Consider the following 57,671-nt stretch of genomic DNA (forward strand, 5'->3'; position numbering starts at 1 on the left):
CCATCGAGGGGCTAGGCGCTTAAGCTAGACAATTCTCAAAGTTATAAACTTTTATACTTTCTTATCTAATTAAAAGGGGCACCTTTCCTAATCCGATGATGCCCCTTACTTATATTCCATTGTGATAGCAATCAAATCTTAGCAGGGATTTTTTTATATCCATATAACCAGTCAATCATTTCAAATTCCTTAGCTTCCTTATTCTCTAAAAGAGTATTACGGAGCAAAATGAAAACTGGATTTTCAGCGTGGATTATCTCTCCCCAAGTACGTGCCGATTTTTGCACCTTTGCTGAACGCGGAATTCTTTCTTCTTGATAGGCTGTGAATGCTTTTTCAAAGTTATCCCCATAAACCTTAAGCATATCAGCTAAATATGAAGCATCTTCTAACGCTTGGCACCCACCCTGTGCCAAGTATTGAAGCATTGGATGTGCAGCATCACCAAGCAGAGTGAAATTCCCTTTTGTCCAATTCTCAATTGGCTCACGGTCATACATTGGCCAGCGGATTTGACGTTGTATGAACGATAAAGCATTTTCAACAAGAGGGTGACACCCTTCAAATACTCGATCCATTTCTTCAGGAGTTCCCCAGTCATTAGATCCTTCCTTATAATTAGAGCTTTTAAAAACAACAACTTGGTTATATAATTCTCCCCTGCGTACAGGATACTGAACGACATGTAGGTTCGGACCGATCCACATAATGACATCATCCATATTGGCATCAGAACTAATTTCAGAAATAGGAATCGTGCCCCGATATGCTACATATTGGGAACAAATTGGCTGATCATCGGAAAAATACTTACGTGTTTTTGACCAGAGACCATCAGCTCCAATAACCGCTTTTCCTGTAAATTGTTCTCCCCTTTGATTTGTAACCGTTACACCGGCTGGGGTTTCTTCAACTGTTTCAATAACCTGGTCATTAATAAGGCTGATAAGCGGATTCTTTTCACACGCTTCGAATAAAACTCGATGTAAATCTGAACGATGCAATACCATATAAGGAAAACCATATTTCGCTTTAAATTCTTCCCCTAGATCTAAGAACGATAATTCCCTTGCTGTATAAACATCTTTTAATACAAGTCGTTTTGGGAAAACAGCATACTTTGCGATTTCATCAGCAAGCCCAAACCGGTCAAGGACTGCCATAGCATTAGGTCCCATCTGAATCCCTGCCCCAATCTCTCCAAACTGAGGTGCTTGTTCAAATACCACCGTTTTCTGACCTGCTTCTGCGGTTGCAAGAGCAGCCCCTAACCCACCAATTCCTCCGCCAATTACAAGTACTGCTTTTTCTAAATTAGTCATTATTCCATCCCCCATTTTTAAATTTAAATTCCATTCTTTTAAAAAATACCGTTAAACCGCATTCCATTCTTTCACTTTGTAAACGGATTCATTTTCATGATTCATTGGGTCATTTTTTACAACCATTCTTGCTTCCTCTAAAGAATTCGCTTGCAACACATATGCTCCTCCGGTTTGGTCTTCAAATCCACCCGCAGAAATTAGTGTTTGAACTTCCCTCAAATTCTGTAAAAATTCACGATGGCCTTGAATGAAATTGCCTGTGAAAGAAGGTTTTCTTTCAATCAATACCAAATATTTCTTCATTCCATCACCTCAGATAAACATTTTCTTGTGAATTATCGAAATAGATAACTATTTTCTCTATTTATATAATAAATTAGATTTTATAATGTTGTCAATATTATCAAAAAAAAATGTATTCAGAAATCTCATTTTAACTTTGATAGTGGGATATGGGTAAACCGCTATGCTAAGATAAGAATAAGAGAGGGTTTCTATAGGAGGGTCACGATGGAAGGCTTAAAAAAAGGAACAACCATTCAATCATTGCAAGTAGGAATGGGGATTGTAGATTTAATTGCCAAACAAGGAAAGCCGTTAAAATTTACAGATATTCACGATTTAACAAAGGTTACAAAAAGTAATTTGTATAAATATTTAAATACCTTTACTCAATTAGGGATCCTTTATCGTTACAAAGATTCCGGAGAATATGTTTTAGGAAGCAGGTTGATTGAATACGGAATGTCTGCAGTAGATCAAGAAAATGTTATTGACCGAATCACACCATATCTGCAAGAAATTAACGTGAAATGTTCGAGTACCGTTCTTTTTTCCAGCTGGACTCATAATGGTCCTATGGTCGTTAAAGAAATTAACACAAACCGAGGGTTTAATATTGGAGCTCAGAAAGGAACACTTCTTCCCATTCATTCTTCAACAGGGAAATTGTTTAGGGCCTTTATGGATGAGCAGTTGATTCGTGAATGGAAGGAGAAAGAATTCATGCAGCTCCCTCCAGAAAGGGTTAGTGAGCTTGAAGAAGAACGCAGATTCATTCAGGAGAGAAAAATTGCCTTTGCAAGGGAACCCCTAGTTTCATCTGTATCCTCCGTTTCTTTCCCTGTATTTAACTTCAAAGAGAAACTCCTTGGAGCAGTCACGATTGTAGGCTTTTCCGAGTTAATACCTCAAAATGAAGAAGATGAACTAAGTCATTATTTGATCCAAATTAGTAAAGAAATATCCATAGGGTTTGGATATCGAGCTATTACAGATTAGAACGATTCTGAATAGACAATAAACAAAAAAGCGGGGAAATCCTCGCTTTTTTAATTTAATAATTAAATTGATAGAACCAATACTCATCCACTCCACTTGCACTAGTTTACAGAAAACTATTAATATTTAATTTTTTTATATTGAAATTTAATGATTCTCTGTTTATAATCTCTAAATAGATAACAGTATTCACTATTTTTATAGTCGGGGTGGTGTTTAATAAGAAAAGTGACAAAAGCAAATACGTTTTAGTAAGCGTTATCATTGATTTTTAGGTAAAATGAGGGGGAGATTATTTGGCAGCCATTAATACAGCAGAGGTTATTGCTAAAAGTAAATTTAGCCGTTTTCATCTAGGCTTACTTTTATGGAGTTTCTTTATTATTTCATTTGATGGATATGATTTGGTGGTATACGGGACCGTAGTACCAACCCTAATTGAAAAATGGCACCTCTCTCCTGTCGAAGCAGGTGCTATTGGAACATATGGATTATTTGGGATGATGTTCGGTGCTATACTCTTCGGAACACTAGCAGATCGTATTGGAAGGAAAAGCGTTATTAGTATTACGTTGATTCTGTTTAGTTTATTTACATTCTTATGCGGCTTTGCAAATACACCTACTGTTTTCTCAACCTTACGCTTCTTTGCAGGATTAGGACTGGGGGGAATCATGCCGAATGTCATCGCATTGTTGACCGATTATGCGCCAAAAACAATGAGAAGTATGGTCGTCTCCATTGTACTGTGCGGATATTCGGTCGGAGGAATCCTTGCTCCTTTATTAGGAATTCTCTTAATGCCTAATTTCGGCTGGCAATCCATCTTTTGGTTTGCTGGTCTGCCTCTATTACTATTGCCGTTTATCCATAAGCAATTACCGGAAACGGCTAGTTACTTGATCCGAAAAGGGAAAAAGGAAAAATTACTTTCCACTCTCGTAAGGCTAAATCCAGAATTGAGTATTAATCAAAATGACGAATTTGTAGAAATCAAATCAAAAGAGTCTGACTTTCCAGTTATTGGTCTATTTAAAAATAAGAGGGTATTAAGTACCCTTATGTTTTGGGCTGCCTTTTTCAGCTGCTTGTTGATGGTCTACGGTTTAAATACTTGGCTTCCAAAGTTGATGATTGAAGCAGGATATGGACTAAATTCAAGTTTAGCTTTCTTAATTGCCCTTCAAGGCGGTGCCATTATAGGAACGCTGATAATCGGACGACTTTGTGATAAATACGGTTCCAAAAGGATGCTTGTCCCAATGTATGCTTCAGGTGCAGTTGCGTTGACCATCCTGGGATTTGGAGGAAATTCCTTTTTGATTTACCTCTTAGTAGCAATCGCAGGTGCTGCGACAATTGGTGCACAAAATATTGTACAGGCCTATGTATCCCAGTACTATCCCCCATACGTCAGATCCACTGCCTTAGGGATGGCATCTGGCATCGGCAGAATTGGCGGTATGCTTGGACCACTATTAGGAGGATTCCTCTTATCGATTTCTTTACCCATACACATGAATTTCATTGCATTTGCCATTCCAGGATTAATAGCGGCATTAGCCCTTGCATTAGTGCCAGCAAAGAATGCCTACATCCATGAAAGCGATACCACCTCGGAATCTGTTATGAAAGTCACCAATCTATAATGAATAAAGCACAGGGACGGTTCTAATGCTTCATTGAGCAGGAGAACCGTCCCTGTGCTTCTTTTATTTCGAGTGATTAGATAATACGTGCTGTAACGATTCCTTCGATTTGGTTGATTTTCTCTACCAATCCAGGAATGATATCGCCGTTTACTTCATCTTCAATGTCAATCATCGTATAGGCATATCCGTTGCGGCTTCTGTTCACCATGTCTGCAATGTTCAAATTATAGCTAGAAAGGCCTGATGTGATCTGCCCAACCATATTTGGAATGTTTTTGTGGAAAGCTGCGACACGACGTTTTCCTGTGTAAGGAAGCTCAGCATTTGGAAAATTGACTGAGTTTTTAATGTTTCCTGTTTCTAAAAATTCCTTCACCTGACGAGCTGCCATAATTGCACAGTTTTCCTCTGATTCCGCCGTTGAAGCGCCAAGATGAGGAATGGAAATCGTATTTTTCATTTTTAATACAGTTTCATTCGGGAAGTCTGTAATATACCTGCCAACGGTCCCTTCTTCAAGTGCTACCGCCATATCCACTTCATTTACTAACTCACCACGGGAGAAGTTCAAAATATGAACACCAGGCTTCATAATGCTAAAAGTATTTTGGTTAAACATCCCTTTTGTATCATTGGTTAAAGGCACGTGAACAGTAATATAATCTGACTCAGCGAACAACTGTTCAATTGTCATAGCCCGCTGTACATTACGAGACAAGTTCCATGCTGTATCAACAGAAATGAACGGGTCAAACCCAATTACATCCATATCTAAATCAAGGGCATCATTTGCTACAAGCGCACCGATTGCACCTAAACCAATAATCCCGAGCGTCTTTCCTTTAATTTCTTTCCCTACGAATTGTTTTTTACCTGCTTCGACAAGCTTTGGTACCTGATCTCCTTCGCCTTCTAAGGTCTTTGTCCAAGCCACACCTGCAAAAAGGTTTCGAGAGGAAGAAATCAATGAGGTTAATACCATCTCTTTTACCGCATTCGCATTCGCACCAGGTGTATTAAAAACAACAATTCCTTGGTCCGTACATTTGTCGACGGGAATATTATTGACACCAGCTCCAGCACGTGCAATTGCTTTTAAGTTATCGCTAAAATCAAGTGAATGCATATTAAAACTACGAACAACAATAGCATCGGGATTCTCACTGTCATTATCAATTGAAAAATTCCCCTTATTGAATACCTTTAACCCGCTTTCAGCGATATTATTTAATGTTTTAATTGTTTTCACGTTGTCTATAACTAGTGTGCTCATCTTGTATACCTCGCTTTAGATATGATAGTTTTTAATTTCCTCAATAATCCTACATCAAGCAAAACTACTAAAGTTACTTTCTACAAAATTATGGAAGATCGCCTCCTAATATATAGAAAGAGGTAAGGGATCCTTCTTCTTCCCTTACCTCTGCCCAGGCGAACGGCTTCGACACTATGTGCTCCCTCACGGTTATCCGTGTTTCGCCAGTTACACATAGCCTTTTAAATTTATTTGTATTTTAACAAATATTCGAATACTTTTCAATTGAAAAATAATGTCTATTTAGTTACCAATATGCACCATTTAATATATTGGGCTTGAGTTATTCTATTTATTTTTTAACATATCAAAAACTTGCTCACATCTTTATCTCCAGGGTCCTGATAAATTTACAATCAGCACATCATCTGCTGTTGAAGTTTCCGCTGGTTCTTCTCCGATAAGTCGGACTTCTTTCACTTTACAGTTATTTTTAATTATGCGTCGTTTCTTGGTATAATAAATCAGTTAATAATTTTGATGATTATTATTACTGTTTTTCAGATAACTCTTGAGGTGAAGATGAAATAGATATATTACTAAATAAACAAAAATTGGATGTTAACCAAGGATTAACGACCTATATATATACGTACGCCTTTTCTGATGATGAGCGCTCATTGTGTGCACTAGAAATGCGATCTTTTTTCGGTGACGTATCTCAATCAAACGTTTTGGAAACCTTCGTAAAAATTGATCCGACGCGAAGTCCGTTTATGAAAGAACGAATTAGTGTGATATATGAAGCGCAAAGCCTTGAGGATCTGTACAAGCAGGTAGAAACTTTACAAATGAACGGGGTAACTTTTAAAGTTATATATGTAAAAAATAGGGATCTGCCAAAAAATAAACAAGACGGATTCGAGAAACGACGTGAAATTGAACGAAAAATCGGCTTACACATTAAGGGTAAAGCAGATCTTCGTCAACCAGATCGATTGTTTGGCGTCATGCATGTAAACGAAAAATGGGTATTTGGTGAGTATGTAAAAAGTGAGTCGGTTTGGTTTAGACACCAACAGAAGCCAAATGGTTATTCCACCGCACTCAACACACGTGTTGCTAGAGCGGTAGTCAATATCGCCATCCCAAATCCAAACGGAATTAAGGCAATCGATCCATGCTGTGGAATTGGCACCGTCCTCGTCGAAGCCCGATCAATGGGAATTGATATGGTCGGAAGCGACCGAAATCAGCTGATTATCCCAGGAGCACGAGAAAATATGATACACTTTGGTCTTACTGGAGAAATAAACCTAGCAGATATGCGTGATATCACCAACCATTATGATGTAGCCATTATTGATTTGCCTTATAATTTGTGTTCGGTGATAACCCCTGAAGAGCAGCTGGAAATGCTTCAGAGTGCACGAAGGTTTGCAAATAAAGTAGTCGTGGTCACCGTTGAACCCGTCGATGGACTCCTAATAAAAGCAGGTTTTTCAATTATTGACCGAGCTGTTGCTAAAAAAGGGGTATTTATTCGAGAAGTGGTTATTTGTAATTGATTGAGCTCCATTTAAAGCTATTCAATTACATTATAAAGTAATTTATATGTTAAAAGGATGTTTAATGAAAAGAGGGGAACGTAATGAATAAAGAATCCATATATGGATTAACTATAGACCAATTGACAGCATGGCTGATCGAGAACGGTCATAAAAAGTCGAGGGCACAACAAATTTGGGAATATCTTTATCAAAGGCGCGTTACATCTTTCTCTGAAATGACGGATGTTAATCAGGCGTGTGTTCAACTCCTGTCAGACAACTTCGTGATCCAAACCTTACAGGAGCATATTAAGCAAGAATCAGCCGATGGAACGATTAAGTTCTTGTTCAAATTGCAGGATGGCAACTTAATTGAAACGGTTTTAATGCGCCAAAAATATGGCCTTTCGGTTTGTGTAACCACGCAAGTAGGATGTAATATAGGATGTAGTTTTTGCGCGAGCGGTTTATTAGCGAAAAGCCGGGATTTATCCAGCGGAGAAATTGTCGAGCAGATTATGAACGTCCAACTGCATCTGGACAAAAAAGGCCAAGGAGAAAAGGTAAGTCATGTGGTCGTGATGGGAATCGGTGAACCATTTGATAATTTTGAAAATCTATTAGACTTTATCAAGGTAATCAAGGATGATAGAGGGCTTGCAATTGCTTCTAGACGTATCACCGTATCAACCAGTGGTCTGGCGGACAAGATTGTTGAATTCACCGACAAACAATTGCAGGTAAATTTAGCCGTCTCCTTACATGCGCCAAATAATGAGCTTCGTACTCGTATTATGAAAATAAACCGTGCCATTCCCATTGAAAAACTCATGAAGGCGATGGAGTATTATATAGAAAAAACAAATCGTCGAATTACGATTGAATATATTCTATTGAGGGATGTAAATGATCATAAGCAAGAAGCAGAACAGCTTGCCTCACTCCTTCGTCCTCTAGGACAACAGGTCTATGTGAACTTAATTCCCTATAATCCAGTGGATGAACATAGTCAATATCAAAGAAGTGAACAGGAGTTGGTTCTCTCGTTTTATGATACGTTGAAAAAAGGCGGGGTTAATTGCAAAATCCGCCAAGAACATGGAACAGACATTGATGCCGCGTGCGGACAGTTACGAAGCAAACAAATTAGAAAAGTATAAGCTCAGTAATCTTAAAAGAAGGTATCTAAAAGATTTTTAGATACCTTCTTTTTTTACCTTTTCCTTCAGAGGACCCAACTATTGTTATTCAGTAAATTTTTTAAAAATCAATGTGGCATTATGTCCGCCAAAACCTAATGAATTTGATAGGACCACTTGTACATCCATCTTCTTCGCAGTATTTGGTACATAATCTAAGTCAAGTCCCTCATCTGGTGTTTCATAATTAATGGTTGGAGGAATGATGCCTTCCTTGATGGCAAAGAGAGATAAAATAGCCTCAATTGCTCCGGTCGCGCCCAATAGGTGGCCTGTCATTGATTTGGTCGAACTTACCGAAAGCTTATAAGCATGTTCTTTAAACACTTCTTTAATCGCTAGGGTTTCGTATAAATCATTATAATAAGTGGATGTCCCGTGTGCATTGATGTAATCCACTTGCTCCGGTGAAATCCCGGCATCTGCTAATGCGAATTTCATTGCACGCTGGGCGCCCTCTCCATTTGGCGCAGGGGTTGTAATATGATGAGCATCACCTGTAGCCCCATAGCCAATCAGTTCTCCATATATGTGGGCACCACGGGCCAAAGCATGCTCTAATTCTTCTAATACGATAATTCCAGCGCCTTCGCCAATCACAAATCCATCACGGTTCTTATCAAAAGGCCGGCTTGCTGTATTTGGATCTGGATTCTTTGAAAGAGCGGTCATATTAGAGAAACCAGCAACAGTCATCTCCGTAATCGTTGCTTCTGTACCGCCTGCTACCATCATATCCACATCACCCTTTTGAATCACACGGAATGCATCACCGATGGAATTGGCCCCAGACGCACATGCGGTCACCGAACAATTGTTCATTCCTTTTGCTCCAAGTTCTATGGAAACTTGACCTGCCGCCATGTCCGGAATAAACATGGGAATGGTAAACGGATTTACCCTTCTTTGGCCTTTTTCAATAAATTTCCGATGCTGTTCCTCGAATTCCCCTAAGCCGCCAATTCCAGACCCAATCCAAACACCGATGCGTTCAGGATGAATGTCCACACCGATCTCAATGCCTGCATCCTGAACAGCCATTTTACTAGCAGCAACAGCGAACTGACTATAACGTCCCATTCTTCTTGCTTCTTTTTTATCAATAAATGCTTCTGGTTTAAAGTCTTTTACCTCAGCAGCAATTTTGACATCTACTTTATCTACATCAAATATAGTTGCAGGACCAATTCCTGAAACCCCTTTTTTAATGTTATCCCATGTTGTAAGAGCATCATTCCCTACAGGAGTAACGGCTCCAATACCTGTAATCACTACTCTATTCATTTTAATGCTCTCCCCCGCCAATTTAATTAAATCGCAAACGAATCATCTGCATTTCCTTATATTTTAACTAATTCAGGGGGTTTAGGGAAGCACGGGGACGTTTCTCATNNATGAGAAACGTCCCCGTGCTCCTAAATCTTCCCAAAAGAAAAGCCGTTCCTTCTATATAAATGAAGGAACGGTTTTTCAAATTAGGCCAATTTTGGTTTAAATTCACCTGTGATGGTTTGATGGCCTTTATTTTGTTCGTATGCTTGTGTTTGTTCGAGGTCAAATTGTTCCATAATTGGCAGGTCACTGACTGAAAACAGGTACGAATCTTCATCGGCAACATGCTCATGCCATGCCCAGTTTGGAACTACAAAATAGTCTCCTGCTGACCAATCAAAACGAACACCATTAATGACACTGTAACCAGAACCCTTAAATACATTATAAATCGTCGCATGGGTGTGGCGATGTGCTTTGGAATGATATCCTTTCGGAAGCTTCTGCATCCATGATGCAATATTTTTATTAGCCGTTTCACCTGTTGATGGGTTAATGTACTCTACAGCATAACCATCATATTGGTCAGGCTCATATCTGCTTAAGCCTTTAATGGCATCCTCCGTTTTGTTCCATTTATACGCACCAAGTGGAGCAGACCTTGGATAGCGGTCAGCAATTGGGCGAACCATTCCTCCCTCATAGCGATGAGAAGAGAAGTTATCTGGAACTTTCGGTTCTTCAAGTTTCTCTGGATAAGGCTCAAAGAAGGTACCACCCATGGAATAAATCACTGGAATATCAAGAACATCCATCCAAATCATTGGTTTATCACCGATATGACCATGACCGTGCCAAAGATTCTTTGGTGTAATTAGGAAATCTCCTTCTTCCATAAAAATCCGCTCACCTTGCACAATTGTATAAGCGCCTTCACCATGCGTAATAAAACGAAGTGCCGCTTGTGAATGACGATGGGATGGGGCTTTCTCTCCTGGCAAGATCAATTGTGCTGCTGCATAAAGAGTTTGTGTAGTCGAAGCCCAGCCCCACGGCTGCCGATACGTTAATCCTGGGTTTTGGAAATAAATCGCTCTTCTTTCTCCACCGCGATCAGGAGTAAAGATGGTGGAAGCTTCCATTAATTTTTTATAAATCACTTCGCCTTTCCACAGATAAGCCTTTGCCTGAGGTTCTGGCTGTTTATGCATTAATGCCGGGATCGCCTCCCAAAGCGGCCCAAGATTATATTGTTCAAGATCTTTATTAAAGTCCAACACCAATTTACTACCCATAAATTCTGTTTTTTCTGCCATTAAAAACCCTCCCTTAATTAACCTAGTTTCGATAGATTTCGTTGGATTTGTCCAAAATGCTTACTCGCATGGTCTACAATTAAATGATTCACAATAAACGAGATTGGTTTTGTTCCAAAATTAGGATTACGACTCGGTGCTTCCGCTGCAAGAGTCTCGCTATCTAAGCTCCCGAGTTCTGCTTCAATATGATCTTTTAAACTAGTAAGTTCTTTAACGATCTCCTCCACAGTCCGCTGATCCGCAGCTGCAACTGCATCAAGGCGTGCTTGCTGAAGGTGATTCCTTCCCCATTCAGTTCCGGGATCCGCTTTTAATTGATTGATTTCACCAATCCAATAGGGGATAGCCTCTAATACATGACATAAGATTTCCATGATGGACCATTCTTCCTCGCTTGGTTTCCAGCGAATGGTTTCCTCAGAAAGGGCGTTGGTTGTTTTAATCATTTGATCTAACGATTGTTGAACCGATTCGATAGCTGGCTGAATCGTGATCATTGTCATTATAATTTCACCTCAACAGCCACTTTTTTGACCGTATTTTCTAGTGAACCAATTTGATCAATTTCGATTTTGACGACATCGCCATCTTTAAGGAAGGTCTGCGGGTTCATCGCAAACCCTACTCCACCTGGGGTACCTGTTAAAATGACATCTCCTGGTTCAAGAGTCATCAAGTTAGATAAAAATTCAACTAAGTATTGAACAGAGAATACAAGATTAGCAGTATTCGTATGTTGTCTTTCTTCACCGTTCACTGTTAAAACAACTTCTAAACCAGATGGGTTTTCTAGTTCATCGGTTGTAATAAGCCATGGACCCATTGGGGCGCTTCCCTCAACTGTTTTTCCTTGAAGCCATTGAAGAGTCCGGCGCTGGATGTCACGGTAAGTAACATCATTTACAATCGTGTAACCGGCCACATAGTCTAAGGCATCTTCTTGTGATACATTTCTTGCTCTTTTGCCAATGACAAAGGCAAATTCTGCTTCATAATCAAGCTGCTCTGAAATTGGGAAGAACGGGATATCATCTTCGGGACCAATAACAGTGTTAGCAAACTTTGCAAATACAACCGGATGTTGTGGAATTTCACGTTTCATTTCCAAAATATGTTCCCGATAATTATGACCTACGCAGATCATTTTCCCTGGATTGGGAACAGGCGCTTCTACTTTTACCTCATCTGTGGACAAGACAAGTTTGCGGCCTTTGTCTTCTTTATTCTTTAGGGCAAATTGAATCGCTTCCTCAGCTTTTGCTAAACTTTCCTTGCCTCCTTGTAGAAGACCATTCATGTCTGAAGGAACATATGCTTCAGCAATTTGGCGGTAGCGAAGTTGTCCCTCAGATTCTAGCAATGACTGGTAAGCTAAATTTAAATCAATTACATTATTTCCTTCTACTGCTCCTACACGTGAAACTCCTTCTCTTGAAAACGTTATCAATTTCATCTGTCGATTCTCCCCTTTTGTTTTTATGTGTCATTTCATGTTCTTTCATTGCGTAAGTAATTTTATATTCATTGTATCCACTAATAAGATACAATGGTCACTATTATGATAAAACAGTATTCTGACTATTGTCAATATTAACATTTAAAAAATAAATTTTGGAGTTAATCTTAAGTCTCTCTCTTTAAAAGTAAGATGGAGTTTGTTATTTTAAAACATATAAACTATCGGTAGATGTATTGGAGGGCAATATGGAAAATGTTAAAAAAGGGGCTACCATTCAATCCTTAGAAATTGGCATGGGGATTATTGATTTAATTGCTAAACATGGAAAGCCAATAAAATTTTCTGAAATTCAAGAGCTTTCACAGACAACAAAGAGTAATCTCTATAAATATCTTAATACCTTTACTCAACTGGGAATTCTCTATCGGGATAAGGGGTCTGGTGCTTACTTACTTGGCAGCAAATTAGTGGAATACGGCATGGCGGCGGTTGACCAGGAAAATGTCCTTGATCGGATTACGCCTTACTTAGAACTGCTTAATAGCAAAACTTCCAGTACGGTGTTATTTTCTATTTGGACCAATAATGGTCCGATGGTTATTAAGATGTTTAATGTAAGCCAAGGCTTTAATATTGGGGCAACCATTGGAACGCTGCTGCCGCTGTTTTCTGCTGCCGGTAAAATTTTTACAGCATTCTCGAATGAGGATATTATTCAGAGCTGGAAAGAAAGTGAAAGTAAAAGGATCCCCCAAGAACAACTGCAGCAACTGGAAAAAGAGATATTGAACATTAAGGAAAAGGAAATTGCATTTGCAAGAGAACCGCTTGTACCTTCAGTCTCCTCTGTTTCTTTTCCCGTTTTAAATTACAAAAGGGATCTTTTAGGTGCGGTGGCGATTGTTGGTTTCTCCGAGCAAATACCGAAAAGCGAAAGCGATCCTCACAGTGAATTTATTTTGGAAATTAGCCGGCAGGTATCAGAGAGCTTCGGCTACAAATCGGTATATTAAAAATCACGGGGACGGTTCTCTTGCTTACGAAGCAAGAGAACCGTCCCTTTACTTCCCTCTCAAAAAAATAAATAAACTTCATTAAACCTACTTGATTAATCGGAATAATTAGATTAAACTTACAAGTAATAAAAGATTTCTAATACTGTAATAGAAATATCCGATTGGTCGACCAAAGGATACGGAAATGATTTTTTTCATTCATTTCTGTATCCTTTTTTATTTCTAAAAAACAGGAGGAGTCTTGTAAAAAATTAACTAGTTAAATAGCAAACTTATCCGATTGGTCAACCAAAGGATATAGAAATGATCGTTTCCTATTCATTTCTATATCCTTTTTATTTATTAAACTAAAAAACAAGGAGTGTTTAATATGGGTCATCCATCTATTTATCCAACAGGAGCAACCGTTTATAATCCTCAAAAAGCCTGGAGCGGCTACACCATTTTTCAAGCAGCTGATCATGGTGCCTTACTAATTGATATGAATGGAAAGGAAGTTCACTTGTGGAAAGGTCTGCGGGGATTTCCGAATAAGATGCTGCCAGGCGGTTATGTTTTGGGGCATACGAAACAAAGAGATCCTAAATATAGTTTCCAAGATGAAGCAGATTTGGTTCAAGTCGATTGGGACGGAAACATTGTCTGGAAATTTGACCGGCTCGAATACATAGAAGACCCAGGTCATGAACCACAATGGATGGCGAGAGCTCATCATGATTACCAGCGTGAAGGCAATCCGGTTGGCTACTATGTTCCAGGATTGGAATCGAAAGTAGACAGTGGAAAGACGCTTATCTTGGCTCATAGAAACGTCCATAAACCTGAAATCTCTGACAAACCACTACTAGATGACATTATTGTCGAGGTCGATTGGGAAGGAAATATCCTTTGGGAATGGGCTGTTAGTGATCATTTCGATGAGCTTGGATTTGATGAAAGTGCCAAGAATGTACTCTTCCGTGATCCGAATTTAAGAGGCTTTGGAAATGATACAGACGGAGATTGGATGCATATTAACTCCATGTCTACGATAGGGCCTAATAAATTTTACGATCAAGGAGATAAGCGCTTCCATCCAGATAATATTATTTGGGATGCTAGAGAATCAAATATTATTGCGATTATTGATAAGAAGACGGGAAAAATCGTTTGGAAACTTGGTCCGGATTATTCAACTCCAGATGTGAAACATATAGGATGGATTATCGGGCAGCACCATGCCCATATTATTCCGCAAGGCTTGCCTGGTGAGGGTAATCTCCTTGTATTTGATAATGGCGGCTGGGGTGGTTATGGTCTTCCGAACCCTGCATCTCCTTATGGTATAAAAAATGCAGTTCGTGATCACTCAAGAATCTTAGAAATCAATCCTGTCACGCTTGAAATTGAATGGCAATTTACACCTACGGAAGCTGGATTCCAAGCTCCATTAGATTCATACCGGTTTTACAGCCCGTATATCAGTTCCGCCCAAAGGCTGCCAAACGGAAACACGCTGATAACCGAAGGAGCAGACGGCAGAATATTTGAAGTCACACGTGATCATGAACTTGTATGGGAATATATCTCCCCTTATAAAAACGGTCGAAACTCGAATATGGTCTATCGTGCTTACCGCCTCCCATACGAATGGGTGCCACAGCTTGAAAGACCAGAAGAAAAAGAGATTGTGCCTCTCGATGTGGCATTATTTAGAGTACCTAATGCGGCAGGTATCGGCACCGATTCAATCGTTGCGGTTGCAGGTACTGAAGAATCCTACGAAGAAGGAGCACTTTGCGTCGCAAGAATAGATGAAACCATTAAACTCCAATCAGATAAGAGCTAAAGGGGATGATTATAATGAAAATGAAAAAGTTAAAATCTTCTATTATCCTATTTTCGCTATTTAGTAGTTTACTAATAGCTGGATGCTCTAACTCCTCGAAAGAAACTTCGGGGAGTACAAAAGCAACCGGAAGTGAAAAAAATGCCATTCGAATGGCCATTGATACAGCTGCAGGCGGATCGCTTCAATTTAGGCAGGCAGAAAAACAAGGATTTTTTAAAGAACAAAACGTAGATGCTAAGCTCTCTAATTTTGCAATGGGTGTAGATACGATCAATGCCGTTTTAACTGAACAAGCAGATACGGGGATTGCGGCTGATTATGTTGCCATTAATTCATTGGCAAAAGGAGATTTGGTCATAGTAGCTACCCTTACGAGAGGAAATGATAAGACTTCAAAGGCCAATCAACTGCTTGCGAATGGCAATATTAAAAGCGCAGCTGATTTAAAGGGGAAGAAAATAGGAGTCAATAAAGGGACCGTTAATGAATACGTCTGGGCACAGTATCTGAAAGCCCATGATTTAAGTGAAAAAGATATCACCTATGTGCCTTACAGCACACCTGATGAAGCCATTGTAGGGGTGAAAAAAGGAGATATTGACGCGGTATGGGTGAGCGGTGCCCTTTTAGAAAAATTTAAAAGTATTGAAGGCGTCCATCAAATTGATGACTTAACTGGGGCAGGCATAACGATTGATAGTTACCTTCTTGCAAAAAAATCATTGGTTGAAGAAAACCCTAAAGCGGTTGAAAATGCATTAAAAGCTCTAAATGAAGGAGTCCAATATGTCCAAAATCATAAAGAGGAAACAGCAAAGCTGGCCTTTGAACAATTGAAACTGCCAGAGGATGGTGTATTAAAGGATCTTGATAGAAATAATTATGTACTTGGCTTTACCAAGGAAGATGCTAACCATCTTGAAGAAATGAAAAAATGGATGGAAGAAAAAGGGATATTCAGAAAGTCTTTTAGTTTAGAAGATAAGCTAAGTTTAGATCCGCTTAAAAAGGCATTACCTGAGTCTGTTAACTATTAAGAAAAGCGCAAGCGNNGGGCTAGGCGCTGGAGCTAGACAAAGAAAAGGAGGAGGACCTTATGACCACGGCACTTAAAGAAATTGAAGAAACCCCAGTGATCTCCATTTCTGGGTTATCTCAATCGTTTAATGGCAATTCTTCCTATATTTTAGAGAATGTTCATTTAACTATTCAACAAGGTGAATTTTATATCCTGCTAGGTCCCAGCGGCTGCGGGAAATCAACACTACTTAGCATTATTGCCGGATTTATCAAAAATACTGCAGGAGAGGTTTTAGTTGATCAAGAAAAAGTCCATAAACCCGGAAGAAATCGAGGCGTTGTCTTCCAGCAAGCTGATTCTGCCCTATTCCCTTGGTTAACCGTTAAAGAAAATGTGGAGTTTGGACTAAAGATGGAGAAGGTTCCAAAAACAATTCGTGAGCAAACGTCCTCTTCCTTCATCGAACTTGTTGGCTTAAAGGGGCATGAAGGGAAATTTCCAAAGGAACTCTCAGGAGGAATGAAACAGCGGGTCCAATTAGCACGGGTCTTAGCCAATGACCCGGATATATTACTAATGGATGAACCTTTTGGCGCCCTGGATGCAATGACCCGTCGAACGATGCAGCAAGAATTGGTGAGAATTTGGAAAGAGACGAATAAAACGATTATCTTTGTCACCCATGACATTCAAGAAGCCCTTTTACTTGGCCAAAGAGTTGGCGTCATGTCTGTTGGTCCATCATCTAATATTTCTACTATTTATGAAATCCCTTTAGCTTATCCAAGAGATTTTACAGACAAAGAATTTCATCATCTTTATCAACAGATCCAATCACACTTTGATTAAAAGGAGGGAAAAGAAGTGTACGCACAAAGAAATGAAATAAAAGGAAATCAAGCTTCCCTGCCGAAAATTCGATTACAGTTTTCCCTTATGAGAATGGTCTTAAAGAGCGGCGTGCTGGGGTGGTTATTGGTTATTTTAATATGGAGCATTGCCGCGGCGCTTTCCGATCCTCAGTTTTTGCCCAGCCCATTAGTTGTTTGGCAAGGAGCGGTGGATCTTAGTAAGGATGGCTCATTATTCACTTTCATGGGGGCCAGCTTTTTGAGAGTAATTATTGGCTGGACTCTTGGGAATTTGATTGCCATCCCAATTGGTTTATTAATTGGCCGCTTCTCGGCACTTAGAGTGCTGCTGGATCCAATTATTAATTTTGTCCGCTTTATTCCTCCCCTTGCCTTTATTACCTTATTCATGCTTTGGTTCGGAATTGGCGAGCAATCCAAAATCTTTCTAATCATGTATGCCACCTTTTTTATCGTCATCATCAATACGATTACGGGTGTACTTTTTGTGGAAGAAGATAAAATTCGTTCCGCTAGAAGCATGGGGGCGTCCGAAGTACAAATCATGTTCCATGTCATCATTCCAGCTTCCCTTCCATATATCTTCACTGGAGCTAAGCTCGCAATGGGCTCCTCTTTCATGGCCATCGTCGGAGCTGAAATGGTTGCGGCGAATGAAGGAATTGGCTACATGATTTGGAATGCCAGGTTGTACTTTAAAACTGATTGGATTTTCGTTGGTCTCGTAATACTGGGATTAATGGGGTTTGTTATGGATAGGGTCCTTACTCTATTTGGAAAATTTGCTTTAAAACGATATAACGTGGTCAAAAAATAAATGAGCACGAGTTTGCACGGGGACGGTTCTCATGCTTTCGGAAGCATGAGAACCGTCCCCGTGCCTTTCATTTTACATCACTCTTTATATTTAGATTTAAGAATTCACTTACTCTTTTAACATAGTCATCATTTGGATATGTCCTGTACAAATTACTAGATAATCGTATAGGGTCACCAAAAAAGTATCTTTCATAATGGGTTTGCCTTGTACCAAATGAGCTCATGGTAAGGTCCCATGCCAAGCGGAATAATTTGACTCGGTTCTCTGCATTCATGCATTGTGCTTGTAGATATTGGTCTAGATCTGCCCTAATTTCAGAATCAAAGGATTTCTCAGTTGGGATTGAAACCATTCCACTGGCCCCCACTAATTGGATGATTTCGCAAAAACGGGGATAAATTTTAGGAAAAGTGTTACAGGCGATTTGTAACGGAACCATACTAGGACGCATAAACCCCCACTCATCTATTTCTGCATCGTTTTCTGCCTTCTCTACTAATGCTTTCATTGTTTCAAGACCAATTATGATTTCAGAAAGTTTTTCTTGTATATGTTGATATTCACTAACATTTATAGCCTTAACAAGAAGTTGAGCCACACCGAGAATAAATTCTGTTTTTATTATCTGTCTTGTCACTACTTGATGGTAAGCAAAGGTGTGAAAGGAGGTTCGACTCATGAAATCAGTGGCTGCTTCCACATTATCGTAATAAAATACTCGATCCCAAGGAACTAAAACATTATCAAAAACAACGATTGAATCCATTTCCTCATACCTTGAGCTAAGCGGATAATCAAAAGAGGATTCTCCACCCACAAAGGATTCTCTGCAAATGAATTTTAATCCCTTCGTATTAGATGGGATAGAAAAAGCGAAGGCTTCATCAGGGTCAAGAAATAGTCTTGGCGCAGTAATAACCAAAACTTCATCCGTTAAACCGCCTTGAGTAGCGAGTAGACGGGCACCTTTTATCACAATCCCTTTTTCATTTCTATCAATAACCTTAGCAGAGATTGGCTGCTCGGAAAGTTCTAAATAGCCCTGGGATCGATTTACCTGAGGTGTAATAAGTGTATGGGTAAACGAGAGGTCTTGTTCCATCGCCCTTTCATAGAGGGATTGAATATTTTCCGGAAAGCAATTTTTTATACCTTTTAATAGGGAGGCTGAGGAGGCAAAGCTCATAACTGCTGTGTTCATATAGTCAGGACTTCTTCCCATCATGCCATGAGTGATTCGCGCCCAGTGTTCGATCATCTTTCTTCTTTTCTTTAAATCCTCTTTTGTTTTTGGCTGCAAATAGGAGAGTCCAATTGGTTCTTCTTTATCTGGTAAAAAGAATATCATCTCCTCTTTTAACTCGGGTTCATTTTGCAAATCATACAAAGAAGCCTTTGTCTTAAGAATCCCTTTAAAGGCAGGGTGCTCAGATATTTTCCCCTTAATTTTTTCACCATCAAACCAAATTTCATTTTCCAACTTATTTAATCGTTCAATAAAATCCTTTCCCTTAATAGTGCCCATTTTCTCCCTACTCCTTCTGCTTGAATACTTCGAACAAATTGTACTAGCTCAGCTAGTTTTATTTTATTGAAGGTGATGGATGCTTGTTCCTATTGGAAAAGCCCTGTTTTAAATTAGGGAGAATGTCCAATTACTTGGGGAACACAATTATCTACTTGAACCAATGTCAAAACCCCTGCTTTTTGATGGTAAGCAGGGGTTTGAGTTATTATTTTTGGGAGGTATTCGACATTAGGGTAAACAACGAAAGAGACCAAAACAGGCTCTCAAGGGAGCCACCCCATAATCTGTAAGACTGTTATTACGATTTCAATCACAATAAGAATCACGACAATCCATTCTACGAATAGTCCTCGAATTGAATGGCTAATGGTGGAGAAACCATCAATGATGTTATATAAAATTTCCGTTTTGCTTTTTAAAATTATATGGCGGTCGTTCAATTCAAAAAAATCCATCATTTTGTCGTAAAATTCGTTGGCATTACTGCTCGTCCAAGTGATATCTGGCTTATCCAAAATCATGATATAGGCTAAGGTGTTATAGTCATGACGTAGAATTTTTGCGGTCGTTCTTGCCAATTCTTTATTGCCTATTCGCAGCTTCCCTTTTTCCAGCCGGTCAATCATGGTTTCAAGCCTGTCGTGTATGCCCTCTAATTGTTCCTCCGTTTTTTCAAGAGCAACCGATTTTGCAAGAACAGTAGAAATTAATTCAGGGTAAAAAGGCTCGTATTCAGGTACAACCACATATTCGTCGGTCAATTCAAGGGCTGCTTTTTCATTAATATGAAGACTATAATCGTCCGAATACCTGCCTATGTTTTTCAGGTCCATTTCCGGCTCGAAAGTTTGAAGGTAGTTTAAAAAAACCTTGATCTCATCGTCCGTCGAGTGATTAATAAATACAACACATCCAAACGAAAAAACCAGAACACTTTTCGATTCGTCCACTTTTTTCCCTAGAATGGTTTGAAGGATGCGTCCTCTCAGGATTAAAGGTTCTTCCCAGGTGAACTTCTTTGGAATGCCGCATTGTAAAGCAATTTTGTTTAGATCAATTTCGTTTGTAATAGAAATTGCTTTAAAGGAAATATCCATCATTTTTTCACTCTTTCACAGATTAGTCATTCTTTCATTTAAGTCTATTTTTCTCAACAAATCAATACGAATGACCCAAAACAAAAAAAGTGCCTTCACCCAAAAGGGTAAGACACTTTGTGAAGCGCGGGGACGGTTCTCTTGCTTCCAGAGCAGCAGAACCGTCCCCATGCTTCCATTCGACAATTACAATTCCTCACCGTTAGTTTCAATTACATTCTTATACCAATAGAAAGATTTTTTCTTCTTTCTTTCTAGTGTACCGTTACCATAGTCATCTTGGTCGACATAGATGAATCCATAACGTTTGGACATTTCTGAGGTGCTTGCGCTAATTAAGTCAATACAGCCCCAGCTTGTGTAACCCATCACTTCTACTCCATCTTTGATGGCTTCTCCCATTTGATCAATATGGGCACGTAAGTAATCAATCCGATAATCATCGTTGATGGAACCATCTTCCTCGACCTTATCGTAGGCTCCTAAACCATTTTCCACGATAAATAATGGCACTTGATAGCGATCATACATTTTCTTCAAGGTAATCCTTAAGCCTTTAGGATCAATTTGCCAGCCCCAATCAGATGCTTCTAAATAAGGGTTTTTAATTCCACTAAAGAAGTTTCCTCTTTCTTTTAATCGATCAGGATTCCCACTTGTCACCATCGTCATATAGTAGCTAAATGATAAGAAGTCTACTGGGTGCTGCAACAAGATTTCCTCATCGCCCGGTAACATCTCAATTTGGATATTATTTTTTTCAAAATAACTTAGCATATAGCTTGGATAATAGCCGCGTACTTGAACATCTGTGAAGAATAGATTCTTTTGATCTTCTTCTAATGACGCTAAAACATCATCTGGACTGCATGTTTCTGGATATACTTCCATACGTGCCAGCATACAGCCGATCATCGCATCTGGAATAATTTCATGACAGGCTTTTACCGCCCGTGCACTTGCCACAAATTGATGGTGCAGAGCTTGATAAACGGCTTGTTCCTTATGCTCGACACGGTCGACAAGAATCCCGCTGCCAATATACGGAGAAATGGTTGATACATTAATTTCATTAAACGTTAACCAGTATTTTACCTTGCCTTTATAGCGATTAAATACAGTTTCTGCATAATGTACAAAGTAATCGACTAAGCTGCGGTCGGTCCAGCCATTATATTTTTGCACCAAGTGAAGCGGCATTTCATAGTGAGATAAAGTCACCAAAGGCTCAATGCCATATTTTAATAGTTCATCAAACACGTTGTCGTAGAATGCCAGGCCTTCTTCATTTGGCTCCAACTCATCCCCATTTGGAAAAATACGCGGCCAAGAAATCGACATCCGAAAAGTTTTAAAGCCCATTTCAGCAAACAAGGCGATGTCTTCCTTATAACGGTGGTAAAAATCAATTCCACGGCGTTTAGGGAAGTTGTCACCCTCATTTCCTGCTAATAACGCTTCTAATTCTTCTTCACTTCTGACATCCATTTCGATGTCGTTTTTACGCTCTTCTTTCGGGATAAAGGTAACCATATCAAAAATCGATAACCCCTTACCGCCTTCATTATAAGCACCTTCTAATTGGTTAGCGGCGGTTGCGCCACCCCATAAAAAACCTTCAGGAAAACGTCTTTTTACCATTAGAATACCTCCTATTGTTAAATAATTAGTCTTGTCTTTTTATAAAAAAATGATCTCTTTACTATAAAGGGTTTTGCTAATAAGCTAATCATACTATCAACCAACAAAAAAAACTGGTCTATTTAAGACCAGTTGAAGCCAAGTTAGATTTCCAAAAAACGCTGATAGCGACTGAATAGAACATCAAACAATCGCAATAGGGTATAGCTGCTAACACTACCATTCTCAATTTTGCCACATTGCAAAATTTCATCGAATATTTCCAAGTTACGAAGCTCACTAGAAAAAGTAATCAGCAGTTTCTTACCTTTAGCGTTTTTGATTTTTTCACTAATTGGTAAATGATTAGAAAGGATATTTCCTTGAATGGAAATCGTTATAATCATGTCTTCATCCGATAAATCTGATAATGCATCAATTTGTTTAAATAGATTTGTATCACATTCACATAGCTTTCCAAGAAGGAATAGCTTTTTTTGCAATTCCATTGCTTGAACTTGATGTTTTTCAAAACCTAAGATCACAATTCTTCTCGATTTCTTAATTTGATTTGCTATCTGATCAATCTGAGACGTTGGGATATTATCTATCATCTCAATATTTTCATTTAATTGTTTAAAAAACATCTGTGTACTTAATTCAGAATCAGAATTTTCATGGAAAGAGGCTCCCATTGGAACAGCAACACTATTTCTTAGATTTGAAAAATTTTTAAAACCAATCCTTTTGCAAAAACGATTAATTGTCGAAGGAGCCACATTACATGCCTCTGCAACACTATCTAATGAAAAACTCTCTATCTTATGGATATGCTCCAAAAGACTTTTCGCTATGTAATAATTGATATCCTTATTAAGAGAATTATTTATATAAGCTAAAAGTGTATAAATCAGCTGCTCCACTTTCCCCACCTCACCTAAGAAATTCTAACACACTTCACTGAACAACAAAAAGCGCCTTCACCCCAAATGGGTAAGGCACTTTTGTGGAGCATAGGGACGTTTCTCATGCTTCGGGATTCCGGAGCAGCAGAACCGTCCCCACGCTTCTTTTTTCATTAACCACAAATCGTTAATAATGTTTCTTTCTGTTCGATTGCTTTTTTTGCTGTTGGATTAATTTCTGCGTAATCTCCAGTGTTGGTGATGATAATAGGTGTTGTTACTTCACAACCCGCTGCTTTAATTTTAGCGATGTCAAATTCTACTAATAAATCACCTGCTTTGACGGTATCGCCTTGATTGATATGAGCGGTAAAGTGTTCTCCTTCTAACTTAACAGTATCCATGCCAACATGAATGAGGATTTCCACGCCATTATCGGATGTAATGCCAACTGCATGTTTGGTTCTGAATAGTGTGGTTACCACACCGTTAACTGGAGAAACTACTTTTCCTTCTGATGGTTCAATTGCAACGCCTTTACCCATAACTTCACTTGAAAATGCTGCGTCTTCCACTTGACTTAATGGAATGACTTTTCCTTTTAACGGACTTGCAACCTCTTGCGTACGGTTTTTATCCATCACTTTTACTGTCTTTGGTTCATTAGTTGCTTTTTCTTTATTTGCTGGATCTTTGAAACCGAATAGATAAGTTAAAACAAACGCTACTACAAAGCCTGCAACTAAAGCAATGATTGCTCCGTAGAAAGACATATCTAGTGATGAACCTGGTTTGATAAAGGCTGGGAAAACGAAGATACCCATTCCACCAAACATCCATAATTTCCCTGCAGTAGCACCAATAATACCACCACCGACTGCACCACCGATACAGCTCATAATAAAAGGTTTTTTAAGTGGTAACGTTACACCGTAAATAGCTGGTTCTGTAACACCAAAAATACCTGAAATGAAAGCTGGAACACTTAGTGATTTCAATCCTTTGTTTTTTGTCTTTAACATAACTGCTAATACTGCACCAATTTGTGCGAAACATACCATAACGGTTGTTGCTAGCACTGGGTCAAAATGTAAAGTTGTTAAGTTGTTAATGGCGATTGGAACAAGTCCCCAGTGAAGTCCAAAGATAACGAATATTTGCCAGAACCCTCCGAGTATTAAACCTGCTACAACAGGGCTTAGCTTATAAATCCATAGTGTCGCGGCACCAAGAAGAGTACCTGCCCATGTAGCAACTGGACCAATCACTAAGAAAGTTAATGGAACCATAATGATAATCGTTAAAAATGGAACTACGAAAGTTTTTACAACATCTGGAACAATTTTTTTGAAACCTTTTTCTACTTTTGCTGCAAAAAATGCTGAAAGTAAAATCGGAATAACGGATGAAGCATAACTCATCATGATAACTGGAATACCTAAGAATGTAATGCGAATATCAGACTGGAATAATGAACCTTTAAATAGTGTATAAAGCGGATTTCCTGCTGTTAACGTTGACAATGTTGGGTGCACCAAAGCCGCGGCAATTGCCATTCCGATAAAAGGTGTCCCACCGAATTTTTTCATTGCTGTGTATCCTAAGAAGATTGGTAAGAAATTGAATAAACCGTCTCCTGCGATATTTAGTAAGTTATAAGTTCCTGATGTTGCTGTCACCCAGCCTAAAGCAAGGATTAGTGCAGCGAAACCTTTAATCATACCTGTTGCGGCTAAAACGCCTAGGATCGGAGTAAATACTCCAGAAATCATATCTATAAATCTAGCAAGTAATCCTGCTTTGTTTTCTTCTCCTGCATCATTATCAACTGCTCCACTCATATTCGCTACTCGTAAGAACGTTGCATAGACATCAGGTACGTGGTTACCAATAACAACCTGATATTGCCCGCCGCTTTGCATAACGGTCACAACGCCCTCTAAATTTTTGATTTCGTCTGTTTTGGCGATTTTCTCATCCTTTAATTTAAAACGAAGTCTTGTCACACAATGAAACACACTGTTAATATTTTCTTTCCCGCCGACTAACTCTAAAATGTCCTTTGTTAATCCTGTGTAATCCTTTTTAGCCATAAAAAACACCTCCATAATTTATAAAGCTATTTTTGTATTCGCTTTCAGTCCAAGAAAAACAAAAAACCTAAACTACTCAGAATATAAGAACATAGCATTCTCATACTTTGAGTAATTTAGGTTTTGCCTGCCGGACAGTAACAATCCTAAAAGGGAATGTTTTATTTTGTTTTTGTTTATGCTTTGATTCTATCATGTTTAGATTAATTGTCAACGCTTTCATCTGCTTTTTTAATAAAATTATACTGGTAATAAATACCTAGTTTGACTAACTAAAGAATAGAATCACCGGTTGAATAGTATATAACAAAAAAAGAACATTATGAGGGCTAACCTCTTAATGATCTATCGTTTTAAAATATCTATAAATCCTTTCTAGCTTCTTCATTTGATTTCCCTTAGGACTTTCCATATTTCCAAACTCAAAGAACTTCACCTTCTTGATGCCGACGAAATTGAATAAGGCTTTTTTCATTAAGATTTTATGAGCATTATGTAACCAAAGTAATGGATAGTGGGCAGGCCCTTTCATGGTTGATACACATACGACGGACTTTCCTTTCAAAAGCCCTTCTGGGAAAAGCCCTTTCTTGTCTCTATATGCAAAATTGGCAGCAAATAATTGATCTATATATCCCATAAGCATTGCCGGAGGTCTCCCCCACCAAATTGGATAGATAAAAACAATCTTGTCAGCCCACATAATTTGTTTTCTATATTTTTCAGTACTAGGCTCCTTATACATATCACGTCTGCGTTTTTGTTCGTTAAAGACCAGGAGTGGATTAAATTTCTCTTCATATAAATCTAAGACCTGCATTTCCTTGATATTAGGATTTTCATTACTACCTTTGATCACCTTTTGTAAAAATGCATAATTTAAACTTTGGTGATTTGGATATGTGTAAATGACCAGCAGCTTCATATTGCACCCCTTACTTATCAATTGATAACTAAATAGTATCATCATCCATACTATTTATCAATTGATAATTGTATTTTGATAACAACTTTGTTATCTTGTCCTTAAGAGGTGAGAAAAATGGACAAAAATGCTCTTTTTTATAAACTTGTGTCGTTCACAGCTTCTGTTCATCGTGTGACCACTGAATTAACCAAAGATGTAAAGTCAGATTTAATCTCACAAGTTCAATATCATATTCTTGAATATATTGCGGTTAATCAACCTGTGACACCAAGTGATGTTAGCGATTGTCAAAACATGTCTATGCCAAACACAAGTCGTGAGCTTAGAAAATTAACTGAAAAAGGGTTGATTGAAAAGGTGACTGATACCGAAGATCGGCGAAAACAATATATTCGTCTTTCGCATAATGGAAAAAACATGATGAACGAAGCCTTCACATCGATAGAATCTCGGTTTTTAACCCGCATCCAGAATGCTTCGAATGAGGATTTAGAGGATATTGAACGTGCCCTCGAAATACTTCAGACCAAAGTATTTTATCAGTAAGATTAATAAGGTAAGAATGCTCCCTCAATCCATTAATAGAGGGAGCTGAGCTCCAAATACATATAAAATGGTTAGATATTTTCTTCATTAAGCACACATATAAATATAAAAGTGTATTTTAGTAACAAGTTAAAGAGGTGGGTTATATGGGCACTGATCCATTTACTAAGACCGTATTCGAAGCTTTTGTAGAGGCAATGATCCCTACTACTCCACCGCTTGCTCAAAAACTTTTTAACGTACAATACTTTGGTGCATCTGAATTACTCATTCATGAATACATCATCTGGACACTAGACCATTCGATTTCCCTCCTAAAAAATACAAACTACTCATTATCAAGACAAACAGCTGAACTGCTTGAATTAGCGGCCCATCAATTAGCATTAAACAGCGGGAATATCCAGACCCTTACCTTTTATAAAATTCCTAATAACATAATTTTCTCAGCCCTAACACCAGAAGACCGTTTACGCTCCGTAACTCTTTTAGAACAACTTACGATTAATCCTGCATACTTACCATATCCTTTTAACCAGAATCCTCGTTTTGTACTGCCTGTCATTGATGTTATAAACAGGCTTGCTATGTTTGGTTTCTATTCGGAATGGTCTGGATATGGGACAACACGTTTGAACCCACCTAACAATCGGAGTTTAGAAACATTTCCCATAAGTTGGATCCAAGTCAAATATCCCGGCCCTTCAAAAGGGTATCATGCATTTCGGGGATACCTAGTCGATAGGTTTATAGAATAGGAGGAACCTAAGCATGTGTCTTGATGCTGATGTAATTGTTATTGGAGCAGGCGGCGGCGGCGCGGTCATCGCCAAAGAACTTGGTGAAAAGGGAATATCTGTTTTACTATTGGAAGCTGGGCCCTGGTACGGCAATCAAAAATGGCCCGAACCTAACAAGCATCCTGGAGCCCTAACCAGCTCGAGCGTAACCGATTTGAGTAAAAACATTTTGGACAAATGTTTTACCGATTATGAAGAAGACATGAACGATTTGGTATCCGGAAAATTACGTTGGGGACCGGCTGACAGGAATCAAAAGCCGTGGTTTCGGGGATTACAGCAAAAGGGATTTATCTGGCAGAATTCTGGGATAGGAGGAACATCCCTACAATACCTTGCAAACTCACCACGGGCTTATCCGATGGCAGTCGATCACGTATGGCCTATTTCCTATCGTGAATTGATTCCCTACTATGAAAAAGTCGAAGCTACTCTTCCTGTGAAACCAGCACCCATGACAGCAAAAGAGGAGTTATTTTTTTATGGAGCGAAAAAAGCAGGGTGGTCGCTATTAAAAACCAATAATGTTACAACTCCAGGATACCGTCCGCAGCCAAATGCCATTCTTCAGCCTGACCCGCAGATCAATAATCCTGGATTTGACTTTAATGAGCCACATTTAGGATGTACACTCAGAGGGCATTGCATAAATGGTTGTAAAATGGGGCCTTCCGTTGAAACTATTGCGAAACGGTCAACATTAGTTAGTTACATACCATTGGCTCTAAAGACAGGAAATGTCGAAATTCAACCAAACACGTTTGTGACCAAGATTTTAACTGATGATGATTCCACTAGAGGACTTTCAGCGATCGGAGTAGAGGTTAGAAACACATGGACAGCTGAAATAACTGAATTAAGAGCAAAGGTTATCGTTATGTCAGCTGGTGTGATTGAAACACCTCGACTTTGGCTGAATTCGAAACTACCAGATAACACTTGGGTAGGAAAGGGCTTAACGAACCATTGGTTTGATTGTATTACAGGTATATTTGATGAGAGGGTCTTAACCAACATCTTGGGAATTTCAGAGGGATTACCGTACATAGGACAAACCTCTGGGGCAAGATTTGACTACCCTGGTCTTGGGATGCTATTAGCTTTTGGAACCAGTCCTGGTGCTTACTCTACTTTATTATATGGATCCAGCCAATCGGGTTATGCCCTCTTCAACACTCCTTCCCTAAAGGGATTAGAAGGAGTAATAACAGGTTCGATGCTAAAAAAGGTCATGTCCGATTATCCAAGGACTCTAAGTATTGCCGTAATTATTGATGACGAGGTGAATCAAAGGAATGGAATTTCGTTAGATCCCGTTCGAATGGATGAGCATGGTCATGTTCCTACCCTTAATTATAACCCTAGTAAAAACGACATTCCTAAAAGAGAATACTTAACTAGAATTGGGGCAGATATTTTAATAAAGGCTGGTGCAAAACAGATCATTCGTACAAACATGCCGCCAGGTGTGTTTATTCATATTCACAGTACCATGCGAATTGGTTATGTCACGGACACAAATTGCGAGGCACATCAGGTAAAAAGGTTATTTATTGCAGATAACAGCGTACTTTACAATAGCCTGGGCGGGCCTAATCCAACTCTTACCACCCAAGCTCTTGCCACACGTACAGCTGAAAAAATTGCAAACAAATATTTTAGTAATTAGTTAGATTAACAAATAAATGTCCTTTACTCGCCTATGATTTGAATATATACTTTCCGCCTTGATTCTGTTCACCATAAATCAAGGTAAAGTAGCAGGACATCTAATCCTATAAAAATCTTTAAGGGACAGCCCCAACATTGAGGAGGTGTCCCTTTTGGTCTTAATCTATACCTATTACAAAAAATTTTTAATCAAATGTTCCTTATATTTATTAAAATGATGTTGGTAAACAGGTCTTCCGACTGTTCCATAAATGACCTTTACCTCAAGAATCCCAATACCTTTTAAAAAGTTTAAATACTTTCGAACGGATACTCTTGAAATTCCAACTATTTTCACAACATCCTCTGTTGAGAACGGACCGTCTTTCATCTCCTGAATTGCGTCCCAAATTTGTTTCAATGTATCCTTTGTTAACCCTTTGGGCAGCTCTTCTAAAATTGTTTTTTCTTCCCGGCGTAATAGCTGATAATCAAGTTCATCCTGACTGGTGACAGGTTGATTTTTAATAAATTCCCTTTTTTCCAAATAGGCTGTTAATGCTAGTTGAAAACGTTCGAATTCAAATGGTTTGATTAAATAATCGACAGCTCCGTATCTTAATGCTTTTTGTATTCTATCCATATCTGACGCAGCTGAAATGATAATTACATCCGTTTCTTTCTCCTTTTCGCGCAGAAAAATTAGAAGCTCGAGTCCCTGTTTTCCAGGCATAAAAATATCCAATAGTATAAGATCGAAATCTTGATTTTCGATAATTCTTATAGCATCTTCTACTGATCTTGCCATTGCTGTTAACTGAAAACCGTTAACTTTAGCAAGATAGCTTTTATTGAACTCTGCTACCATTGGATCATCTTCTACAATCATCACCCGGATCATCCAATCTCCCCCTCTGCCTTATAGGGTATATAGAGGGAAAATATCGTGCCTTTTTTAGGCTTAGATGCAATAATCAATTCCCCTTCCCATTTTTCTATGGCTTGTGAGACTAGATACAGACCTAAACCTCTGTTTTCCCCTTTAGTTGAGAATCCCTTTTGAACAATTTTATTTTGCATAGCTTCACTCATTCCAATTCCAGTATCTTTTACCTCTATTGTTAAAATGTCATCTCCATAATCGAATTCTACGTCAATCTTTTTGATAGAGCAATCAGCCACAGCCTCGACCGCATTATCAATTAAATTACCTAGTGTTGTAATCAGCTCGTGTGTAAGATGGGAATCATCAGGTGGTGGCAGAGGATGATTACAGGAAACGGATAATTCTACCCCAGATTCCCTAGCATAGCTTAACTTCCCAATAAGAAAACCAGCTAACACAGGGTCTTGAATCTTTTTTGTAATGAACCCTATTTCTGTTTTTCGGTGTTTTACTATATCGTTTATATACTCAGCTAATTTGTCATAATAGCCCATACGCACCATTCCAAGGATGACATGGAGTTTATTCATAAACTCATGCGTCTGCGCACGAAGCGCGTCTGCGTATATACGTACTCCTGTTAGTTGTTCCGCTAGGATTTGCATTTCCGTCTTATCACGAAAGGTGGCAATAGCTCCTACTGCATTATTTCCCACAACCACTGGGACCCGATTGACTAATATCGATAATCCGTTTAAATTTTGTTCTTCATCCAGTTCTGCTCTGCCGGTTTTGAGAACTTTGCTTAAGCGAGTTGCGGGCAAGTATTCCTCTACATTTCTCCCAATAGGCTCTTGGCTCAATCCTGCTTTTTGAAATAGCTTTAAAGCGGCTCGATTGACAAGTGTAATCCTCGATTCTTGATCAACCGCCACTATTCCCTCACGCACAGATTGCAGCATAGCACTTCGCTCCTCTAATAACCTTGCGATGGCAAAAGGCTCGAGCCCTAATAAAATTCTTTTTATATATCTAGCTAGCAAGACTGCTCCAATTACCCCTATTACTATCCCGACCAATGTTCCAATGTAGATACCGGTCCTACTCTTATTGACTGCCTTTTCCACATTATTGAGAGAAATTCCGACAGCTGCTGCCCCTACTTGTTTTCCTCCTTTTTCAAAGATGGGTGTAAAGTAGCGCAAGGATGGGCCCAGGGTTCCTCTTGCAAAAGAAACATGTTCCTTTCCTTTTAGTACAGGACCTTCATCACCACCCATAAATCGTTTTCCTACCTTGTTGACATCGGGATGGGATTTCCGTATCCCCCTCATATCCATCACCACAACAAACTCTACATTTGTGGCCACTCTTATTTCATTTGCAAACTGCTGAATATCCTTTTCATCCCGTTTCCCACTCATTGCATCAATAACAAGCGGACTATGTGAGATCATTAAAGCAACATTTTTGGCCTTTTCAACCTGACTTTCTTTCGTACCTTCTGCAACCCTATTACTGATAAGTAAGTCCGTTATAAGGAGTGAAACAGTTACGACAACACAGACAAAAATAGTAATGATTGACTGTAAACTCCATCTTCCTTTTTTCATCTTCTTCCTCCATGTAAAATCACTATGACGTTTAATAAAAAAGAAAATCCCGTTTAAAAGGGATTTTCTTCTTTTGATTAGTTTAAACTAGTGCAAGTTTTGTTTCTTCTTTTGCTATTGATAGGCTGGCTTTAATTTGCTCTACACTGATATTCTTTCGGGAAACACCTGTTTCCATTGCAGCTGAAGCAACTGCTGCTGCAACATGTGCAGCTACTCTCTGATCAAATGGATTGGGTATGACATAGTCTGCATGAAGTTCTACTTCTGAAATTAAACCAGCAATGGCATGAACTGCAGCAATCTTCATTTCCTCATTGATTTCGCTTGCCTGAACATCTAATGCTCCGCGGAAAATTCCCGGAAACGCCAAAACATTATTGACCTGATTTGAATAGTCCGAACGTCCTGTACCTACAACCAATGCTCCCGCTTGTTTTGCTTCTTCCGGCATAATCTCCGGTACCGGGTTGGCCATGGCAAAAATAATCGGGTCACGTTGCATTGTACGAACCATTTCTTTTGTTACGGCACCTGCTGCTGAAACACCAACGAATACGTCAGCACCAACAAGAGCATCCGCCAACATTCCTTCTTTTTGTTCTTTGTTTGTAACCTCAGCCATTTCATCTTTGAATTTATTCATTCCAAAAGGGCGCCCCTTATAGATGACTCCTTTTGTATCACAAAGAATAACATCCTTTACCCCCATATGAAGCAAGAGTTTTACAATCGCCACTCCTGCTGCCCCAGCACCATTTACCACAACACGGATATCTTCTAATTTTTTGTTTGCTAGTATAAGGGCGTTAATTAATCCTGCAGCTGTTACAATAGCTGTACCATGCTGATCATCATGAAAAATAGGGATATCACAAGCTTTTCGCAGCTGATCTTCAATTTCAAAACATTGGGGTGCAGCAATATCTTCTAAGTTTATTCCTCCAAAGGTAGGTTCTAATAATTTGACCGTACTCACAATTTCTTTTGTGTCAGTGGTATCTAGACAAATAGGGAACGCATCCACATTGGCAAATGACTTAAATAACACTGCCTTTCCTTCCATTACCGGCATTGCAGCTTTTGGACCGATATTTCCAAGACCAAGTACAGCCGTTCCATTTGATACAACTGCAACTAGATTCCCCTTCATTGTGTAATCATATACCTTACTTTCATCCTTGTGAATATCCAGGCAAGGTTCTGCCACACCAGGAGAATAAGCTAAACTTAAATCTTTAGCATTATTTACTGGAACCTTAGAAGTAACTGCAAGTTTCCCTTGATGTTCCTTATGCATCTTTAATGCTTCATCTCTTAAGACTGACATATCCTATCTCTCCCCTTTTAAATTTATGCAAACAATTAGTAGAGTTGTCGTTTACACTTTAAATTTATACTTCCATCATAATACTCTGTAAGCATTTTCATAGATTTTGTAATTAAAAAAAGCAAGCTTCATAAAAGTTTTTTTCTTTATAGTCTTCGGTATTCGTTAAAACATAAAACGAATAAAAAAAACAGACCAACGGTAATATCCACCATCGGTCTGTTTATTGATTTCATTTAAATATCATTAGTTTTATTTTTAATCGTGGAGCAAAACCTCAGAAGGCCGCCATTTTTTTGAAATCTCCTCAATGTGTAGAGGAGTGGTTCTGCAGCATCCTCCTATTAACTGTGCTCCTGCTTTATACCATTCCTCAGATTGACTATCAAACGCATTACATTGTTCATGGCCATGCCATGTTTTTGTTTCTGCATTATAGGTTTCACCCGAGTTCGGATAAACAAGAATCGGCTTATTCGTGTTTGCGCTCAGCTCCTGAATGGCACCAGTAACAACATTAATTGGTGCACAATTGAGTCCAATCGCAACAATTTGTTCGCTGTTTTCAAACAACCTAGCACAGTTCGCCAGATTGGTACCCTCACTAATCTCTTCTTCATTTTTTAAAGAAAAGGATAACCATGCATAGGTGTCTGGAAATTCTCGCAACAATGAATCTAGTACTCTTGCCTCCTGCAAGGACGGTATTGTTTCAAATGCTAACAGGTCGGCACCTGCCTCGACTAAGGCAGAAATTCTTGGCCGATGGAATTCAGCTAACGTTTGATCGGATACACCATAATTCCCTACATATTCAGAACCATCTGCAAGGTACGCCCCATAAGGTCCAACTGATCCTGCAACCAACGGTTTCGGCCGATTGGTTTCTCTATTTTCCTTCCAAAAATCATCTCGTGCCCTTTTTGCCAGCTGCACCGTTTTCTTAATTAACTCAATAGCCTCCGCTTCTTTTATTCCACGTGCTGCAAATCCATCAATCGTAGCTTGATAGCTTGCCGTAATAGCACAGTCCGCCCCTGCACGAAAATAATCAGCATGAACTCGATAAATCAATTCCGGTTTTTCAAGTAATACTCGTGCAGACCAAAGGGGATCGTCTAAATTACAGCCATGTGCCTCCAGTTCTGTAGCTAATGCTCCATCAAGAATCATAATAGAATGTTGAGATAAAATGGACTCAATTGGATCGATTTTGCTGGACATACTCTACGCCCCTTTTCTTTAAATTTTGTGTTAGATAATAACTTCCGTAGCAAAACAAAATAAATGGGAGGCCGCAATACAGGGCAATTCGTTGTGTTGGATCAAAGGCAATTCCAATACATGATGCCAAACAAAGGATAAAAGATACAATTGGTACGAATGGGTAAAGTGGTGTTCGATACACTAGGTCCTTTTCAGATTTTCCTTCCTTCAAATATTGTCTCCGAAATAAGAACTGTGACAAGCTAATACTCATCCAAACGACCACCACTGCCAGGCCCGAAATGGACACAAGTACGATATAAACCGTATCTGGTGCAACAATACTGGAGAGTAGCGCCAAAGCTCCTCCCACCATGCTAAAGATGACCGCATTGATTGGGACCCCTTTTGTTGTCATTTTTCCAAAGATCGGTGAGATCGTCTTCTTATCCGCAAGTGACCAAAGCATTCTCGAAGAGGCATAGAGCCCTGAGTTAGCTGCTGATAGAATGGCCGTAAGGATAACAAAGTTCATAATGTCTGCAGCATATGGTACTCCAATTCGTTCTAATACTGCTACAAATGGACTCTCTAATACTCCTGCGTCAGACATAGGCAATAACGCTGATAAAATAACAATTGTTCCCACAAAAAAGATAATCAATCTCCACAAGGTGGTACGAATGGCCTTCGGTATTGTTTTTTCTGGGTTTTCTGTTTCCCCTGCTGCAATACCAATTAATTCCGTTCCTGAGAAAGCAAAATTAACCGCAAGCATGGTCATTAAAATGCCAGTAGCACCATGGGGAAATAAACCTGCGCTTGTAAAATTAGAAAAGAAGGGTTCTGAATTCGAATGAGTCATCGGAAGAATGCCTGCCAAAGCGGCAGCACCTAAAACAATAAATAGGATAATAGCAATTACCTTTATCGAAGAAAACCAAAATTCAGATTCAGCGAAAAACTTGACGGTCAGTACATTTAATACAAAAATCAAAATGGCAAAGAAAGCACTCCAGACCCAAACACCGATGAATGGAAACCACCTCTGCATCAGTAATCCTGCAGCTGTGAATTCAGAACCTAAAGCAACCGTCCAAGTCAGCCAATACAACCAGGCAACTGTGTATCCCGTCCCGGGCCCGATATATTTAGCTGCATAGCTATGGAAAGCTCCCGTTTCAGGCATATGTACGGAGAGCTCCCCTAGACATAACATTACAAGGTAAACCACTAGGGCTCCAATCAGATAGGAAAGTATGGTACCAAACGGACCTGCTTGCTGAATGGTGTAACCTGAACTTAAAAATAATCCAGTTCCAATGACTCCGCCAAGCGACAGCATCACTAAATGACGTGTCTGCATTTTTCTTTGAAATACTTGCTTGTTTTTATTCTCCATTCCTACACTCCTTATGCTACTATCCAGAAAAAGCAAAAAACGCACTCGAAAAGAGTGCGCTGCTGACAAATAAAAACGGAAGCTCTCATCTATCAGGGTCTTCACCCGCAGGAATTAGCACAGTATCTTTGTAGACCTGTTGCTGAGGTTTCATCGGGCCAGTCCCTCCACCTCTCTGGATAAGAATATTTTTTACAACCTTATCAATCTATGGAAATAATGTCAATCAATTTCTATACTTTTAACTAATATAATACGTTTTACTAAATCCTATTTTTGCAGTAATTGAATGATTTCCTCCTTGGTTGGAAGGGAGGAAATCGCCCCTTTTCCTGTGGTCGTAAGAGCTCCACTTGCATTGGCGTACGTAAGGATTTCTTGATGATATTTATGAAGAACTTCTTCAAGATTTTGTTGCCTAACGTTTTTTTCTAAAAGCTTGTATAAAAAACCGCCAATGAAAGCATCTCCAGCTCCAGTGGTATCCTGCACATCAACTGCGAACCCGCTTGATTGAAATTGTTGGCCTTTTATATATAGTTCTGCACCATGGGAACCTTTTGTAAAAATAACAGCTTTAACATCCCCAACAAATAAAGATTGAATCGCTCGATCTACCTCATCAATTCCAGTAATGAATTCTAGCTCTTCATCTGATATTTTCACAAGGTGTGCCTTCGGAATAAATTCTAAAATTGTATTTCTGCAAGCTTCAGGATGTTCCCACAGAGGCAGACGGACATTGGGGTCGAAACTAATTATACTGCCCTTATCCTTTGCTAAACGAATTGCCTTTACATGGGCCTGCTTCATCGGACTTTCCACTAAATCTACTGAACAGAAATGGAGAATATCACCCTCTTCAAACCAATTCTCCTCTATTTCACTTTCATGCAGTAAAAGGTCTGCAGAAGGATTGCGATAAAAAGAAAAGTCCCTCTCTCCATCAGCTCGTAATGATACGAAGGCAAGCCCTGTATTCGCCTCACTTGTTCTTGATATATTATCCGTCATCACCCCTGCCTGCTGAAGCTGCTCTAAAAGAAAATCACCAAACGCATCATTACCTAATTTGGTAATCATCGATGCCCTTCCTCCGTATTTGGCTACTGCGGCTGCGACATTTGCCGGCGCGCCACCAGGAGCCCGCTCAAACTCTACCACATCTTTTAGCGCTTTTCCCTTTTGAAGGGGAATAAAATCGATCAGTACCTCACCAATTGAATACATAGTTCTCATCATCTACACCTCATGCTCCTACTAAATGTCCCATTTGCTTGCTTGAAATAATGCCCTTCCGCCTTCTGCAAAAAAACGTATCTCCTTGCTATCCGCACCAGGGAAAATCCTGCAGGTAAATACCTCTTCACCATCATTTATAAAAATCTCAACAGAAGAAATATCTGCAAAAAGATGAAGCTTTATTTTAGATCCATCTACAGAGCATTTCCTCTCAGTTCCATACTTTTCTCCGACTGGTTCTCCTGAGAAAGTACGGTCTAATATGACCTTTTTCTGGACCGCATCATATTTAAGAATTGTTTTTTCCTTTACACCCGCTCTGAATTCAATACCGAATACTTCCGCATCAAAGTTCTCAAATTCACATATCATCTCAAATGAAGCCCCATTAAAATGCTGGTAATCCTTCTTCTCATCTAAGAGGATATCTCTTATTTTATAATGTTGTTTACGAAGCCCCTGAAGTTCTTTGACTGGCTGCTGAATGAGCTTGCTTCCACGGATCGATAATTCTCTAGGCAGCGTCAAACAATGAGCCCAACCATTTTTGTCAGTCGGGTATTCCATTTCCGGAAGCCCCATCCAACCTACTAAAATTCTACGGCCATCTGGCGCCAACATCGTTTGTGGTGCATAAAAATCAAAACCTCTATCCAGTTCCCGAAAAGAGCCATGTGTCAGGGTACGTGTTCTTACATCAAGTGGTTCACCAAGAACATAACCAGATTGATAAATATTTTGAAACAGATCTCCATTAGGGGTTAGTCCCTGTGGAGAAAAAATTAAAACACCTTGGTCCTGCAATTCAAAATAGTCCGGGCATTCCCACATATAGCCGAAACTTGACAGGCTGGTTCGCAATTCCCCTTCAAAATTCCAATTCTGCAAATCCCTAGAACGATACAGCACAACACAGCCTGTCTCATTCTCCCGCTGCGCACCTATGACAGCATAGTATTCATTTCCTGCTTTCCAAACTTTAGGGTCACGGAAGTGGTCTGTATAGCCATATGGTACATGATCTATTACGGGTTGTTCTAACTTATTTACTTTTCCAGTCACATCCATAAAAGCTAGGCATTGATAGGGATGCCGCACCCAGTTCTCATCACGAGTATTGCCTGTATAAAGGAAATGCAGTTTCCCCTCATGCTCAATCGCACTTCCGGAATAAGCCCCATGACTATCGAACTCATTTGAGGGTTCAATTCCGATTCCGGCATTTTCCCAATGAACCAGATCCTTTGATTTAGTGTGATACCAATATTTTAGTCCGTGCACGGGTCCTAGCGGAAACCATTGATAAAACAAGTGATATTCTCCATTATAATAAGAAAAACCATTGGGATCATTTAATAAACCTGTTTCTGGCTGTATGTGAAAAGTTTGCCGCCATTGGCATCCCTCAACTTCTGATTGCAATTTCAAGATTTCTTCTTTGCTTGCTTCTTCTATCCGTCGATATCGCTGCTCTTTTGTCCATATCATGTTTGTCTAACTCCTTATGAAAGAAAGGAGAATCACCTGATTCCCCCCTTTGTTATTAATTATGCCGCTTGTTTCTTATTGGCCGAAGTACTTTTTCTAGAATCACGCTTAGCCAGCACAAAAGTAACGACGAATGCTACTACAATTGAAATAGCCATTCCAATTACATAAGACAGAATGGAACCCGGCTTGATTGAAATGATTCCTGGCAGGCCGGCCGCTCCCAATGCAACAGCTTTTACCTTAAAGAAGGTGATAAACCCTGATGCAACACCAGATCCAATAATCGCTCCTATAAATGGATATTTTAGCTTTAAATTGATACCGAACATCGCTGGCTCTGTAATTCCTAATAGTGCGGAAATACCGGAAGCAGAAGCAAGACTCTTCAGCTTTTTATCTTTCGTCACAAGCAACACAGCAAGAGTTGCTGCACCTTGAGCAACGTTTGACATAGCTGCTATTGGGAATAGGAATGAGCCACCCGTTTTTGCAATATCGGAGATTAATTGTGTTTCAACCGCAACAAAGCTTTGATGCATACCTGTTATGACGATCGGGGCATAGAATAACCCTAATAGAGCGCCGCCAACAAATCCCGTCGTATCATATAACCAAACAAGGCCGTCTGTGAAAAGGTTACCAGCTGTTCTCATAAACGGACCTACAAGGGTAAACGTTAAAACTCCAGTTACCAAAATCGATAATAGTGGTGTTAACAGATTATCCAAAGCAGATGGAATGACTTTACGTAAACTAATTTCTATTTTTGCTAGAATAAAAGAAGAAGCCAAAACGGGCAGCACCGTTCCTTGATAGCCTACTTTTTCAATATCAAAACCAAGTATGTGCCAAACTGGTACTTTGTGATCGACTAAAGCGGCTCCGTAGCTATAGGCATTTAACAAATCTGGATGAACCATAATCATCCCAAGGGCAGCCCCTAAATAGGCATTTCCCCCAAATCGTTTTGTTGCCGAAAACCCTATTAATACTGGCAAAAATACAAAGGCAGCATTTGCAAACGTATTAATCATCGCAGCTAAGTCAGCGATACCCGGATTCGCATCAATCAAGGATTTCCCTTCCATAAATAAATCTTTAGCCGTTAATAAGTTATTCAGTCCCATTAATAAACCGCCCGCAACGATGGCTGGAATAATTGGAACAAAAATATCAGAAAGTAACTTAACTAACTGTAAAAGAGGATTTTGCTTTTTCGCTCCTGCATTTTTTACCTGACTTGTTGACATCTCGTTAATCCCTGCAAGGTTTACAAATGGTTTATATACTTCATTAACAATTCCAGAACCTAAGATGATTTGGAATTGTCCAGCTGTAGAAAATGTTCCTTTTACCGTATCAATTGCATCTAATGCAGCTTGGTCCACCTTTTCTTCGTCATGTAAAACTAAACGTAGTCGCGTAGCACAATGTGCTGCAGCTGAGACATTTTCTTTACCGCCAATTGCATCCAAAATCGCTTGTGCAACTTCCTTGTGGTTCATGATTCATTCTCCTTTTTTATGGTTTCTAGGTATCTATTTAGAATTATCTTGTTGTAGAACCGGTTCCAAACGGGGTTAAAAAAATAAAACGCAGAGTTACTGGAACCGGTTCTATTTTTTAGATTAGAAAAACGGTTCTTTATGGAACCGATTCCAAACACATTATAATTTACCACTTAATAAATTGTCAACGCTTTCCCGTTCAATTATTTTATATTTTGATAAAATAATTGGGGCTAATTCTTCACTGTTTATTAATTTAACCATACTTTGGGCAGCCACTTGTCCGGCCTCTTTATAAAAAAACTGAACAGTCGTTAAGCTAGGATGGATGATCTCTGTAACTTCATATCCTCCGAAGCCTGTAATGGATAAGTGATCCGGTACATTAATCCCCTTTAAATGAGCTGCTTTTAAAGCACCAAGGGCTATGTTATCTGTTGCACAAACAAGTATAGAGGGATTGAACTTATCAATTATATCCGGAACCCTTTTGATCGCCTCCGCCATTTTAAAGCTCGTTTCATAATAGTTAACTTCACAGTCTCCCGCCTCTTGAATCGCCTTTGTGAACCCTTTTTTTCTATTGACGCCGACAGCAATATCTTGTTCCGTAACTCCTAAATAGGCTATTTTCCGGTGCCCCTTGGCGATTACATATTTTCCTATATCATAACCCGCCTCGAAATCATTATGGATGAGACTATACACAGCTTGATGCTGCTGACCAACAAGTAAAATAGGTATTTGCAGCTGCTGGAATGCTTCAATGTGTGTATCGGTAATTTGTGTTGCAAGCAAAATAATTCCCGCAACCTTTTGCCTAGCCATGGTGTAAATATTTTCGATTTCACGATCTAGATCCTGACTAGTGTTTGATATTAACATTTGGTAATTTAGTTCCCTAAGCTGCTCGTCTATTCCTATTAAAGTTTGTGAAGTAGCGTAGGAATCCAGCCGAGGCACGATTGTTCCAATAATATTTGGTTTCTTTGCTTTTAAACTTTGAGCAAAAGTATTAGGAATATAACCCGTTTCTTTTATTACCCGCTCAATCTTTTTCTTTGTTAATTCGCCGACAGACCCACCATTTAAATACCTGGAAACAGTACTCTTGGCAACACCAGATAATCGGGCAATGTCTGCAATAGTTTTCATAGCTTCAACCTCATTTTTCATGTAACCAATTTTTATTTTTCATTCTATCGGTTAATTTTAATATTTTTTCTTCCTTGGTAATCTATTTTTTAGTATAAAATCATTTTTTCCATGAAGAAAGTCGTTTAGAATAAAATTGTTGAATTTTTTTCTGCAGGTCATTAAAATAAAAGATAATTCTATAAATTCATTAATCAAAATTGGAACCGGTTCCTTAGTCCTGTTTTTCACAATAAAAGAACGCATAAAGGTGGTTTTTCAAATGTTTAAAGGATTATTTAAAAAGAAAACGGTTGAAAGTGATCCATTTATCTTACAACCGTTAGAGGGACAATTAGTACCAATCGAAACCGTTCCAGACCCTGTCTTCTCACAAAAAATGATGGGAGATGGCTTTGCAATCCAGCCAACAAAGGGAACAGTTGTTTCACCAGTCGATGGAAAAGTAATAAGTATATTTCCAACAAAGCATGCTGTGAGCCTTCTTGATCATAAAGGAAAAGAGATTCTAATTCATGTAGGAATTGAAACAGTCAACTTAAAAGGTGAAGGCTTCACTTCTTTTGTCAAGGACGGGCAAACCGTTAAAAAGGGACAAAAGCTGCTCGAGGTTGACTTTGAATTCATTCAAGAGAAAGTACCCTCAATTATTACACCAGTAGTATTTACAAACCTAAGTGAAAATGAAAAAGTCGTTATTGATGAACAGGGCGTAAGAATTATCTAGAATAATCTTTTTTAAGCAATAATCACGTCTAGCCTCTCTTAACTTACAGAGAGGCTTATTCGATAACGATAATAAGTAATTCTCGCTTTGCTTGTCGATGAGCTTAACCAAATTTTTTACCAATATTAATTTTCGGATTGAGTAAAGTGCTTCTTTTTCTTTAATAAAATTAAATAATAGAAAATGTAATATGCAAACATAATCAGCAATAGTCCTGCTGTCCAGGAACTTCCGACGGCTTCGCTAATATTTTGATAGCCATTTGTTTGCTTTTGTAGTGCCGTATCGGTTAGTATCCCAGATGTGTACATCCGATAAAAACGATACATAAGCCTGGCTAAAAAGATGAAAGTAACCGTGCTCCCTATCCATATATTTGGACGGTAATACCAATGCTTTTCTCTCTTCTCAAAGGTAGTTAAAGCTGCCCCATAATAGCCGAGAAGGATACCTACTAGAATCCCGACAACATCTGAGATTAAGCTGATCGGATGGGTAAGCCCTACAGATAAAAAGGCCAGCCCAATAATAAAGAAAATACACGTCCTGATCACCAATTTACGAGGATGAAGCTCCTGCCAGCCAATATTCCGGCGAACCCGCCTGTAGATACCGAAAATAAAGATTGCGCTGATGATGATAAGGGTACTCAAGTGCTGCGTCATGGATTTTACCTCCTAAGTATTCACTTTATTTTGATATTCTACAACCTCTCAACAATCTCTAGCTTTTCCTTCTTAATTGCCTCTAACTCTATCATTTTTTCATCCGCCAGCACATCTAACTTCTGCAAAATCTCTTTTATTTTAGCGTACTGATTTCTTGTATTCTGCAAAGATTTTTGAATTTTACCTTGAACCATAAAATCCGCAATGAACCCATCAAAAAAGAAATCGGCAAACTTTAACATTCCAGAAATATTGACTTGAAGAAGAGCGGTTTCTTTTATATCCAATAATTCCTTTTGGAATTGGCGCATGCCTGTTTGAGCATGATGGAGAAACTTTTCAGCTTTATCTATATGTTGATGTTTGACCAAATCTGAAATCGTTCCACCACCTAATAAATCCCACGTCCCCCAGCCTTCCGCTTTCTCAAGTGCACTAATTGCATGAGCAAGAGTTCGCACCACAGCATTACCTGCTGCTTTCGCTTCATCTAGTTCGTTTACATATGATTTTAGAACTCCTTCTTGCTCACTTAGTTCAAACACTTTGGCCGCAAACGGCGATGTACTCGCTTTGACTATATTCTCTTTTTGCAGGAGTAGCTGCTGATAATTATACTCCGCACGATTAAGATTTAGCAGCTTTTCACGCAAATCCTCCATCGCTTTGTCTATTTCTCTTTTCGTTTTTTCGGCCTCTTCCAATTTATGCTGTGCTACGATTAATTCTTGTTTTTCTTTTGCTAGTTTTTCATCCTTTGTACCAGTTAGTGTAGCAATTAAGTTCGTCAGACTGATACTCTCCAACTTATGAACATCCTTCTGCTCTGAATTCAACCGAGCTCGTAACTCTTCAATTATATTTATGACCATTGATAATTCTCTTTTATATTCCTCCATCTGGAGATTATATTTGTCTTTTTTTCGTAATTCCCCTTGAATCTCAACAAGTTTTGCATTTATCTCCGAGAACATAAGCCCCCTCCATTTTTATGCCAAAATTAATCTTAGTTTCAAATAAATAATCTACCTTGTACAAGGTAATGTACTTATTTTTTGGAATATATTTCTAATAATTTTAACATTAATTATTGGGGCTTACATCACGAAAATCTGATAAAAAATTCAGAAAAAAACTGTATAATGGATGACAAAGGAGTGATATCGTTGAGTTTGAGTTTACGGGGTCACCATTTATTATGCGTACATGGCTTTCGTGGGATGGGCTACAGTCCCGATTTCGTAAAAAAAATGAGTGAAATTGTTGAGCAAATCAGAGATGATCAATTAGACTTTCCAATACAAGTGGTAGCTGAATTAGATGATACTTGCTGTACGTGTCCACATAAGGGAAAAATGACCTGTGAGGCAAGCGTTGGTTCTAATGAGCACGTCTTAACAATGGACCTTAACGTCATTCGTCAACTAGGATTAATTGAAGGTGCTGTCTACAATAAGTCCTTTTTAATTCAATTAACGGCTGAAAAGGTGGAACCTGATGATTTAGATTATATATGTAAGGGATGCTCCTGGCTTTCATATGGAGTATGCAAAGAGGGGGTTGCTGATTTACGGGAGAAGTATTTAAAAGAGTAAAATAAGAACAAAAGCGCTGGAGCTGGACGTCGACAGTCCGTTTATTAACCGTCATCCACAAAGAAAATCCCCCAAACCATTCGGGCTGGGGGATTTTCTTTTAGCTTAATTGGCTACAAACCTCCGCAAGCTGGGGGCGTCCCCTTTGTTTTTTGCGCCTCTCGGCCTTTTCCAGTTTCTTTTGAAACTGATTCAAGTCCATAACCAGTAGTACTTATTTCTAGGTTCTCTTCTTGGTTCTTTTTAGCTGTTGGATTTAGGTTTGGATCAAAATTGTTTGTTTCCATTTGTGCCCTCCTTGCAACATTGATATATTAATTATCTGCAATAGACTGGGTTTTCATTACAAGGAGCTTTTTCGAGGTCCTTTGTTACTCTTTCTGCTTAAAAATAATGATTGCAAGTACTAGACCAACCACAAAGGTGAAACCCGAAAATAGGCCTAATTCTATCTTGTTATCCCAGATTACGAAAGAATTTGATACAGTATTTGCAGTTGCTACAAAGGTCGCCACAAAAAATATTTGAGCTGCACTAAATTTCTTTCTTACCTTCCCCATTGTTAACTCCCTTAGGTATTTTAACCAATCTTACATTTTATGTCATTTTTAATCTATAGGTATTTTGTCATGATGGTTATTTGCTATCCTAAGATTTCAAAACAGGATAAGGGCAATGGAACCTTCCTCTAGAAAAATTGACATAAAATTTACAATTCAAATGTCGGTAGTTTACAAATCATGCCTATACTATGGTTATCAAATAAATAATAAGGGAGTTGCCAAATGATCGAATTCTTCATTCGCCTTGTAATTTTGGTCCCTCTTTGTACGCTATTCTGTCCTTAAACATTCATCACTAAAAATCCCATCCTATTATCCAATACGATACCTTCCAAACCAACTCATCGCTCCCTTCATTCATTTCAGTACTTTCTCAAGCCTGAAACAATTTTGTCCTTTTTCCCAGTGATTAAAAATAAAAATCATCCATACTAAGCACCAAAACTATTTTGATACTCAGGGAAAAAAGCATATCCCCATCATAAAATGTAAAAACAAAGGCATATTTGATTATTTGTACTCATATACTTGTAAAACATTTTCACTAGAAAGGGGAATCTGGACCTATGGATATTTGCATTTCTTGTGGAAAAGAGTTATCAATTATGGAGAGAAATAGGACTGAATGCTGGGAATGTAGAGATACAACAGTAGAAGCCTATACTGAAGAAGAATAAGTCGTCCTTATGTTCATTTGTCCCTCTGGTTTTTAGAAAAAGGCCCAATTCCTTTAACAGCTAAGGACTGGGCCTTTTTGGTTTTAAAAAAATGAGCTCATTTTAGGATTATGATTAGAACATCAGTGTTAAACTAAGTGGGAGTTTATGGTACGAAGGATGGTGTCTAGTATGGATTTTGCTCAAGCACAGGATACACTGACAATTATTGAGTGGATTCTCCGGGCTGTGGTTGTTTTTTTCTTTTTGCTGATAGTGGCTAAAGTTTTAGGGCAGCGGGCCATCTCCCAATTAAGACTGCTTGATTTCGTTATCGCGTTAGTAATTGGAAATATTATTGCCCATCCGTTGTCTGACGACCATCTGGATTTAAAGGGTTCTATGACCACCACAGTTGTCTTGGTTGTTTTATATCTTGGATGTATTTTTCTGAATCTAAAATTACCTTGGTTTAGAAGACTTGTTAACCATGCTCCCATCACCCTCATCCAGGACGGAGAAATTATTTTTAAAGGATTAAAGAAAGCGAGAATTACCATTGATGCCTTATTAGAAGAATTGCGGGAAGAAAAAGTGGTGGATTTGAAAAAGGTTTCCTTAGCGATTTGGGAGGCTGATGGTAAAATATCCGTCTTTTTAGATCCAAAATACGAACCGATTACCCCTGCTTCCTGTCAAATGAAAACAGACCCATTTGAATTGCCAAGGACCATTATTAAGGAAGGCAGAATTAATTCAGAGGAGCTGAAACAAATACATAAGGACGAAAGTTGGGTTATTTCCGCTTTAAATCGCTCATATAAAACCGAGGTTAAAAACGTTCTTCTGGCCACACTTGATACGAAGGAAAATCTGAAAGTATTTTTATATAAGTGAAAAACTGACTCAAAAATTTTTTTGAGTCAGCCGCTATTTCAGCCTTTTCAAAATTGTTGGATCATTGCATCGGATTGGAGTAATCATTCACTAGGATCTGCACTTCGTCCGTTTCATGGATAATCCCCGGCCTTTCGACGGCACAAACAATCCCCCGCCGCTTATAGCCTGCTTTGACAAAACGAGTGGCAAGCTTCGAATGTTGCTCATAGTGCTTTTGAATTTCTTCTCCAGGCAATGTACATGGCATATTTTCCCCCATACAAATTAAGCCTGCTCCACTTGGGAAGAGGATTCTTGAGCCTAGCGTGAGTTTCGTTAATTCAGGATATCCCTTTACCAACAGATTTGCTCCTAACCACTCCGGCAGTACCTTTTCAATTTCTAGCTTTTTAGCAATTTGAGCTAAATCCTCCTCAGACACGATTGTAATCTGCCTGCGGTTTAGTATCTCCGTTCCTCTAGGGTACATGGGCTGTCTTGAATCTGCCTTACTCGTTATCCCAAAATGACGGTCGCCTTTTATTCCCCCAAACTCAAGTGAAACTTCTGGAATTCTTCTGGTCACAAATGTCTCTGGAAGATCGGCAATTAATATTGACTGTATGTTTGCCACTGCTTTTTTCAAAAAAAACCCTCCCTTTGTCAATAAGGATGTTAATTTAATATTACCATTAATAATCGCCTAAAACATGCCAATTGATTTTTGCAGCCCAATGCCAATACAATGAATCTATAATTATTATGAATTTAGTGAAGAGGAGTAAACTATGTACGTTTACCGCGATTATCCCGAATTTACTTGGTCCAATTCCAGGCACAAGACCTTTTTAGAGTGCACCCGAAAGTATTATCATCAATACTATGAATCTCATAATGGCTGGGAATATGAAGCACCGGAAGAAAACAAGGCCGCTTACCGTCTTAAAAATATCAAAAATATTCCCATTCTCTTAGGAGATGAAATCCATAAGGTTATTGACCTTCAGCTAAAAAAATTTCTAAGCGGTAAAAGCCTCTTTATGGAAAACGATATGATTGCTTTAGTAACGAAAGGCTTGAATAAAGCCTATTTAGATTCAACCAGATTTCGCATGCACTGGTTCCAGAAACCAAAGCGATACCAGATGCTTCATGAAATCTACTACGGTAATGGGCTAAGCCCTGATGAGATTAGTTCTGCGAAAACGAAGCTGCAGCTATGTGTGAATAACTTCTTTAGGAGTAAAACCTATCAAGATATTCTGAACAAGTTAGAGATGCATGTCCTGCACTCAGAGGATTTTCAAACGTTTGAAGTGAATGGTGTCGATGTATTTGTGGTCCTCGACTTTGTTTATAAAGATGTCAGTCAAGGAAAATGGATTGTAGTCGATTGGAAAACTGGTAAGGAGTCAGAGGAGGACCGGAAACAGCTTGCCCTTTATGCCCTATTCCTTTCACAAAAGCACGATATCCCGATTGAAGACATCGTCCTTCGGAACGAGTATTTGTTAACAGGCAAAAGCCAGGAATATCAATTAACCCAGTTTGAAATTGACTCAGCTCAAGTATTAATGAATGAAAGCATCTATCATATGCTTGGCTATCTCGAAAATCCCGCAAGGAATAAGCCACTCAGTATAGACCAATTCGAGAAGAACTCTTCAAACAAGTGCCAGCGCTGTAACTTTAAAGAAAAATGTGAAGTTTAATCATGGTGTCAGGCACCACAAAAAGACAGTGTCCACTAGTGGCTGACAACTTACATGTCGTATTCCCATAATCCTAGGTGTCCTTTTGCAGGAATCGGCTGGTCTAGCAGCTTCATGTCTTGTACTTCCCAGGCGTAGTTTCCTTCATTGAAGTCTCCTAAGAAGTAGTTGTTCTCTGATACGATGACGCCATTTTCTAGGACGGCCCATGTGGATTGATTGTTTGTTACCTTTAAGCAATTAATCAAGTTACAAACAGCGATAATCTTCCCAGTTGGAAGATTATCCACTGTATATCCATGTTTACCGAGTAAAGCTTGAATAGCTTTATGAGAGCATACGGCTTTATCTACTTGTTTACTTGTATGTATTGCCAATGGTCCCCGATAGGTGGTTCTCCATGTCCTTGTTTCATATATGGCTTCTCTCAATACAAAAAGACTAGCCCATGGCTGTTTCATCGACAAAACCTTCATGATACCAGGCCCTTCCTTAAAAGTTTGTATCTTAAAGTATTATCACGTTTTCCTGCTCCCATTCAGTCATTAAAGTTCTAGTGACTACCCTTGTGCCTCCTTTTTTTGATCTACGGTCTTCAATAAGCTCTATTGGCTACCCTCAATCTCAATTATTTATAAAAATATTACATAGATTACATTAGACCTAACCATGTTTCTGTAGTATAGTTTGAATTGTTAGACTACTACTTTTACAGATTGTACCTAAAAATGAAATGTATTGGAGGAAACGGTAAATGCAATATCGACGTTTAGGCAATACGGGATTAAAGGTCAGTGAAATCAGTCTTGGAAGTTGGCTTACATATGGCGGATATGTGGAAGAACAAAATGCCGTTGCTTCGATTGATCAAGCCTATGAATTAGGGATTAATTTTTTTGATACAGCAAACGTTTACATACGTGGTGAGGCCGAGAAGGTTGTTGGAAAGGCGTTAAGCAAATATCCAAGAAGCTCTTATGTCCTGGCAACAAAAGTATTTGGAAATATGGGCGATGGTCCAAATGACCATGGTCTATCACGCAAACATATTATGGAGCAATGTGATGCCAGCTTAAAGCGCCTTGGCATGGATTATATTGATATTTATTATTGTCACCGTTTTCACCACGAAACCCCTCTAGAAGAAACGTTGCGTGCGCTAGATGACCTTGTCCGCCATGGAAAAGTTCTTTATCTAGGTGTAAGTGAATGGACAGCCGAACAAATAACGGAGGCAATCCATATTGCCGATAAAAAACTGCTGGACCGTATTGTTGTAAATCAGCCTAACTACAGCATGCTTCAGCGTTATATTGAAAAAGAAGTTATTCCCGTAAGTGAAAAGCATGGAATCGGCCAAGTGGTCTTTTCACCTTTAGCACAAGGTGTGTTAACAGGAAAGTACAAAAAAGGTGAGCTGCCTCCAGCACAAAGCCGGGCCGCACAAAAAGATTTAAATTTATCTCATGTGCTTACAGAGCAAAACCTTGATAAAATAGAGCAGTTAAAGAAAATTGCTGCGGAAGAGGATTTAAGTTTAAGCCAGCTTGCACTTGCTTGGATATTAAGACAGCCAAATGTGGCTAGTGCTCTTATTGGAGCAAGCCGTCCGGAGCAGCTGCTAGAAAATGTAAAGGCTTCGGGTGTGACCTTATCTACTGATAGTCTTGAACAAATTCATGAAATTTTAAATGCATAGGCTTTTAAGGCAGAAATGAAAGAGCACCCGCTACTTGCTTAGCAGATGCTCTTTTTTTTGTTACTTTCTATTCACGATAGAGTCTAATACTCAGGTGTACGAACAACCAATACATCACAAGAAGCTGAACGAACGATAGATCCAGACACGGAACCAATTAAGTAACGTTCAACAGCATTTAACCCTGTAGCACCACAAATAATTAAATCCGCCTCTACAAAGTCAGCGATCTCCTTCGTGATGATCGTTTTTGGAGAACCGTATTCGACTACTGCCTTTACGTTTGTAACACCTTCAGCTTTAGCTTCTAACTGGTAGGCATTTACAAGTTCCTCTGAAGCGCGCTGTGCACGCTCAACAGTGGAGGGTTCATATGCTTCGAAAGAACGAGTATTGAAAATGTTTACTATGTTTAAAGTTGCGTTTTTGTTAAGTTTTGCAACATCGATTGATTTGTGAAATGCGTATTCAGCTTCCTTTGAACCGTCTACAGCTACTACGATACTTTTATAATGATTTGCCATCTGTCATATCTCCTTCTATTTGAAGCTTATACTATCTAAAAAAAGATTCTTAATCGTAGACCAAGTGCAATATCAATATTTAAGATTGATGAGGCCTTTTGATGAATAACGATAGGACAACATTAATCACCGCTAATACTAAACTAATAGTAAATACTACTGATGATCCCGCTGCTGCTGCTTGTGGCAGTTCATTGGCAGTGGCTGCTAAATAACTATTCTCTTTGGCTGAAAAAATGGATACCAATACCGCAATACCGATAGCGCCAGCGACCTGTTGAAGCGTTTGAGTTAACGCAATTCCATCTGGATAGTACTGTTTCGGAAGCGAATTTAACGTGTTAGTTTGGACAGAAGCAAGAACAGCACCTATACCCAGCATCATGACAATATGTGTTACCACAACCATCCATATAGCTGTGTCTGTACCAAATTGTGAATAGAAGACATAACCAATCGCTACTAAAATGGTCCCAGGCGTAATAACCGTTTTTGGACCATATTTATCAAATAAACGTCCAATAGTTGGAGCTAATACGCAGTTAAGTAAGCTTCCTGGCAGCAGGATAAGCCCTGTTGTAAAAGCAGCAATTAATAGAGTCATTTGCATATACATCGGTAAGATGACGAGCATGGACAACATATTAAAGAACGTAATAAAAGTCATAATGACCCCAAGAACGAAAAGTGGATATTTAAATGCGATTAGATTCAGCATAGGAGTCTCCATTTTCGTTTGACGAGTCGCAAAAATAATCAGTGCTATAAATCCAATAATGATGGATCCAAGAACTGTTCCACTCGTCCAGCCTGCCTCACCAGATACACTGAAGCCGTAAACAACCCCGCCGAATCCAATTGTCGAAAGAATAACCGATACTGCATCAATCGAGACCTTACGAACCTCATTTACATTCGGCAAATAAAGCACCCCGAAAATAAGAGAGAACAGTAAAAATGGTAATGTAACCAAGAAAATCCAATGCCAGGATAATGTATCTAATATAAGTCCTGCAATGGTTGGACCTAATGCTGGACCTGCTAACATAACTAAGCCCATCACACCCATCGCAGCGCCTCGTTTATTTGGAGGAAAGATCGTAAAAATAACATTTTGCGTTAACGGTAAAGCAATCGCTAAGCCTGCTGCCTGGACAACACGTGCCGTCAATAAAAGACTAAATACAGGTGCCACTGCTGCTAAAATGGTCCCGATAAGGGATAGTGATATAGAAGTCAAAAACATTTGTCTTGTTGTGAACTTTTGCATCAAAATACCGGTTACAGGCACTAAAATACCTAATGTTAAGAAATAACCTGTTGCTAACCATCCGACTGTTGTTGCATTAGCATTAAATATTTGAGCTAAATCTCCTAAGGCAATATTTAATGCCGTTTCACTAAATAGTCCCACAAATCCTGCCACAAAAAGAGCAGCCATAATCGGACCTGTTTTAATTTGTTTGTTTACCATCGATCCTGCTTTAGCTTGTTGATTTGTAATTGATTCCGATACAATTTGTTCACTCATGTATTTTTTTAAACTCCTTTAATATATTTAGTAATACCTGCGAATAACCTTTAATGGATCGCTTGCTTTTTGTGTTAAACAAAGCATAATTCCACCTTCCATAGAGGCCGTCATCATCAGCGCAATGGATTCAGCAGATTCTTTCGGAAACCCATCTGCTGCTAACTTGTTCGAATAAATTCCTTGCATTTTACTGTATAGGTCCGAGCAAGCCCCACGGACTGTCTCACTTAGTGAAGCTATTTCGCTGATAATACTGCTAAATGTAAATCCTGTAATCGTTCCTTCTGTTTCAAAATTAACGATTAATTTTTCAATCATTCTGTTTGTAGCTTCTTGCGTAGTCGGATAAAGTTCAAAGATCTCTTCGATATCCTTGGTAATCACTTCGTTTAAAGAATGAAGACAAGCGATTAGTAATTCTTCTTTTCCATTTGGAAAGTGATGATAAAACGAACCTTTTGAAAGGTCACATGCTTTTAAAATTTCGCTTAATCCTACACCTATATATCCTTTTTGTTGGAAAAGTGTTGTCGCGATGTTAATTATCAGCGATTTTGTATCCATTCCCGTAGTACACCCCCGCCATACCAACCGGTCTGTTTGTAACTATAACAAAAATTATTTCCCTAAGTCAAGGCTTTTTTCACAAATTAGACACAAACATGGTTGGATTCACTCGAAAAAATGCCAAGCTATACTAGTTTTTCAAACACATTCATAAAAGTGCCTAAAAGTAACATGCTATAAATAAAACTATTTACTATAGAGGTGTAGGAATGCGAAATAGGTTAATTTTCGGTATTTTCACATTAGGTTTAGGTATTATTCTGTTTGCTACCATGCGTCCCTTTTTTTTAGATAAGGGTGAACAGCGAAACAACTTAAATTCAATCACTCGAACCGAAAACACTGGCAGACCCTTGCAGGTACAAAATGTCCAGCATCGGAATGGAAAAATTCAACGAATTAATATGATCAAGACCAATCATCAGCTAGTGAACAGGCTAAACAACAGCCCCTCTATAAAGGTCATCAACCATAACAAAAAGGATAAAAGTCACTACTATGAAAATGAAATAGTCGTAAATTTTAAGACGATTCCTCCTCAAGAAAAAATTGCTCAATATTTAAAAGATATTGATGGGAGTCTAAGAGAAAAACATGAGACCGTGTATATTTTTAAATCCAACAGTAAAACCGCCAACGAACTCGAAAAATACTTTATCAGAAATCAAACTGTTGAATATGCAGAACCTCATTATATCTTTGTACCGAATGATGTGAATGACACCTACTACCAAAGCTATCAATGGAATTTACCGGCGATTGGGACGGAACAGGGATGGAATCTTACCCGCGGCTCCAAAAAGGTGAAAATTGCAGTAGTTGACACTGGTGTAGACCTGGATCATCCTGACCTCGTGCGGCGCTTAACAACCGGTTATAACGCCATTGATGATAATAACAACCCGGATGACGATAATGGACATGGCTCACACGTGGCTGGAATTATTGCTGCCGATACGAATAATGGTGTAGGCATGGCAGGAATTACATGGTACAACCCGATTATCCCGGTAAAAGTTATGGGTGCCGATGGGACTGGCGGTTCATTTTATGTTTCAAAGGGAATCCGCTGGGCAGTCGACCACGGGGCAGATGTGATTAATTTAAGCCTTGGAAATTACCAGAGCTGTGATGTATTAGAAAGTGCAATTGATTACGCTCAAGAAAAAAATGTCGTTGTAATCTCTGCGGCGGGTAATGATAGTACAAGCCAGCGAAGCTACCCCGCTGCCTATCCAGGTGTCTTGGGGGTAGCGGCAGTAGATTGGGATGGAAAACGGGCAGAGTTCTCGAACTTTGGTGATTATGTGGATGTGGCAGCACCTGGTGTGGAAATTCCGAGTACTTTTTCCAATGGAGAGTATGCCGCCCTTTCCGGAACCTCAATGGCAGCACCACATGTCACCGCATTGGCTGGCCTAATCCGATCCATTAATCCGAAGCTAAAAAATACGGATGTAGTTAAAATCATTACCAGCAGTGCGCGGCCGGTGAATCAAAACAGACAAAGCCCTTACTATGGGAATGGTATTATAAACAATGCTGAGGCACTCCAAATGGCAGCGAAGAAGAACAAATAGTTGTTAATCCATACACCGATTGGAACCTTCAAAAAAAATGGCTCAGTTCAACCGAACTGAGCCATTTCCCCCCACCAATAACTAGTTATATTCAGATATTTTCAAGCCATTATTTTCATGCCATTCTGCATACACTACTTCCTTATAATCGCTTATATTTTTATTCGTTAACTGCTCTTTGAGCCATTCTTCTGTTAAACCCGCTTCCATAAGATTGCCACTAATCAATTTCCCATCCATGATAAGCGCAAATGGTAAACTCACTTGTTTTTTAGGAATATTTAGGTCTTTCTTTGTAGGAGCCCCATAGTCATGTTTCGGGGAAACGCTGATTTGTCCGTCCCGTTCTAAAATCACATATTCGGCCTCATAGATAGAAAAATAGCCCTGTTTTCTCATTTGCTGTTGTAATTGATTTAAATCAATATGGTTCTTCTTTAGGCTTTTATAAAGGATTTCTCCATTTTTAATTAATAGTTCAGGTTCGCCTTCAAACCAGATTCTAAATACTATAAACTTTTGGGTTAATTTTTCAACACAATATATCAGCAGACCCCAAAACACAACAGTAAAAACAATTTCTGTTATATCAATCTTATCATCAAATACAGCATCCCCTACAAAATTCCCCATGACCAATCCGGTGATGAAATCAAAGGGAGTAATCTGTGAGAATTGAATTTTTCCCAAAAATTTTAATACAAGGAGAAGGGTAAAAAAACCGACAGTTAATTCCAAAGCAATATCTAAGTACATACATTTTTCTCTCCTATAAAAGGCCGTATATTATTTGTTCCATCTTTATTGTTACCAACTTCTTGATTTAAATATGTGCTTACTTTCTCTATCTTTTATAGGGTTTTTCAAAGAATACTAAAACAACATCAACTCTCTCATTTATCTGTATTATTTTGCTATTCCGTCTATTGCGGAACCGCTTTCATGTGAATATAATCACATGTATAATAAGGATATTAGGAATTCAATAACCCCAAATGGGAGGAAAATGATCATGATTAATGATTTTTGGTTTGAACTAAAGAACTGGTTTTTTGGAGAGCCGATCGATGAAGTAGAAGAATTTGAGCGCCTCGAATCACAGCATACCAGAGTTCACCATGATCAAAATATTCACGAGATCATCCGTGTCCATTAAACTATTTACTATTCAAGTAAGCCTTCTAAATAAGGAGGGCTTCTTTTTTCTTTTATATACCTAATATAAAAATGAGCTGAACTATTAATCGTCCAGCCCAGTTTAGAGATTTAATATGGATCAGACGGATGTACCATCTGTTCAGCTTCTGCTGCTGCTTCCTCCATCTTCGTATCTACATTTGTTCCTGCCTTGTTAAGTCCTTCTCTAATCATAGTTCTCTAATTGTCATAGGCCCTCCATTGCCTGCTGTTCGAACACTTTGATTGTTCGTAACGGGATGCCCCTAGCGATTTGTTAACGTATCTTCCGATTCATTTTGTGGATTTTGATTATTACTCATTTTATGCCTCCCTATTAATGCACAACAATAAAAAGTTACTCCTATTAAAAAAGGAATATGTATCATTATAAGTAAATAGTTGGAAGGATATTTTATGATTATAAAGGACTCAGTTCGAATGAACCTGAGCCTTTTAATTATAATTTACCTTTGCTACTCGGCCGGTGCCTCTTCCACTGCTATTTGATAGGCATCCAATATCGCTTGACTTTCCATTGGATTGTTAATGCCCACCAGGTATTGATTTCCTTCCTCTCCTTCAATCTTCATGACAATCGTTTCGTCGTCCGCCGCTAGAAGTGCATAAGATTCCTCTTCCATATCAAACAATGCCTCAACGGCAAACCGTTTTTGAATGCCCTCATTATCTTCAATTGTTATATAATCTCTTGGTACGTCACCCATCCAATTCACCCCTTCCTATACGTTTCCCCTTACGAAGGAACGTTATTAGGGGTATTTTAAAAAGCGGACAGTAATAGATTCTGCCCGCTTTCTCTCATGATTCGTTCATTAAATTTTTCCATTCAATTCGATACAAGTCCCGCCGACGATCCTGTAATTGTCGGACCGAACCAGATTTTTGCGAGCGTCTCAGCTTTTGGATATCCACGTCACCAACGACCACTGTATCGATATTGGCATCACATTCCCCAACAATTCCGTCCCGGGCAAACTCAAAATCAGACGGGCTGAAAATTCCTGATTGTGCGTATTGGATATCCATGTTCTTCACATGAGTTAAGTTGCCGACCGTTCCGGCAATACAGGTATAGATTTGATTTTCGATCGCCCGTGCCTGTGCACAGTACCGAACTCGCAAATAACCTTGGCGGTCATCTGTACAAAATGGAACGAAGATGATATTTGCCCCCATATCAACGGCCATCCGGCCAAGTTCTGGGAATTCAATATCATAGCAAATGAGGATCGCAATTTTTCCACAATCCGTCTCAAATACATTAAAATCGTTTCCTTCAGAAATGCCCCACCATTTTCGCTCATTCGGTGTGATATGCAGCTTCGACTGCCTCTCAATCGTCCCATCCCGCCGGAAAAGATAGGCGACATTAAACACCTCATCATTTTCTACAACAAAATGGGAACCCCCGATAATATTAACGTTGTATCGAACTGCGAGTTCTGTAAACAGCTCGATATATGGATCAGTATAGGTTGCTAAGAGCCTTACTGCCTGGTCTGGCCTTTTTTCTTCTAAAAAGGACATCAATTGGGTAGTAAAGATCTCAGGGAATACGGCAAAGTCAGAACCGAAGTCAGCCGCAACACTGACATAATATTCAACCTGACGCGTAAACTCGTCTAAACTGTCAATTTTTTTCATCATATATTGAATCGCACATATTCGGACAGGATCTGATGCCCGGTAGACGCGCCTGGACTTAGGATGATAATCGATATTGTTCCATTCCATCAAGGTCGCAAAAGCCTCCGATGCCTTGTCATCCGGCAGGTAGCGGGTATTAATCCGTTTAATCCTAAACCCCTGAAGGAGCTGGAAGGACAACACCGGGTCATAGATACTATGTTTTTCAACAGCATCAACATATTCACGGGCGGTCATTTTATCTTTATATAAATGATAGTTAGGAATTCGTCCGCCAATAATGATGCTTTGCAGGTTTAACTGGCGGGCAAGTTCCTTTCGTGCCTCATAAAGCCGGTGCCCTAGTTTCATCCTGCGGTACTCAGGATCGACCATTACTTCGATTCCATAAAGGTTAAATCCATCAGGATCATGATTGGTGATATACCCGTTGTCCGTAATGGTGTTCCAAGTATGCTGGTCTTTGTATTCATCAAAATTGACGATTAGACTTGAACATGAGCCGACAATTTTGTCTTCATATTCCACACAGAATTGACCCTCAGGGAATATGCGGATATGACTGCGCAGCTGCTCGCGTTTCCACGGTTCCATATTAGGAAAGCAAACCTTGCCCAACGCTATAATCTCATCAATATCTTCCATTCGTATGTTGCGAATAATGATTTTTTTTTCATATTTCGATACATCTGTTTCAGTCACATTCTCACACCCTCTTAATAAGAGTCTTACCCTCATTTTCTTAAAATGAAACTATTTTCTATTTATAGTTCCCAACAAAATACTTAATTACATATTCTTTGTCATTTTTAACAAAGAAGGATATGTCGTAAAGCGTGGAGAATACACTTTAAGTATACTGATCATGAAAGGATGAGTGAAGATGACATTTATCTTGGGAGTATTGGCATTACTAATTACGTTACTGGTCATTGCCACCATTTTATCGATAGAAGCACAGTTAAAGAAACTCAATATGACAAATAGGAAAATTCTTGAATTGCTTACTGAGCTAAAGAAAGATGATATAAAGTGATTCTTAAACTTGCGAATTTACCAAAAAGGAGACCCAATCATGATTGAACTACAATATTTTGATCGCTCTGATTTTCAAAAACTTATTAGTTGGATTGATTCACCTCAGTTCCTTCTTCAATGGAGCGGTCCTGCATTCGACTATCCCTTGACGGAAGAGCAGCTAGAAAAATACATTGAGAATGCCAATAAAGAAGAATCGGATACCTTGGT

At 39.0% G+C, this 57,671-nt stretch carries 55 protein-coding genes, 1 pseudogene and 2 riboswitches (1 of these 58 running past the window's edge); of the genes and pseudogenes, 21 read left to right on the forward strand and 35 right to left on the reverse strand.

Annotation, left to right across the window (positions count from 1 at the left end):
- Nucleotides 1-131: 131 nt before the first annotated feature.
- Together COD92_RS22710 and COD92_RS22715 are read right to left on the reverse strand one after the other, a co-directional pair.
- Nucleotides 132-1,322, reverse strand: coding sequence for an FAD-dependent monooxygenase (locus COD92_RS22710; protein WP_098532216.1), 1,191 nt, complete (start codon nucleotides 1,320-1,322; stop codon nucleotides 132-134).
- 51 nt (nucleotides 1,323-1,373) lie between these two features.
- Nucleotides 1,374-1,628, reverse strand: coding sequence for a YciI family protein (locus COD92_RS22715; protein ID WP_098532215.1), 255 nt, complete (start codon nucleotides 1,626-1,628; stop codon nucleotides 1,374-1,376).
- Nucleotides 1,629-1,835: 207 nt separating this feature from the next.
- Between COD92_RS22715 and COD92_RS22720 the strand changes: the two genes are divergently transcribed.
- On the forward strand, nucleotides 1,836-2,606 hold the full coding sequence (locus tag COD92_RS22720; protein ID WP_098532214.1) for an IclR family transcriptional regulator: 771 nt from the start codon (nucleotides 1,836-1,838) through the stop codon (nucleotides 2,604-2,606).
- Between the two features lie 296 nt (nucleotides 2,607-2,902).
- The gene (locus tag COD92_RS22725) at nucleotides 2,903-4,255 is read left to right on the forward strand and encodes an MFS transporter (RefSeq protein WP_098532213.1); all 1,353 of its coding nucleotides are present in this window, start codon (nucleotides 2,903-2,905) and stop codon (nucleotides 4,253-4,255) included.
- 76 nt (nucleotides 4,256-4,331) lie between these two features.
- On the opposite strand, the gene COD92_RS22730 is transcribed toward COD92_RS22725, so the two are convergent.
- On the reverse strand, nucleotides 4,332-5,531 hold the full coding sequence (locus COD92_RS22730) for a phosphoglycerate dehydrogenase (RefSeq protein ID WP_098532212.1): 1,200 nt from the start codon (nucleotides 5,529-5,531) through the stop codon (nucleotides 4,332-4,334).
- A gap of 145 nt (nucleotides 5,532-5,676) precedes the next feature.
- Nucleotides 5,677-5,755, reverse strand: a riboswitch (ZMP/ZTP riboswitch).
- A 453-nt stretch (nucleotides 5,756-6,208) separates the two neighbouring features.
- Here COD92_RS22730 and COD92_RS22735 point away from each other — a divergent pair.
- Together COD92_RS22735 and rlmN are read left to right on the forward strand one after the other, a co-directional pair.
- The gene (locus COD92_RS22735; protein ID WP_176541334.1) at nucleotides 6,209-7,081 is read left to right on the forward strand and encodes a TRM11 family SAM-dependent methyltransferase; all 873 of its coding nucleotides are present in this window, start codon (nucleotides 6,209-6,211) and stop codon (nucleotides 7,079-7,081) included.
- Between the two features lie 83 nt (nucleotides 7,082-7,164).
- On the forward strand, nucleotides 7,165-8,223 hold the full coding sequence (gene rlmN, locus COD92_RS22740; protein ID WP_098532210.1) for a dual-specificity RNA methyltransferase RlmN: 1,059 nt from the start codon (nucleotides 7,165-7,167) through the stop codon (nucleotides 8,221-8,223).
- Between the two features lie 84 nt (nucleotides 8,224-8,307).
- Here rlmN and fabF read toward each other — a convergent pair whose 3' ends face one another.
- The 4 genes from fabF to COD92_RS22760 all read right to left on the reverse strand — a co-directional run bounded on the left by fabF (nucleotide 8,308) and on the right by COD92_RS22760 (nucleotide 12,306).
- Complete coding sequence (fabF, locus tag COD92_RS22745) at nucleotides 8,308-9,552, reverse strand: beta-ketoacyl-ACP synthase II (protein WP_098532221.1); 1,245 nt, start codon at nucleotides 9,550-9,552, stop codon at nucleotides 8,308-8,310.
- A 185-nt stretch (nucleotides 9,553-9,737) separates the two neighbouring features.
- The gene (locus tag COD92_RS22750) at nucleotides 9,738-10,850 is read right to left on the reverse strand and encodes a cupin domain-containing protein (RefSeq protein WP_098532209.1); all 1,113 of its coding nucleotides are present in this window, start codon (nucleotides 10,848-10,850) and stop codon (nucleotides 9,738-9,740) included.
- Between the two features lie 17 nt (nucleotides 10,851-10,867).
- Nucleotides 10,868-11,356 carry a DinB family protein gene (locus tag COD92_RS22755; RefSeq protein ID WP_098532208.1) on the reverse strand — a complete coding sequence of 163 codons (489 nt, stop codon included), beginning with the start codon at nucleotides 11,354-11,356 and terminating at the stop codon, nucleotides 10,868-10,870.
- Nucleotides 11,356-12,306 (reverse strand): fumarylacetoacetate hydrolase family protein, encoded by a 951-nt coding sequence (locus COD92_RS22760; protein ID WP_098532207.1) that lies wholly within the window; start codon nucleotides 12,304-12,306, stop codon nucleotides 11,356-11,358. Before COD92_RS22760 ends, COD92_RS22755 begins: the two co-directional genes overlap by 1 nt.
- A 251-nt stretch (nucleotides 12,307-12,557) precedes the next feature.
- Here COD92_RS22760 and COD92_RS22765 point away from each other — a divergent pair, with 251 nt between their 5' ends.
- The 5 genes from COD92_RS22765 to COD92_RS22785 all read left to right on the forward strand — a co-directional run bounded on the left by COD92_RS22765 (nucleotide 12,558) and on the right by COD92_RS22785 (nucleotide 17,869).
- On the forward strand, nucleotides 12,558-13,325 hold the full coding sequence (locus tag COD92_RS22765; protein ID WP_098532206.1) for an IclR family transcriptional regulator: 768 nt from the start codon (nucleotides 12,558-12,560) through the stop codon (nucleotides 13,323-13,325).
- A gap of 373 nt (nucleotides 13,326-13,698) precedes the next feature.
- Nucleotides 13,699-15,156 carry an aryl-sulfate sulfotransferase gene (locus tag COD92_RS22770; RefSeq protein ID WP_098532205.1) on the forward strand — a complete coding sequence of 486 codons (1,458 nt, stop codon included), beginning with the start codon at nucleotides 13,699-13,701 and terminating at the stop codon, nucleotides 15,154-15,156.
- A gap of 14 nt (nucleotides 15,157-15,170) precedes the next feature.
- On the forward strand, nucleotides 15,171-16,196 hold the full coding sequence (locus COD92_RS22775) for an ABC transporter substrate-binding protein (RefSeq protein ID WP_255286762.1): 1,026 nt from the start codon (nucleotides 15,171-15,173) through the stop codon (nucleotides 16,194-16,196).
- 59 nt (nucleotides 16,197-16,255) lie between these two features.
- Nucleotides 16,256-17,029, forward strand: a complete 774-nt coding sequence (locus COD92_RS22780; protein WP_098532204.1) for an ABC transporter ATP-binding protein — start codon at nucleotides 16,256-16,258, stop codon at nucleotides 17,027-17,029.
- 87 nt (nucleotides 17,030-17,116) lie between these two features.
- Nucleotides 17,117-17,869, forward strand: coding sequence for an ABC transporter permease (locus COD92_RS22785; RefSeq protein ID WP_098996575.1), 753 nt, complete (start codon nucleotides 17,117-17,119; stop codon nucleotides 17,867-17,869).
- Nucleotides 17,870-17,936: 67 nt separating this feature from the next.
- Here the strand turns inward: COD92_RS22785 and hpaB are convergent, their stop codons facing one another.
- The 6 genes from hpaB to COD92_RS22815 form a co-directional block, all read right to left on the reverse strand.
- Nucleotides 17,937-19,397 (reverse strand): 4-hydroxyphenylacetate 3-monooxygenase, oxygenase component, encoded by a 1,461-nt coding sequence (gene hpaB, locus COD92_RS22790; protein ID WP_098532203.1) that lies wholly within the window; start codon nucleotides 19,395-19,397, stop codon nucleotides 17,937-17,939.
- A 266-nt stretch (nucleotides 19,398-19,663) separates the two neighbouring features.
- A complete protein-coding gene (locus tag COD92_RS22795; protein WP_255295294.1) occupies nucleotides 19,664-20,497 on the reverse strand; it encodes an RMD1 family protein in 834 nt (277 codons plus the stop codon).
- 186 nt (nucleotides 20,498-20,683) lie between these two features.
- Entirely contained in the window at nucleotides 20,684-22,144 is a 1,461-nt protein-coding gene (locus tag COD92_RS22800; protein ID WP_176541335.1) for a 6-phospho-beta-glucosidase, read from the reverse strand.
- A gap of 137 nt (nucleotides 22,145-22,281) precedes the next feature.
- Nucleotides 22,282-23,040 carry a MurR/RpiR family transcriptional regulator gene (locus tag COD92_RS22805; RefSeq protein WP_176541332.1) on the reverse strand — a complete coding sequence of 253 codons (759 nt, stop codon included), beginning with the start codon at nucleotides 23,038-23,040 and terminating at the stop codon, nucleotides 22,282-22,284.
- A gap of 155 nt (nucleotides 23,041-23,195) precedes the next feature.
- On the reverse strand, nucleotides 23,196-25,115 hold the full coding sequence (locus COD92_RS22810; protein WP_098532199.1) for a beta-glucoside-specific PTS transporter subunit IIABC: 1,920 nt from the start codon (nucleotides 25,113-25,115) through the stop codon (nucleotides 23,196-23,198).
- 337 nt (nucleotides 25,116-25,452) lie between these two features.
- Nucleotides 25,453-26,040, reverse strand: a complete 588-nt coding sequence (locus COD92_RS22815) for an NAD(P)H-dependent oxidoreductase (protein ID WP_098532198.1) — start codon at nucleotides 26,038-26,040, stop codon at nucleotides 25,453-25,455.
- A 117-nt stretch (nucleotides 26,041-26,157) separates the two neighbouring features.
- Here COD92_RS22815 and COD92_RS22820 point away from each other — a divergent pair, with 117 nt between their 5' ends.
- The 3 genes from COD92_RS22820 (at nucleotide 26,158) to COD92_RS22830 (ending at nucleotide 29,058) form a co-directional block, all read left to right on the forward strand.
- Nucleotides 26,158-26,589 carry a MarR family winged helix-turn-helix transcriptional regulator gene (locus COD92_RS22820; RefSeq protein WP_098532197.1) on the forward strand — a complete coding sequence of 144 codons (432 nt, stop codon included), beginning with the start codon at nucleotides 26,158-26,160 and terminating at the stop codon, nucleotides 26,587-26,589.
- 146 nt (nucleotides 26,590-26,735) lie between these two features.
- Nucleotides 26,736-27,347, forward strand: a complete 612-nt coding sequence (locus COD92_RS22825; protein ID WP_098532196.1) for a hypothetical protein — start codon at nucleotides 26,736-26,738, stop codon at nucleotides 27,345-27,347.
- 13 nt (nucleotides 27,348-27,360) lie between these two features.
- Nucleotides 27,361-29,058 (forward strand): GMC family oxidoreductase N-terminal domain-containing protein, encoded by a 1,698-nt coding sequence (locus COD92_RS22830; RefSeq protein ID WP_098532195.1) that lies wholly within the window; start codon nucleotides 27,361-27,363, stop codon nucleotides 29,056-29,058.
- A 174-nt stretch (nucleotides 29,059-29,232) separates the two neighbouring features.
- Here the strand turns inward: COD92_RS22830 and COD92_RS22835 are convergent, their stop codons facing one another.
- From COD92_RS22835 to COD92_RS22875, 9 genes are all read right to left on the reverse strand, one after another.
- Nucleotides 29,233-29,940 (reverse strand): response regulator, encoded by a 708-nt coding sequence (locus tag COD92_RS22835; RefSeq protein WP_098532194.1) that lies wholly within the window; start codon nucleotides 29,938-29,940, stop codon nucleotides 29,233-29,235.
- Nucleotides 29,937-31,538 (reverse strand): DcuS/MalK family sensor histidine kinase, encoded by a 1,602-nt coding sequence (gene dcuS / locus COD92_RS22840; RefSeq protein WP_098532193.1) that lies wholly within the window; start codon nucleotides 31,536-31,538, stop codon nucleotides 29,937-29,939. Before dcuS ends, COD92_RS22835 begins: the two co-directional genes overlap by 4 nt.
- Before the next feature lie 82 nt (nucleotides 31,539-31,620).
- Entirely contained in the window at nucleotides 31,621-32,868 is a 1,248-nt protein-coding gene (locus COD92_RS22845) for an NAD(P)-dependent malic enzyme (RefSeq protein WP_098532192.1), read from the reverse strand.
- 258 nt (nucleotides 32,869-33,126) lie between these two features.
- A complete protein-coding gene (gene mmuM / locus COD92_RS22850) occupies nucleotides 33,127-34,092 on the reverse strand; it encodes a homocysteine S-methyltransferase (protein WP_098532191.1) in 966 nt (321 codons plus the stop codon).
- A complete protein-coding gene (gene mmuP / locus COD92_RS22855) occupies nucleotides 34,067-35,476 on the reverse strand; it encodes an S-methylmethionine permease (RefSeq protein WP_098532190.1) in 1,410 nt (469 codons plus the stop codon). The genes mmuM and mmuP overlap by 26 nt, the downstream gene beginning before the upstream one ends.
- An 82-nt stretch (nucleotides 35,477-35,558) precedes the next feature.
- Nucleotides 35,559-35,662: riboswitch (SAM riboswitch) on the reverse strand.
- An 84-nt stretch (nucleotides 35,663-35,746) separates the two neighbouring features.
- On the reverse strand, nucleotides 35,747-36,715 hold the full coding sequence (locus COD92_RS22860; RefSeq protein WP_098532189.1) for a carbohydrate kinase family protein: 969 nt from the start codon (nucleotides 36,713-36,715) through the stop codon (nucleotides 35,747-35,749).
- A 21-nt stretch (nucleotides 36,716-36,736) separates the two neighbouring features.
- Nucleotides 36,737-38,206 (reverse strand): glycoside hydrolase family 32 protein, encoded by a 1,470-nt coding sequence (locus COD92_RS22865; protein ID WP_098532188.1) that lies wholly within the window; start codon nucleotides 38,204-38,206, stop codon nucleotides 36,737-36,739.
- 59 nt (nucleotides 38,207-38,265) lie between these two features.
- Nucleotides 38,266-39,714 carry a sucrose-specific PTS transporter subunit IIBC gene (locus COD92_RS22870; protein WP_098532187.1) on the reverse strand — a complete coding sequence of 483 codons (1,449 nt, stop codon included), beginning with the start codon at nucleotides 39,712-39,714 and terminating at the stop codon, nucleotides 38,266-38,268.
- A gap of 162 nt (nucleotides 39,715-39,876) precedes the next feature.
- Complete coding sequence (locus COD92_RS22875; protein WP_098532186.1) at nucleotides 39,877-40,872, reverse strand: LacI family DNA-binding transcriptional regulator; 996 nt, start codon at nucleotides 40,870-40,872, stop codon at nucleotides 39,877-39,879.
- Nucleotides 40,873-41,134: 262 nt separating this feature from the next.
- Here COD92_RS22875 and COD92_RS22880 point away from each other — a divergent pair, with 262 nt between their 5' ends.
- Nucleotides 41,135-41,599 carry a PTS sugar transporter subunit IIA gene (locus COD92_RS22880; RefSeq protein ID WP_098532185.1) on the forward strand — a complete coding sequence of 155 codons (465 nt, stop codon included), beginning with the start codon at nucleotides 41,135-41,137 and terminating at the stop codon, nucleotides 41,597-41,599.
- 125 nt (nucleotides 41,600-41,724) lie between these two features.
- Here COD92_RS22880 and COD92_RS22885 read toward each other — a convergent pair whose 3' ends face one another.
- Together COD92_RS22885 and COD92_RS22890 are read right to left on the reverse strand one after the other, a co-directional pair.
- Nucleotides 41,725-42,264 carry a CcdC protein domain-containing protein gene (locus COD92_RS22885; RefSeq protein ID WP_098532184.1) on the reverse strand — a complete coding sequence of 180 codons (540 nt, stop codon included), beginning with the start codon at nucleotides 42,262-42,264 and terminating at the stop codon, nucleotides 41,725-41,727.
- A gap of 38 nt (nucleotides 42,265-42,302) precedes the next feature.
- Nucleotides 42,303-43,241, reverse strand: a complete 939-nt coding sequence (locus COD92_RS22890; RefSeq protein WP_098532183.1) for a hypothetical protein — start codon at nucleotides 43,239-43,241, stop codon at nucleotides 42,303-42,305.
- Between the two features lie 246 nt (nucleotides 43,242-43,487).
- On the opposite strand from COD92_RS22890, the gene COD92_RS22895 reads away from it, so the two are divergent.
- Entirely contained in the window at nucleotides 43,488-43,862 is a 375-nt protein-coding gene (locus tag COD92_RS22895; protein ID WP_480254336.1) for a DUF1284 domain-containing protein, read from the forward strand.
- A gap of 113 nt (nucleotides 43,863-43,975) precedes the next feature.
- Here COD92_RS22895 and COD92_RS32215 read toward each other — a convergent pair whose 3' ends face one another.
- Together COD92_RS32215 and COD92_RS22900 are read right to left on the reverse strand one after the other, a co-directional pair.
- Nucleotides 43,976-44,149 (reverse strand): hypothetical protein, encoded by a 174-nt coding sequence (locus tag COD92_RS32215; protein ID WP_176541331.1) that lies wholly within the window; start codon nucleotides 44,147-44,149, stop codon nucleotides 43,976-43,978.
- Between the two features lie 84 nt (nucleotides 44,150-44,233).
- Nucleotides 44,234-44,422, reverse strand: coding sequence for a hypothetical protein (locus COD92_RS22900; protein WP_098532182.1), 189 nt, complete (start codon nucleotides 44,420-44,422; stop codon nucleotides 44,234-44,236).
- 851 nt (nucleotides 44,423-45,273) lie between these two features.
- Between COD92_RS22900 and COD92_RS22905 the strand changes: the two genes are divergently transcribed.
- Nucleotides 45,274-45,978: a DUF421 domain-containing protein gene (locus COD92_RS22905; RefSeq protein ID WP_098532181.1), complete on the forward strand. Its 705-nt coding sequence runs from the start codon at nucleotides 45,274-45,276 to the stop codon at nucleotides 45,976-45,978.
- Nucleotides 45,979-46,039: 61 nt separating this feature from the next.
- Here the strand turns inward: COD92_RS22905 and COD92_RS22910 are convergent, their stop codons facing one another.
- Nucleotides 46,040-46,606, reverse strand: coding sequence for an MOSC domain-containing protein (locus COD92_RS22910; RefSeq protein ID WP_098532180.1), 567 nt, complete (start codon nucleotides 46,604-46,606; stop codon nucleotides 46,040-46,042).
- Nucleotides 46,607-46,748: 142 nt separating this feature from the next.
- Here COD92_RS22910 and COD92_RS22915 point away from each other — a divergent pair, with 142 nt between their 5' ends.
- Nucleotides 46,749-47,672 carry a PD-(D/E)XK nuclease family protein gene (locus COD92_RS22915; RefSeq protein ID WP_098532179.1) on the forward strand — a complete coding sequence of 308 codons (924 nt, stop codon included), beginning with the start codon at nucleotides 46,749-46,751 and terminating at the stop codon, nucleotides 47,670-47,672.
- Between the two features lie 50 nt (nucleotides 47,673-47,722).
- On the opposite strand, the gene COD92_RS22920 is transcribed toward COD92_RS22915, so the two are convergent.
- Nucleotides 47,723-48,148, reverse strand: coding sequence for an ASCH domain-containing protein (locus COD92_RS22920; RefSeq protein ID WP_098532178.1), 426 nt, complete (start codon nucleotides 48,146-48,148; stop codon nucleotides 47,723-47,725).
- 278 nt (nucleotides 48,149-48,426) lie between these two features.
- On the opposite strand from COD92_RS22920, the gene COD92_RS22925 reads away from it, so the two are divergent.
- Nucleotides 48,427-49,371, forward strand: coding sequence for an aldo/keto reductase family protein (locus COD92_RS22925; protein ID WP_098532177.1), 945 nt, complete (start codon nucleotides 48,427-48,429; stop codon nucleotides 49,369-49,371).
- 83 nt (nucleotides 49,372-49,454) lie between these two features.
- On the opposite strand, the gene COD92_RS22930 is transcribed toward COD92_RS22925, so the two are convergent.
- The 3 genes from COD92_RS22930 to COD92_RS22940 all read right to left on the reverse strand — a co-directional run bounded on the left by COD92_RS22930 (nucleotide 49,455) and on the right by COD92_RS22940 (nucleotide 51,993).
- Nucleotides 49,455-49,895, reverse strand: a complete 441-nt coding sequence (locus COD92_RS22930) for a universal stress protein (protein ID WP_098532176.1) — start codon at nucleotides 49,893-49,895, stop codon at nucleotides 49,455-49,457.
- Between the two features lie 79 nt (nucleotides 49,896-49,974).
- The gene (locus COD92_RS22935) at nucleotides 49,975-51,369 is read right to left on the reverse strand and encodes a DHA2 family efflux MFS transporter permease subunit (protein ID WP_098996576.1); all 1,395 of its coding nucleotides are present in this window, start codon (nucleotides 51,367-51,369) and stop codon (nucleotides 49,975-49,977) included.
- Between the two features lie 84 nt (nucleotides 51,370-51,453).
- Nucleotides 51,454-51,993, reverse strand: coding sequence for a TetR/AcrR family transcriptional regulator (locus tag COD92_RS22940; RefSeq protein ID WP_141561132.1), 540 nt, complete (start codon nucleotides 51,991-51,993; stop codon nucleotides 51,454-51,456).
- A 212-nt stretch (nucleotides 51,994-52,205) separates the two neighbouring features.
- Here COD92_RS22940 and COD92_RS22945 point away from each other — a divergent pair, with 212 nt between their 5' ends.
- Nucleotides 52,206-53,576, forward strand: a complete 1,371-nt coding sequence (locus COD92_RS22945) for a S8 family peptidase (protein ID WP_098532175.1) — start codon at nucleotides 52,206-52,208, stop codon at nucleotides 53,574-53,576.
- Nucleotides 53,577-53,657: 81 nt separating this feature from the next.
- On the opposite strand, the gene COD92_RS22950 is transcribed toward COD92_RS22945, so the two are convergent.
- Nucleotides 53,658-54,332: a DUF421 domain-containing protein gene (locus tag COD92_RS22950; protein WP_098532174.1), complete on the reverse strand. Its 675-nt coding sequence runs from the start codon at nucleotides 54,330-54,332 to the stop codon at nucleotides 53,658-53,660.
- Nucleotides 54,333-54,588: 256 nt separating this feature from the next.
- Here COD92_RS22950 and COD92_RS32220 point away from each other — a divergent pair, with 256 nt between their 5' ends.
- Nucleotides 54,589-54,732: a hypothetical protein gene (locus COD92_RS32220; RefSeq protein WP_176541330.1), complete on the forward strand. Its 144-nt coding sequence runs from the start codon at nucleotides 54,589-54,591 to the stop codon at nucleotides 54,730-54,732.
- Nucleotides 54,733-54,942: 210 nt separating this feature from the next.
- Here the strand turns inward: COD92_RS32220 and COD92_RS33650 are convergent.
- From COD92_RS33650 to COD92_RS22960, 3 genes and pseudogenes are all read right to left on the reverse strand, one after another.
- Nucleotides 54,943-55,075 (reverse strand): annotated as a pseudogene (locus tag COD92_RS33650) (hypothetical protein); the annotation flags it as partial.
- A gap of 153 nt (nucleotides 55,076-55,228) precedes the next feature.
- The gene (locus COD92_RS22955) at nucleotides 55,229-55,480 is read right to left on the reverse strand and encodes a DUF1292 domain-containing protein (RefSeq protein WP_098532173.1); all 252 of its coding nucleotides are present in this window, start codon (nucleotides 55,478-55,480) and stop codon (nucleotides 55,229-55,231) included.
- A gap of 94 nt (nucleotides 55,481-55,574) precedes the next feature.
- Entirely contained in the window at nucleotides 55,575-57,125 is a 1,551-nt protein-coding gene (locus COD92_RS22960; RefSeq protein ID WP_098532172.1) for a bifunctional GNAT family N-acetyltransferase/carbon-nitrogen hydrolase family protein, read from the reverse strand.
- Between the two features lie 181 nt (nucleotides 57,126-57,306).
- On the opposite strand from COD92_RS22960, the gene COD92_RS32225 reads away from it, so the two are divergent.
- Together COD92_RS32225 and COD92_RS22965 are read left to right on the forward strand one after the other, a co-directional pair.
- Nucleotides 57,307-57,459: a hypothetical protein gene (locus COD92_RS32225; protein ID WP_176541329.1), complete on the forward strand. Its 153-nt coding sequence runs from the start codon at nucleotides 57,307-57,309 to the stop codon at nucleotides 57,457-57,459.
- A gap of 39 nt (nucleotides 57,460-57,498) precedes the next feature.
- Nucleotides 57,499-57,671, forward strand: partial view of a GNAT family N-acetyltransferase gene (locus COD92_RS22965; protein WP_098532171.1) — the 5' end (the start) only. Its footprint extends 367 nt past the window's final position; 173 of the gene's 540 nt are visible here — the first part of the coding sequence; the start codon lies at nucleotides 57,499-57,501; its stop codon lies off the right edge, out of view.

The organism is Bacillus sp. AFS037270 (genome assembly GCF_002585305.1).

What these genes read in the sequence shown, in the direction of transcription:
- COD92_RS22710 (WP_098532216.1), bottom strand. Translation starts at nt 1,322, where the DNA reads ATGACTAATTTAGAAAAAGCAGTACTTGTAATTGGCGGAGGAATTGGT.
- COD92_RS22715 (WP_098532215.1), bottom strand. Translation starts at nt 1,628, where the DNA reads ATGAAGAAATATTTGGTATTGATTGAAAGAAAACCTTCTTTCACAGGC.
- COD92_RS22720 (WP_098532214.1), top strand. Translation starts at nt 1,836, where the DNA reads ATGGAAGGCTTAAAAAAAGGAACAACCATTCAATCATTGCAAGTAGGA.
- COD92_RS22730 (WP_098532212.1), bottom strand. Translation starts at nt 5,531, where the DNA reads ATGAGCACACTAGTTATAGACAACGTGAAAACAATTAAAACATTAAAT.
- COD92_RS22735 (WP_176541334.1), top strand. Translation starts at nt 6,209, where the DNA reads ATGCGATCTTTTTTCGGTGACGTATCTCAATCAAACGTTTTGGAAACC.
- rlmN (WP_098532210.1), top strand. Translation starts at nt 7,165, where the DNA reads ATGAATAAAGAATCCATATATGGATTAACTATAGACCAATTGACAGCA.
- COD92_RS22750 (WP_098532209.1), bottom strand. Translation starts at nt 10,850, where the DNA reads ATGGCAGAAAAAACAGAATTTATGGGTAGTAAATTGGTGTTGGACTTT.
- COD92_RS22755 (WP_098532208.1), bottom strand. Translation starts at nt 11,356, where the DNA reads ATGACAATGATCACGATTCAGCCAGCTATCGAATCGGTTCAACAATCG.
- COD92_RS22760 (WP_098532207.1), bottom strand. Translation starts at nt 12,306, where the DNA reads ATGAAATTGATAACGTTTTCAAGAGAAGGAGTTTCACGTGTAGGAGCA.
- COD92_RS22765 (WP_098532206.1), top strand. Translation starts at nt 12,558, where the DNA reads ATGGAAAATGTTAAAAAAGGGGCTACCATTCAATCCTTAGAAATTGGC.
- COD92_RS22770 (WP_098532205.1), top strand. Translation starts at nt 13,699, where the DNA reads ATGGGTCATCCATCTATTTATCCAACAGGAGCAACCGTTTATAATCCT.
- COD92_RS22775 (WP_255286762.1), top strand. Translation starts at nt 15,171, where the DNA reads ATGAAAATGAAAAAGTTAAAATCTTCTATTATCCTATTTTCGCTATTT.
- COD92_RS22780 (WP_098532204.1), top strand. Translation starts at nt 16,256, where the DNA reads ATGACCACGGCACTTAAAGAAATTGAAGAAACCCCAGTGATCTCCATT.
- COD92_RS22785 (WP_098996575.1), top strand. Translation starts at nt 17,117, where the DNA reads ATGAGAATGGTCTTAAAGAGCGGCGTGCTGGGGTGGTTATTGGTTATT.
- hpaB (WP_098532203.1), bottom strand. Translation starts at nt 19,397, where the DNA reads ATGGGCACTATTAAGGGAAAGGATTTTATTGAACGATTAAATAAGTTG.
- COD92_RS22795 (WP_255295294.1), bottom strand. Translation starts at nt 20,497, where the DNA reads ATGGATATTTCCTTTAAAGCAATTTCTATTACAAACGAAATTGATCTA.
- COD92_RS22810 (WP_098532199.1), bottom strand. Translation starts at nt 25,115, where the DNA reads ATGGCTAAAAAGGATTACACAGGATTAACAAAGGACATTTTAGAGTTA.
- COD92_RS22815 (WP_098532198.1), bottom strand. Translation starts at nt 26,040, where the DNA reads ATGAAGCTGCTGGTCATTTACACATATCCAAATCACCAAAGTTTAAAT.
- COD92_RS22820 (WP_098532197.1), top strand. Translation starts at nt 26,158, where the DNA reads ATGGACAAAAATGCTCTTTTTTATAAACTTGTGTCGTTCACAGCTTCT.
- COD92_RS22825 (WP_098532196.1), top strand. Translation starts at nt 26,736, where the DNA reads ATGGGCACTGATCCATTTACTAAGACCGTATTCGAAGCTTTTGTAGAG.
- COD92_RS22830 (WP_098532195.1), top strand. Translation starts at nt 27,361, where the DNA reads ATGTGTCTTGATGCTGATGTAATTGTTATTGGAGCAGGCGGCGGCGGC.
- COD92_RS22835 (WP_098532194.1), bottom strand. Translation starts at nt 29,940, where the DNA reads ATGATCCGGGTGATGATTGTAGAAGATGATCCAATGGTAGCAGAGTTC.
- dcuS (WP_098532193.1), bottom strand. Translation starts at nt 31,538, where the DNA reads ATGAAAAAAGGAAGATGGAGTTTACAGTCAATCATTACTATTTTTGTC.
- COD92_RS22845 (WP_098532192.1), bottom strand. Translation starts at nt 32,868, where the DNA reads ATGTCAGTCTTAAGAGATGAAGCATTAAAGATGCATAAGGAACATCAA.
- mmuM (WP_098532191.1), bottom strand. Translation starts at nt 34,092, where the DNA reads ATGTCCAGCAAAATCGATCCAATTGAGTCCATTTTATCTCAACATTCT.
- mmuP (WP_098532190.1), bottom strand. Translation starts at nt 35,476, where the DNA reads ATGGAGAATAAAAACAAGCAAGTATTTCAAAGAAAAATGCAGACACGT.
- COD92_RS22860 (WP_098532189.1), bottom strand. Translation starts at nt 36,715, where the DNA reads ATGAGAACTATGTATTCAATTGGTGAGGTACTGATCGATTTTATTCCC.
- COD92_RS22865 (WP_098532188.1), bottom strand. Translation starts at nt 38,206, where the DNA reads ATGATATGGACAAAAGAGCAGCGATATCGACGGATAGAAGAAGCAAGC.
- COD92_RS22870 (WP_098532187.1), bottom strand. Translation starts at nt 39,714, where the DNA reads ATGAACCACAAGGAAGTTGCACAAGCGATTTTGGATGCAATTGGCGGT.
- COD92_RS22875 (WP_098532186.1), bottom strand. Translation starts at nt 40,872, where the DNA reads ATGAAAACTATTGCAGACATTGCCCGATTATCTGGTGTTGCCAAGAGT.
- COD92_RS22880 (WP_098532185.1), top strand. Translation starts at nt 41,135, where the DNA reads ATGTTTAAAGGATTATTTAAAAAGAAAACGGTTGAAAGTGATCCATTT.
- COD92_RS22885 (WP_098532184.1), bottom strand. Translation starts at nt 42,264, where the DNA reads ATGACGCAGCACTTGAGTACCCTTATCATCATCAGCGCAATCTTTATT.
- COD92_RS22890 (WP_098532183.1), bottom strand. Translation starts at nt 43,241, where the DNA reads ATGTTCTCGGAGATAAATGCAAAACTTGTTGAGATTCAAGGGGAATTA.
- COD92_RS22895 (WP_480254336.1), top strand. Translation starts at nt 43,488, where the DNA reads ATGGGCTACAGTCCCGATTTCGTAAAAAAAATGAGTGAAATTGTTGAG.
- COD92_RS32215 (WP_176541331.1), bottom strand. Translation starts at nt 44,149, where the DNA reads ATGGAAACAAACAATTTTGATCCAAACCTAAATCCAACAGCTAAAAAG.
- COD92_RS22900 (WP_098532182.1), bottom strand. Translation starts at nt 44,422, where the DNA reads ATGGGGAAGGTAAGAAAGAAATTTAGTGCAGCTCAAATATTTTTTGTG.
- COD92_RS22905 (WP_098532181.1), top strand. Translation starts at nt 45,274, where the DNA reads ATGGATTTTGCTCAAGCACAGGATACACTGACAATTATTGAGTGGATT.
- COD92_RS22915 (WP_098532179.1), top strand. Translation starts at nt 46,749, where the DNA reads ATGTACGTTTACCGCGATTATCCCGAATTTACTTGGTCCAATTCCAGG.
- COD92_RS22920 (WP_098532178.1), bottom strand. Translation starts at nt 48,148, where the DNA reads ATGAAGGTTTTGTCGATGAAACAGCCATGGGCTAGTCTTTTTGTATTG.
- COD92_RS22925 (WP_098532177.1), top strand. Translation starts at nt 48,427, where the DNA reads ATGCAATATCGACGTTTAGGCAATACGGGATTAAAGGTCAGTGAAATC.
- COD92_RS22930 (WP_098532176.1), bottom strand. Translation starts at nt 49,895, where the DNA reads ATGGCAAATCATTATAAAAGTATCGTAGTAGCTGTAGACGGTTCAAAG.
- COD92_RS22935 (WP_098996576.1), bottom strand. Translation starts at nt 51,369, where the DNA reads ATGGTAAACAAACAAATTAAAACAGGTCCGATTATGGCTGCTCTTTTT.
- COD92_RS22940 (WP_141561132.1), bottom strand. Translation starts at nt 51,993, where the DNA reads ATGGATACAAAATCGCTGATAATTAACATCGCGACAACACTTTTCCAA.
- COD92_RS22945 (WP_098532175.1), top strand. Translation starts at nt 52,206, where the DNA reads ATGCGAAATAGGTTAATTTTCGGTATTTTCACATTAGGTTTAGGTATT.
- COD92_RS22950 (WP_098532174.1), bottom strand. Translation starts at nt 54,332, where the DNA reads ATGTACTTAGATATTGCTTTGGAATTAACTGTCGGTTTTTTTACCCTT.
- COD92_RS32220 (WP_176541330.1), top strand. Translation starts at nt 54,589, where the DNA reads ATGATTAATGATTTTTGGTTTGAACTAAAGAACTGGTTTTTTGGAGAG.
- COD92_RS22955 (WP_098532173.1), bottom strand. Translation starts at nt 55,480, where the DNA reads ATGGGTGACGTACCAAGAGATTATATAACAATTGAAGATAATGAGGGC.
- COD92_RS32225 (WP_176541329.1), top strand. Translation starts at nt 57,307, where the DNA reads ATGACATTTATCTTGGGAGTATTGGCATTACTAATTACGTTACTGGTC.